The sequence below is a fragment of the Nocardiopsis codii genome, from assembly GCF_036327455.1.
Classification (GTDB): Bacteria; Actinomycetota; Actinomycetes; order Streptosporangiales; family Streptosporangiaceae; genus Nocardiopsis; species Nocardiopsis codii.
In genome coordinates this window covers 111,097-164,020 of sequence record NZ_JAUZMY010000005.1, presented here as the reverse complement: position 1 = coordinate 164,020, position 52,924 = coordinate 111,097, and the positions used below count along the sequence as shown (strand labels likewise).

The window sequence follows — 52,924 nt, the reverse complement described above, 5'->3', positions numbered from 1 at the left end:
AAGGGTTGTCCCGTAATTGATCCTTGGCAGCACAAGAGTGGTTGGCCGGGGTCGCATCCCAGCCCCCCTTTATGGCAGACACCGACCTCGGTTCACTCCTGCGACCGCACGAGACAGCAGCGAACAACAGGGCCCCTGCCCCTGACAACGAGCGGACCTGGCCACCTGCGGGGATCAGCAGGATCCCTGTTATTCTGCGCTGATGTCAAAGATCAAACAGTTCCAAGTGACCTTCGACTGCGCGGAACCTGCGCGCCTCGCCGCTTTCTGGTGCGAGGTGCTGGGGTACGTCGTACCGACGGCCCCGGAGGGCTCTGGCACGTGGGAGGAGTACCACCGCTCGCTGCCGCCTGAGGATGAGATCTACTTCGCGTGCACTGATCCCTCCGGTGTGGGTCCACGCCTGCTCTTCCAGCGAGTTCCCGAAGGCAAGGTCGTCAAGAACCGGGTGCATCTCTGTGTGCGGGCCGGCGTCGGACTCGTGGGTGACGAGCGCCTGGCCACACTCGAAGCCGAATGCGCACGGCTGATGGCTCTTGGTGGGAAGCACGTGCTGACGCAGCACGCCGATGACGCCAATGAATCCTGCATCACGATGCAGGACATCGAGGGCAACGAGTTCTGTCTCTCCTGAACCCCTCCAAGACGGAGGCCGAGGAACATCGGTACGAAAACCCGCACTATGGACACGGCCCTCTGAAGCAGAACATCGTACTTCTGGAAAGGAGCATTTCCGGAAGTAGACTGCCGGGGTGACTTCTGGAAACACAACCCCCGGCCGAGAACAGCCCGCCGAAACGACTTCTGGAAACACACGGACCGGGCGGCCCGCCACACCGTGGACCTTCCCGAGGACCTCGCGGCCGAACTCGCCGCGTTCGGCGACCGGTTGGCTTCGGCCACCGATCTGGGCGCGGCCACCCGCGACAAGTACCGGCGCAACACCGCCGCCTTCCTCACCTGGCTGACCGACGCCCGCGAGGCCGGCGCTCTGGACGGCGACCCCCTCACCGACCCGGCCGCCCGGGACTGGGCGGTGCGCGACTGTCGCCGCACCCTGAAGAACACCCGCACCGCGCGGGGCACCCACCTGGGCGCGGCCACCGTCAATAACCGCCTGGCCGCCGTCGACGCCTTCTTCGCCCTGCGCGGCTCGGGCCGGCCGACGACGGCGAGGCCTTCGGCCCGCATGTGCTGCGCCACACCTTCGGCACCGACCTCGTGCGCGGCCGCGGCGAACTCGCCTCCGAACCGGTCGACGTGGTCCTGGTGGCGGAGCTGATGGGCCACGCCGCTGTGAACACCACCCGCCGCTACACCCTGCCCACCGAGGTGGACAAGACCCGCGCCCTGGACGCCCTCACCACCGACCGGTGAGCCCGTGAGGGTCTACCGCTGAATCCTGTAGCAATCCTCCTCGACCCCCGGCTTCGACGGTGACGACGGGACCGGCCGGACTCGGCCCGCAGCGCACGGCCGAGGACTCGTCGAACGGCTCCTGACCGCGCCGCGGTCGCCCGTCGGGCCGGTTCTCCGAAACCACGACAAGGGAGGAATGACCTGTCGTAAAATTCCGACGACGGAGAGTACGCGCAGGGGAAGGCGCGTCCTCGCCCGTCGGGCGGCACGAAGGCGAAGAGGGTGCGCGGATCCGCCTGCCCGTCCGCACCGAACACGGCGAGACCAGGGGAGGACGCATGGATGCGTCTCCGCCGACGCACGGTCCGGGCGGCCATGCCACTTCGTTCGGCGCACTGGCCGACGTCTACGACCGCGTGCGCCCGCCCTACCCGGCTGCGGCCGTCCGCTGGGCCCTGGGAGACCGCCCCTTGGACGTGGTCGACGTGGGGGCCGGAACCGGACTGCTCACCCGTCGGCTCCACTCCCTGGGCCACCGCTGCACCGCCGTCGACCCGGACCCCCGCATGCGGGCCGCCCTGGCCCGCCGCACACCTGCGGCCCGTGTGCTGCACGGCAGCGCCGAGTCGGTTCCCCTGCCCGACGGCTACGCGGACGCGATCCTCGCCGCCGAGTGCCATCACTGGTTCGATCCGCCCGCCGCGCACGCCGAGACCGCCCGCCTCCTGCGCCCGGACGGCGTGTTCGTGGTCATGTGGCAGCTACGCGACCAGTCCACGCCCTGGGTGGCCGCCCTCACCGAGGTGCTGCGCCCCTACGACGACACCGGGGCGACCACCGTCGCGCCTCCGGAGCCCGGGAGGCACTTCGGTCCCTTCGCGGAACGCCGCTTCGCGTTCGGTGTCGAGCACACCCGTGAGAGCCTTCTGGACCTCTACCGCAGCCACTCCTTCCACATCGCCGCCGGTCACCGCCGACGCGCCCTCCTGGAACGCGACCTCGTCCGCCTCGTCGACACCCACCCCGACCTGCGCGACCGCACGCGCTTCACGCTCCCCTACGTGACCCGGGTGCACCGCTCCTCCGTGGCCTCCGTGGCCGATCCGGTGTCCGCCGAACGGCGGCCCGGAGCCGACCGGAGCCGCTGACCGGGGGTTCCGCATGCTCGGAGGCCTCTGCCGCTCCGGAAACCGTGCGAGGAGCGCGGTCGTCAGCGGGGTGCGGGCGTCGAGGACGGCGACGCCCCCTGCCCACTCCCAGCGGTGGCGGGTGTCCGGCACGTCCTGCCGACGTTCGACGGCGACCGCACCGTGCGGCGGTTCGCGTGCCCGTCGGAGCGGCTCCGCCCGGCGCTCGCGTCGCTGCCCGCCCCGGCCCCTCCAGGTACACCCGTCCTCGGCCACTCGCACGCGCATGGGTGCGCCCTCGCGGGCCCGTGCCACAGCTTTTCGGCCGGGCGGACCGGTGACCGGCCCCGACGGAGCGGAGGGCACGGGACACGGCCCGGGTGGGGCCGAGCCCGTTGGGTGCACCGCCGGTCGAATCGACTCTCGGGCCGACGTGTAACGTCGAAGCAACAGCACCAAAATGCGGCGGAAACACGACCAAGAGCCGGGCACCGGCGGCGCCCGGACCGAAAGGACCTCCTTCACCCATGGCCAACACGTCCGACCTTGAGAACCACCACCCGGGCGTGCGCTCGGCCTTCGCGCACGTGGTGCGGCGCAACCCCGACGAGCCCGAGTTCCAGCAGGCCGTCCTGGAGGTTCTCGACAGCCTCTCCCCGGCGCTGTCCCGGCACCCCGAGTACGCCGAGGAGCGCATCCTGGAGCGCCTGTGCGAGCCCGAGCGGCAGATCGTCTTCCGGGTGCCCTGGCGCGACGACCAGGGGCACGTGCACGTCAACCGGGGATTCCGCGTGGAGTTCAACAGCGCGCTGGGCCCCTACAAGGGCGGGCTGCGCTTCCACCCGAGCGTGAACCTCGGAGTGATCAAGTTCCTGGGCTTCGAGCAGATCTTCAAGAACGCCCTCACCGGAATGAGCATCGGCGGCGGCAAGGGCGGCAGCGACTTCGACCCCAAGGGGCGCTCCGTCGCCGAGGTCGAGCGGTTCTGCCAGTCGTTCATGACCGAGCTCCACCGCCACCTGGGCGAGCACACCGACGTCCCCGCCGGGGACATCGGGGTGGGCGGGCGCGAGATCGGCTACCTGTTCGGCCAGTACCGGCGGCTCGCCAACCGGTGGGAGGCCGGGGTCATCACCGGCAAGGGACTGTCCTGGGGCGGTTCACGGGTCCGTACCGAGGCCACGGGGTACGGGAACGTGCTGTTCGCCCAGCGGATGCTGGAGCGCACGGGCCAGGGGCTCGAAGGCAGGCGCGTGGTCGTGTCCGGTTCGGGGAACGTGGCGATCTACTCGGCGGAGAAGGCCCAGCAGCTGGGCGCCACCGTGATCGCCTGCTCCGACTCGGGTGGCTACGTCGTGGACGAGAAGGGCCTGGACCTCGACCTGCTCAAGCAGATCAAGGAGGTGGAGCGCGCCCGGATCGGTGAGTACGCCGAGCGCCGCGGGGACGCCCGCTACGTGGCGGGCGGCAACGTGTGGGACGTCCCCTGCGACGTGGCCCTGCCCTCGGCGACCCAGAACGAGCTCGACGCGGACTCCGCGCGCACACTCGTCCGCAACGGCGTCCTGGCGGTGTCGGAGGGGGCGAACATGCCCACCACCCCCGCTGCGGTCAAGGTGCTGCGCGAGGCCGGTGTGCTCTTCGCGCCGGGCAAGGCCGCCAACGCCGGCGGTGTGGCGACCAGCGTGCTGGAGATGCGGCAGAACGCACGGCGCACGTCGTGGTCGTTCGAGCACGCCGAGGCCGAGCTGGCCGAGGTGATGACGGGGATCCACGACCGGTGCGAGGAGGCCGCCGAGCGGTACGGCTCCCCGGGCGACTACGTGCTGGGCGCGAACGTGGCCGGGTTCGAGCGCGTGGCGGGCGCGATGCTCGCCCAAGGCCTGATCTAGGCGCGTCGACCGCCCGGGGCCGTCGGCAGCCCCGGGCGGGGGCGGCAGAGGAGGAGCACTCTGCCGCAGGTGGGGATGTCGGAGAAACCGCGCTCCCCCTCGGGGAGCTGCGCGCCTACGGCACCCGCGAGCAGACCCGCGGCGACCACCGGCGCGAGGTCGCCCGCCACCCGAGGTGGCCCCGTCGGGGCAACCAGTGTGTTCGTCCCCTCCGCGCGGGGCGCTCCGACGCCCCTTTCCGGCAACCCCTAGTAATAGCCCTTCGTGCCGTCGAGCAGCTCCCGGAGGATGTCCGCGTGCCCTGCGTGCCGCCCCGTCTCCTCGACGAGGTGGATCAGCATCCAGCGGAGGTTGGCGCTGCCGGAGCGGAAGTCGGGGTGGCGGCCGATGTCGTCCAGGGAGGCCGCGCGGACGATCTCGTCGCTGCGGGCGCACTGGGCCTCGTACTCCGCGAGGAGTTCGGCGAGGGGGCGGCCGTCCGTGTGCCAGTCGGCGTCCTCGCGCGACTCGTCGAACGCGGGGTTCTGCTTCTCGTCGCCGCCGAGGAACAGCACGTCCAGCCACATGTGCTCGGTCCAGCGCATGTGGGAGAGGAGACCGGCCATCGTCATGGCCGGTGAGGTCGGGAGGACCGAGCGGTGGGCGTCCTCGCCGCTCAGCCCTGCGCATTTCCAGCGCAGGATCTGCCGCTGCAGGTCAAGCCAGCCGGTGAGGGCGGTGCGTTCGTCCGCCTGGAGCGGGGGGCGTTCCAGTTCCGATGCCATGTCGGCACACGCTACCCAGGAAGCCGTTAGGGGGCACCTGGATATGCGGGACAGCCCTGGGGCAGCCGGTTCGGCCGAGACAACCATGATGGGCACGCGGTGTGAGTGGGACGACCGAGATCACCGGCCGGTTCGAGTGGGACTTCCTTCTGCCGCCATCCCGCTCGAACCGGTGACTTGCCAGGTCGACAGACCGGAGTGAACGGAAACTGGACAGCGATCGTTCTCTCCCCGGCTGCCGTGCGGCTGACCCCGGCCTCGGGGGCGCCGGATCCTGTTCCGTTCCCCAACCCCGGGTTGCTAGCTGAGCTGCTCGGCCAACCCGACGATGATCCCCTCGGGGCCGCGGACGTAGCAGAGCCGGTAGCTGTCCCCGTACCGGGCCAGCTCACCGACGAGCTCGGCGCCGTGAGCGCGCAGACGGGCGACGACGTCCTCGATGTCGTCGACGGCGAACATGACGCGATGCATGCCCAGCGTGTTGTGCGGCGGGTTGCGCGGTCCGGTGCCGATCGGCGCGGGGGAGTGGTACTTCGCCAGCTCGACCCGGCCGTGGCCGTCCGGGGTCCGCATCATCGCGATGTCGCAGCGGACGCCGCCGAGGCCGACGGTGCGGTCCGCCCAACGCCCCTCGACCTGTGCTCGGCCCTCCAACTCCATGCCGAGTTCGGTGAAGAAGGCGATGGCGGCATCCAGGTCTTCGACGACGATGCCGACGTTGTCCATCCGCTGAATCGTCATGGTGGTTCTCCCTCGTCGCGCGGCCTGTCGTAGCCACTGGTGTACCTGGGACGGAGCCGGCGCCGCATTCCCGACACCCGGAAACGTCCTGGTTTCCAGGGCCTGCCTCCGCGCCACCGCCCCCCGGGGCGCTCACACCGCCGAACGAGAACCCGTCCGCCCTCACGCAAGCCGTTCCACCACCGGACGGGGCCGGAGGGGGGAAGGGCAGGTGTCCTGCCCCTCGCACCCCTCCGACGAAAGGTCAGCCGTTGTACGGGGCCGCGACGTCCAGGACCCAGACGATGCCGAAGCGGTCCTTGAGCATCCCGTAGAGCGGCGCCCACTGCGCGGGCTCCAGCGGCTGCACGATGGTCGCACCGACGGCCAGCTTCTCCCAGTAGGCGGTGATCTCGTCGGGGCCGTCACCGCGCACGGAGACGAAGACGGCGTTCTCGCCCGCGTTCCACGGCATCTGTGAGGGCACGTCGTAGGCCATGACGCGGAATCCGTTGTCCGCGGCCACCTGGCCCCACATCACCTGGTCCGCCTCGTCCGGGTTCTGCGTGTTGCCCGCGTCCTTGTAGGTGACGGCGACGACGTCCCCGCCGAAGACGGAGTGGTAGAAGTCGAGCGCTGCGCGGGCGTCGCCGCGGAAGTTCAGGTGGGTCGTGGTGGTGATGGGCATGATGGCTTCCAGTCTTCGTGTACTCGGATGAGCGCCGAACGGGCTCGTGTCGGAAGGGGCGGCCGTGCGCCGCTGCTGCGTCGCCGGCCCGGCACAGGGTGCTGTGGTCGGTCACCACGGCTCCCTCGGAGCGGACAGCAGAGGTCCGCCACCGAGGGGGGTGAACTGCGATGACGGTGCGTCCCACCCCGTTGCCGTGACCTCACACTGGCAGGCCTACAGGACAGGGTGTGTCCTCTTATCGCGGCAGAATGGAGCCCATGGTGAAGACTTCCGCCCGTCTGCTCGCACTTCTGTCCATGCTCCAGACCCGGCGGGACTGGTCGGGCGAGGAGCTGGCCGCGCGCCTGGACATCAGCCCCCGCACGATCCGCCGTGATGTGGACCGCCTCCGAGAACTCGGCTACCCGATCACGGCCTCCAAGGGGCGCGACGGCGGCTACCGGCTCGACGCGGGTTCGCAGATGCCCCCGCTGCTGTTCGACGACGACCAGGCGGTGGCGCTGGCGGTGGCGCTCCAGGCGGCCACCGCGACCGGCGCCGGGATCGGGGAGGCCGCGACGCGCGCCCTCAACACCGTCCGACAGGTCATGCCCGCGCGTCTGCGCCAACGGATCACCCCGATCCGGGTCTCCGCGATCACGCCGCCCGACGCCCGCCCTGCCCGGGCCGACGGCGGCCTGCTCCGGACGATCAGCGCCGCCATCCACGCCTTTGAGGAACTGCGCTTCGACTACACCCCCGCCTTCCGGTCCGCCACGGCCCGGGGCGACACCGGGGGCGACCGGCGCCAGGTACAGCCCCGTCACCTGGTCACCTGGGGAGGGCGCTGGTACCTCCTGGCGTGGGAGGCCGAGCGCGACGACTGGCAGACCTTCCGCGTGGACCGCATCTCGCCCCGCAGCCCCAACGGCCCCCGCTTCACCCCGCGCGAGGTGCCCGGTGGAGATGTGGACTCCTTCGTCACCAGCAGGTTCCGGGGCTCCGACGGACCGGCCGAGTGGCCCTGCCGGGGCGAGGTCATCCTCGACCTGCCCGCCGCGTCCGTCGCTCCCTTCGCGCACGACGGCGTGGTCGAGGAGTGGGGCGCCGACCGCTGCCGGCTGACCCTCGGTTCCTGGTCATGGGTCGGCCTGGCCTCGGCCATCGGGCGCTTCGACGCGGACTTCGAGGTCGTCGGGCCGCCCGAACTCGAGGAGGCCTTCAGGCGCCTCGCGCGCCGTTTCGCGGGGGGCGACGGTCGGACCCGCGCACCCGGGTGCTGACCGGCCACCGCGCGGGCCGGCGTCCGGAGCTCCGACGTGCCGGGCCGTACCGGAGGAGGCCGCCCCGGGGGAGCCGGGTCGCGGGCTTCGCGCCCGCGGTCCCGGCTCACCGTCGGCGGCCTGCCGGGTGGTCAGCGCACGGGATGTCCGCCGGTCACCACAGGTGGTGGACGTGGGGGCGGACGAGTTCGTCGTAGACCTCGCCGACCCGCGCGTGGACGTCGGGGGTGAGCGGTGCCAGGTGCGCCGCGGCGGCGTTGCCGCGCGCCTGGTCGGCGTTGCGGGCCCCCGGGATGACGACGCTGACGCCGTCCTGGTCCAGGATCCAGCGCAGGGCGAACTGGGCCATGGTCACCCCCTCGGGGACGAGCGGACGGATGCGCTCCACCGCCTCCAGACCGAGGGCGTAGGGGACGCCGGAGAAGGTCTCGCCCTTGTCGAAGGCCTGCCCCTCCCTGTTGAAGGCTCGGTGGTCGTCGTCCGCGAAGGCGGTGTCGGCGGTGAACCGGCCCGACAGCAGTCCGCTGGCCAGCGGTACGCGGGCGATGACGCCGACCCCGGCCTCGCGCGCGGCGGGCAGGAACCGCTCCAGGGGCTTGTGGCGGAAGGCGTTGAGGATGATCTGGACGGTGGCCACGTGGGGGCGGGCGATGGCGGCCAGGGCCTCGTCCACTGTCTCGACCGAGACGCCGTAGGCGCGCATCCTCCCCTCCTCGACCATGGCGTCGAGGTCGTCGAAGACGGCGTCGGTGGCGATGACGGCGGCGGGCGGGCAGTGCAGCTGCACGAGGTCGATGGTGTCCACACCCAGGTTGCGGCGGGAGTCGTCGTTCCAGGCGCGGAAGTTGGCGGGGTTGTAGTTCTCGGGCAGCTGGTCCTGGCGGCGGCCCATCTTCGTGGCCACGGTGATGTGGGGGAGCTCCTTCAGCAGGCGGCCCACGAGCCGTTCGCTGCGGCCGTCGCCGTAGACGTCGGCGGTGTCGAAGAAGGTGACGCCCTCCTCCGCCGCCGTGTGCAGGGCGGCCGTGGCGTCGGCCTCGCTGACCTCGCCCCAGGAGGCTCCGATCTGCCAGGCGCCGAAACCGACGACGCCGACGTCCTTGCGGGTGCGACCCAGTACGCGTTGTTCCATGCACGCGATCCTAGGCACGCGGGAGCCCTTCCCCCGAGCCGGGTGCGGTGGGAGGACCGACGCGGTCCCCGACCGGCGCGCGCGGTCCGAAGCGCTCCCGGTACAGGGCGGGGGCGATCCCGGTGTGCGCACGCAGGGTCGCCCGCAGGTGGGCGGTGCTGCCCAGTCCGCTGGCCCGCGCGATCGCCCGGAAGTCCATGCCGGTCGTCTCGATGAGGCGGCAGGCCAGCAGGACCCGCTCGGACCGCAGCCAGGCCAGCGGTGTCGTTCCCAGCTCCGCTCGGAACCGGCGGTGCAGGGTCGCCGCGCTGACCGCCGTGCGGGCGGCCAGGTCCGCCACGGTGAGCTGTTCGTCCAGGCGCTCCCGGGCCCAGGCCAGGACCGGTTGCAGGGAGGTGTCGGATGCCTCCGGGACCGGCCGTCGGACGAACTGGCGCTGTCCGCCCTCGCGGTGGGCGGTGAACACCAGCCGTCGGCTGACCGTGTTGGCGGTCTCCGCGCCGTGGTCGCGTCGGATCAGGTGCAGTCCGAGGTCGAGGGCGGCGGCGCTGCCCGCCGCGGTGAGGACGTCGCCGTCGTCCACGAACAGCACGTCCCGTTCGAGGAGGACCTCGGGGTGCATCTGCGAGAACAACTCCTCGAACCTCCAGTGCGTCACGGCCCGGCGTCCGTCCAGGACCCCGGCCGCGGCCAGGGTGAACGCGCCGGTGCAGAAGCTGACCAGGCGTGCTCCGCGGCGGGACGCGCGGCGCACGGCCTCGACCACACCGGGCCGGGGCGGCACCCACGGGTCGGGGCGGTTGGGCACGATGACGGTGTCGGCGTTCTCCGCCGCCTCCAGTCCGGCCATGCCGGTGAGGGTGAACATCCCCAGGTGGACGCGCACATCGGGAACGGCCGAGCACACGGTGAGGTCGTACCAGGGGCGGTCGAGTTCAGGGCGGCGCAGTCCGAAGAGTTCGGTGGCCACGCTCATCTCGAACGGGTTGGACCCCTCGTCGACGAGCAGCGCGACACGATGCGAGGATTCTTGCGGCATACGCGATTCCTAGCACTTCCCGGCGGCGGATGGCGACGCCAGGATGGCCTTGTGAACGAACGAGCGATCAACCTCGACGAAGCCCTGGCCTCCTTCCATGAGCTGTGGAGCCCCCGTGTCGTCACCCGGGTCAACGACTACGACGTCCGCGTGGCCAAGGTCCGCGGCGAGTACGTGTGGCACGCCCACGACGGCACGGACGAGTTCTTCCTCCTGCTGGACGGGGACCTGCGCATCCGGCTGCGCGAGCACGACGGCGCCCCCGAGCGCACGGTCGCGCTGGAGAGGGGGTCGGTGTTCGTGGTCCCGCGCGGCACCGAGCACCGGCCCGAGTCCGACGGGGGAGCGTCGATCCTGATGTTCGAGCCCACCGGAACCCTGACGGTGGGCGACCGCCATGAGGAGGTCCCCGACCACGTGGACGCCACCACCGGGCATCCGCTGGGCCTCTGAGTCCGGTGCCGCGCCCGGGGCGGTGGCGGGGGCCGCCCGGGAAATCCCGGTGCGGGAACCTGACCGGCTTGCCACACTGGGCGCATGGTCGACCACGTCTTCTCCGACTCAGCGACAGCCGAACTCTACGACGTCTTCCACCCCTGGGGGCTCGCCCCCGACGACGCGTTCTACATCGACCTGGTCATGGCCGCGCGGTCGGTGCTGGACGTGGGATGCGGGACCGGGCTGCTCCAGCGGGCGGCCCGGGAGCGGGGCCACACGGGCAGGCTCGTGGGGCTCGACCCGGCCGCCGCGATGCTGGAGGTCGGCCGACGCGACCGGGACGACGTCGAGTGGACCCTCGGGGACCTGGTGACGACGCCCTTCGAGGACGAGTTCGACCTCGTCGTGATGACCGGGCACGCGTTCCAGGTGTTCACGACGGACGAGGAGCTGAGGGCCGCGCTGGCGGCGGTGCGGCGGGCCCTGACCGGTGACGGCCGGTTCGTGTTCGAGACGCGCAACCCGGCGGCGCGGGGCTGGGAGGCGTGGCGGCCCTCCCGCACGCGCACGGTGACCGGGCCGGACGGGGTCGGGGCGACCTCCGTGCACCGGTTGGAGAGCGTGGAGGGCGACCTGGTCACCTTCACCGCCGCCTACTCCAGTACCGCGTGGGGCGGCGCGGTCCGGCACAGCCGCAGTACGCTGCGCTTCCTGGACGCCGACACCCTCAACGCCTTCCTGGCCGGAGCCGGGCTGGAGGTCCGCGCCCAGTACGGCGACTGGGAACGCGGACCGCTCACGGACACCGCCGAGGAGATCATCACGTTCGCGCGTCCGGGACGCCGAGCCTGCCCCGGACCCCGTCGAGCAGGGCGTTGAGTCCGAAACGGAAGGTCTCCCACGCCTCCTGCTCCAGGTAGGGCTCGCTCTCGTTCTCGTTGGAGAACGCGCCCGCCTCGGACATGAGGGTCAGGGTGGGGAAGCGCTCGGCGAAGTCGGGGACGAGCTCCTCCAACTGGGCGGACCGCGTGAACCACCACTCGTCCTCGGGCACTCCCATCACGGCTTCGGCGCGGCGGGCCTCGGCTGCGGTCTGGACGGAACCGCGCACCAGGGAGAAGAGGTTGCCGTAGGTGCTGCGGATCTGGGCGGCGTCCAGCCCCGCGCCGTGCAGCACGCGGGCGAGTGACTCGAACAGCCGGTACTCGTTGGGGCCCAGGACCGGCCTGGCCTGGGAGACCTCCAGTGTCCAGGGGTGGCGGAGGTAGAACTCCCACAGGCGGGTCGCCCAGAACGTCGTAGCCTTCCGCCAGTCTGGATCGTCGTGGGTCTCGGCGGTTTCGGCCACCTCCTTGAACGCGTGGTCGTACATCAGCTCGATGAGCTCGTTCTTGCTGGCCACGTAGGTGTACAGCGACATGGCGGTGCGCCCGAGCCGCTGTGCCACCGCGCGCATCGACAGGGCGTCCATGCCCTCCTCGTCGGCGACCTCGATCGCGGTCTCCACGACCAGGTCCACGCTCAGCTCGGGCTTGGGGCCGGGGGCGGTGCGTGTGGACGGATCCGCGGGGGCGCGCCACAGCAGACCCATGGAGCGACGAGCGTCACCCTGTCCGGCGTAAACGACCACTTGCATCTCCTTATGGCATAAACTAACGTTCGCAGGCCGCCAGTTTACCGTATAAGGCTTTCTGAGGAGCAGCGTGTCTTCCGAACCCACCTCCATGGCCGACAGCCACGACACCATCCAGGTCAGGGGCGCCAGGGAGAACAACCTCGCCGACGTCTCCGTGGACATTCCCAAGCGGAGGCTGAGCGTCTTCACCGGCCTGTCCGGCTCCGGAAAGTCCTCCCTCGTGTTCGGCACGATCGCCGCCGAGTCGCAGAGACTCATCAACGAGACCTACACCACGTTCGTCCAGTCGTTCATGCCAAGTCAGGGCAGACCGGACGTCGACTCCCTGCGTAACCTGAGCGCCGCCATCATCGTGGACCAGGAGCGGATGGGCGCCAACTCCCGCTCCACCGTCGGCACCGCCACCGACGCCGCCGCCATGCTGCGGATCGTCTTCAGCCGGATCGGCACCCCGCGCCTGGAACCGTCGAGCCTGTTCAGCTTCAACAACTCCGAGGGCATGTGCCCCGAGTGCGAGGGGCTGGGCCGCACCAACCAGGTCGACCTGGAGGAGCTCTACGACCGGGACCTGTCCCTGAACGAGGGCGCCATCACCGTCCCCGGATTCGCGGTGGACTCCTGGTACTGGCAGGTCATGGCCAACTCCGGGCTTCTGGACGCGGACCGCAGACTGCGCGACTACACGCCCGAGGAGTGGGAGACCTTCCTGTACGGGCCCGCGACCCGCGTCAAGGTGGGCGCCAACTCCTTCTCCTACGAGGGGTTGGTGGTCAAGCTCAAGCGCACCTACCTCTCCAAGGACCGGGATTCCATGCAGCCCGGGATCCGTGCCTTCGTGGACCGGGCCGTCACCTACTCCACCTGCCCCGAGTGCGACGGCACCCGTCTCAACGCCGAGGCCCGTTCCGTGAAGGTCTGCGGGCGCACCATCACCGAGTGCTCGTCGATGCAGATCAACGAGCTCGCCGAGTTCGTCAGATCCCTGGACGAGCCCTCGGTGAAGCCGTTGCTGGACAACCTCGGCCACACCCTCGACTCCCTGGTGGAGGTCGGACTGGGCTACCTGAGCCTGGACCGCGAGTCCGGCACGCTCTCCGGCGGCGAGGCCCAGCGCGTCAAGATGGTCCGCCACCTGGGGTCCAGCCTCAGCGACGTCACGTACGTCTTCGACGAGCCCACCGTGGGCCTGCACCCGCACGACATCGAGCGGATGAACAACCTGCTCGTGAGCCTGCGCGACAAGGGCAACACCGTGCTGGTGGTCGAGCACAAGCCCGAGACCATCGCGATCGCCGACCACGTGGTGGACCTGGGTCCGGGCGCCGGGCCGTCGGGCGGGCGGATCACCTACTCCGGTGACGTGGCCGGGCTGCGCGCCTCGGGCACGCTCACCGGCGACCACCTGGACCACCGCGCCACCCTGCGCGACCAGGTCCGCCGCCCCACCGGGACCATCTCCATCACCGGCGCCGACAGCCACAACCTCAAGGACGTCAGCGTGGACGTCCCCCTGGGGGTGCTCACCGTGGTCACCGGGGTAGCGGGGTCGGGCAAGAGCTCGCTCATCCACGGCGCCCTTCCCGGGCGGGAGGGCGTGGTGGTGGTCGACCAGTCCCCGATCCGGGGGTCGCGCCGTTCCAACCCGGCCACCTACACCGGGCTGCTCGACCCGATCCGCACCGCCTTCGCACGAGCCAACAAGGTCAAGTCGTCCCTGTTCAGCGCGAACTCCGAGGGCGCCTGTCCCGAGTGCAAGGGTGCGGGGGTCATCTACACCGACCTGGCCATGATGGCCGGGGTCGCGTCCACCTGCGAGCAGTGCGAGGGCAAGCGGTTCCGGCCCGAGGTGCTCACGCACGAGCTGCGCGGCAGGAACATCAGCGAGGTGCTCTCCATGTCCGTGGTGGAGGCTCGGGACTTCTTCACCACCGGCAACGCCCGCACCATCCTGGACCGGCTCTACGACGTCGGCCTGGGGTACCTGGGCCTGGGGCAGCCGCTGACCACCCTGTCGGGCGGCGAGCGCCAGCGCCTGAAGCTGGCGATCAGCATGGCCAAGGAGGGTGCGGTGTACGTCATGGACGAGCCCACCACCGGCCTGCACCTGGCCGACGTGGACCGGCTTCTCGCCCTGCTGGACCGTCTGGTCGAGGACGGCAACACGGTGGTGGTCATCGAGCACCACCAGGCGGTGATGGCGCACGCCGACCACATCATCGACCTGGGGCCGGGCGCCGGGCACGACGGCGGCCGCGTGGTCTTCGAGGGCAGCCCCGCCGAACTGGTGGGCGGGGGAGACACCCTCACCGCCCGGCACCTGCGCGCCTACCTGGAGCGCTGAGGAGTGGGCCGCCCCCCCCCCCCGGGCGGGGGGGCCCCCCCGGCCCCCCCCCGCCGGCGGGGGAGCGGAGGTCGGTTCCGTCGGGGACGGCCCCCGGGCAGGGCTCTCGGACCCGCCCTCCCGCCGGCGTCAGCCGAGAAGGACCCGGGTGAGGGCGATCCCCACCCAGGCCGCGCCCAGCCCCGCGGTGAGGCTGACCGCCACGTACAGGCCCGCGTACAGGCGCTCGCCGGTGGCGGCGAGCCGGTAGGCCTCGTAGGCGAAGGTGGAGTAGGTGGTCAGCGCTCCGCACAGCCCCGCGCCCAACAGCGCCATCGCCTCCCGGGGCAGGGGGAGCGCGCTGAGCGCGCCGAGGATCAGGCAGCCGGTCAGGTTGACGCACAGGGTGCCCCACGGGAAGGGCGTGTCGTGGCGGCTCTGCACGGCCAGGTCGACGAGGAACCGGGCGGGGGCTCCGACAGCCGCGCCCAGGACCACGAGAAGCGCGGTCACGCCCTCCTCCTCCCGGACAGGATCCGGTGTGAGACGGCCGAGGCCGCCCACACCCCCGCCAGCGCTCCGGCCAGGGTGAGCGCCAGGTAGGCCAGGGCGGTCTGCGGTGCGCCGCGTTCGAGCGCGGTGACGGTGTCCAGGGCGTACGCGGAGAAGGTGGTGTACCCGCCGAGGACTCCCACGCCCCAGAACGCGCGGACGAACCGGCTGGCCGGCCACCGGTGGTTGAGGAGTTCCATGAGCACGCCGATGAGCGCGCTGCCGCTGACGTTGACGGCGAGGACGGTCCAGGAGACCCCCGACGCGGCCGGCGGCCAGGCGGTGTCCAGGCCGTACCTGGCCAGGGCGCCGAGTGCCCCTCCCAGGGAGATCACAGCCAGGACGGGGCACAGTTCTCGGAACGGGGGGACGGGTCTGCTCATGGCTCCATCCTGTACCCGTGATCCGAGCCCGGTCATCCGGAACCGCCGCCCACGACCGGCCGTTCAGGCCCCCTGGGACCGCCCGGCGGGCGTCGACCGCCACTGGGGTTCCCGCGCGTGGCCAGGAGGGCCGCAGGTGCGGTCGTCGGCGGCGCGGCGCAGGCGCCGGGAGCCGCCTGGGTTATTCCGCGGCCGACTGGTGCCCGGTGGTGCGCTCCTGGCTGTCGCTCCGCACCCCGTACCTGGCCTCCATGGTGGCCACCGCCTCGGCCACCACGCGTTCCATCGAGCCTCGGGAGGGGGACCAGTCCACGAGCAGCATGCGCGGCCACAGCACATAGTCGGCGATCATGCCGAGAAACTGTGTGGCCGCGGTGTCGGCGTCGTCGAACCGGGCGGTCCCGGCATCGCGTGCGGACTCGAGATAGCGGCGCACCGAGGTGAAATAGGGCATCTTGCCGAGATCGAACTGGGCGCGGCCGAGTTCGGGGAAGCGTGGCACCTCGGCGATGACAATGCGGTACAGGGCCACCATGCCGGGGCGGGTGAGCAGGTCCACGTAACGGTGGCCGATGGCGGTGAGCCCGGCACGCAGGTCTCCGGGGGCGGGTTCGGGGCCGTCCCCGGCCTCGGGGCGCCAGTACTCGGTGACGATGGCGTCGAACAGCGCGGCCTTGGTGGAGAACTGCTTGAACAGGGTGGCCCTGGACACCCCGGCGGACTCGGCGATCCGCGCGAGTGACGTGCCGTCGTACCCCTTCTCCAGGAACAGTTCGGTAGCGGCCTCGATGATGGCCGTCCGCTTCTGCTCGGCCACTCGCTGATGGTAACTCGAAGGCTCCGTGTTCATGGGGGAAGTCTAGCGAACAGCGAGGTGAGTCACTTGACTCACCATCAAGTCGGGGCTAGCCTTCCGGGTGAGTCAAGTGACTCACCTCGCCTTACTTATCGCAAGGGGGACAGCGTCATGGGACGCTTCGACAACCGCACCGTCCTGGTCACCGGAGGAACCGGAGGCATGGGAGCCAGTCACGTGCGGGCCTACCACCGTGAGGGGGCCCACGTCGTCATCGCCGACATCGCCCCCGACGCCGGACACGCACTCGCCGACGAACTCGGTGAACGCGCGCTGTTCGTCCGCTTGGACGTCACCCACGGGGACGACTGGGACACCGCCGTCCGGCGGATCGAGGACCGCTTCGGACCGATCTCGGTCCTGGTCAACAACGCGGGCATCCAGCACGCGCCGGCCCTGATCGAGGACACCGCGCTCGCTGTCTGGGAGCGCACCCTGAGCATCAACCTCACCGGCCAGTTCTTGGGCATCAAGGCGGTCACCCCCTCCCTGCGGCGTGCCGGCGGCGGGGTGATCGTCAACATCGCCTCGACCATGGCCAACGGTGGAACAGCGATGTACGCGCCCTACGTCGCCAGCAAGTGGGCGGTGCGCGGACTCACCCGCAGCGCGGCCCTGGAGCTGGGTCGTGACGGCATCCGGGTCAACTCGATCCACCCCGGGGTCGTGTCCACGCCGCTGATCCACGAGCCCAGCGCGCCGGGGGCCGCACCCATCTCCGACTTCTACTCGCCGGAGCCCTTCGCGGTCCCCAGGCTCGCCGAACCGGAGGACATCACCCGGCTGCTGCTGTTCGTCACCTCCGAGGACGCCTCCTTCGCCACGGGGTCCGAGTTCGTCCTGGACGGTGGCCTGCTGCTGGGGCCGGCGCTGCAGTCCGAAGCGGCGGCCACCTGAGAGACAGGGGAGGAATCATGGAGGAGCGAGTGCGCCGCGCCATCGAGATCGACCGGTCGGCGTCGACCCGGCAGAGGATCATCGACATCACCACGACCGGCAGGCGCACCGGGTTGCCGCGCCGCATCGAGATCTTCTTCTACCGGGCACTGGGGCGGACCTACCTGTGCAGCGGTACGGTGTCCCGGCCCTCGTGGTACGCCAATCTGGTGGCTGAACCCGGTTTCACCTTCCATCTCAAGCATGAGGTGCGAGCGGACCTTCGCACCCGGGCGCGGCCGGTGACCGAGGAAAGTGAACGCCGCAGGATTCTGGCGGAGATCGTCGAAGACCTCAACCAGCCCGCCAACCCCGGGCACCTGCCCCAGCCGGTCCTGCTGGAGGACTGGCTGGGTTGCCGACTGGTGGAGGTGACATTCCCGGAATGACCTCGGGCCCCTGAAGGCCGCCGCGCGGACGCGTGCTGCGCTCGGCTGTGTCCCAGCAGCCCAGCCCTGACCCACGAAGGCCCCTTCCCGGGGGCCTTCGTGGGCATTCGAGCTGTCTGCCCCGACTTGTGCGCGGCACCCGGTCGGCATCGTCGAGCAGGACGTAGCGGTCCAGGTCGCCCAGGAGGACCGGTGCGACGGCCGAAGGAGGCCGCCCGCTCATCGGCGAGGAACTCGACCGGCGTGCCCCCGAAGTCGGAACCGCGCACCGGGGTTCCCACCCCCTGGCAGGAGGGGGCGGGCCAGGGTCGGCTCAGGGTCATCCCCCATGGATTTCTGACCGCCCGTGATAGATTCTGGCCATGCGGTCAGAAAATAAGCCTACCGGTCAGAAGCGGTCCTTCATCGAGGAGGCCCGCAGGGCGCAGATCATCGCGGCGGCGATCGAGACCATCGCCGGCGTGGGCTACCCCAACGCCTCCCTGGCACGGATCGCACGGGAGGCGGGGGTGAGCAAGGGCGTGATCTCCTACCACTTCGCAGGGAAGGACGAGCTGATGGACCAGCTGGTGACGGGCGTCTACACGGAGATCGCCGAGTCCGTCATCCCGGAGATCCTCGCCCAGGACAACGCCGCCGACATGCTCCGGGCACACGTGCGGGGCGTGGCCGCCTACGCCCTGGAGCACCGGAGCCGCATGGCGGCCCTGGCGCAGATCTTCATCCACGCCCGCAGGCCGGACGGCTCCCCCCGATACGGGGTCGGAGAGTCCGAACCCCTCTTCGAGTCCCTGGAGGGGCTCTACCGGGAGGGGCAGAAGAGCGGCGAGTTCCGCGACTTCGACGTGCGGGCGATGGCCGTGACCCAGCAGTCCGCCACCGACGGCATGTTCGAGTACTGGCGCGTCCACCCGGACCACGACCTCATGGCGCACGCCGCCGAACTCGGCGAACAGCTCGTCCGCGCCACCCGCGCCGACTGACCGGCGCCCCACCCCCAAGACGAGGACACCATGACACAGCAACCCGCACCCGTTCTGAGCCCGGAAGCGGAGCCCCCACGCCCCAGACGCCTGCACCATGTGGACAACCTCCGCGTGGCGCTGACCGTCCTGGTCGTACTGCACCACGTCGCCCTCACCTACGGCAACATCCCGGTGTGGTACTACACCGAGCCCGCCCAGGACCCCACGGGCGGACTGCTCGACCTGGTCGTCATCATCAACCAGACCTACTTCATGGGGCTGTTCTTCCTGCTCGCGGGCTACTTCGTGCCCGGCGCGAGGGACCGGAGGGGACGGCGGGGCTTCGTCCGCGAGCGGCTGGTGCGCCTGGGCGTCCCTCTGCTGCTGTTCGTCCTGCTCGTACGGCCCCTGATCACCACCGGCGCCTACCGGCTGTACGCGGAGGGGGCTGCCGCCCAGGGCGCGGAGATGCCCTACTGGCTCTTCTACCTGGTGTCCTTCGACCCCGGTCCCATGTGGTTCGTCGAGGTCCTGCTCGTCCTCAGCCTCACCTACGTGATGGTGCGCGGTCTCCGGGAGCGCCGGGCCGAGCGCCGCGGCGCGGCGGTCGGACCCGTCGCCCGCCCCGAGGACACGGCACCCCTGCGCTGGTTCGGCCCGGTCGTCGCCTTCACCGTCGGCCTGGCCGTGGTGTCCTTCCTGTGGCGCTGGGTGAACCCGGCCCCCTACTGGCCGTTCGTGGGCCTGCCCAGCCCCGACTACCTGCCCCAGTACGCCGCCCTCTTCACCGTCGGCGTGTTCGCCTACCGCGGCAACTGGTTCACCCGGCTGCCCGGCCGGGCGGGCTGGTACGGGATCGCGACGGCCGTCCTCGGGCTGGTGGCGTTCCTGGTCCTGCCGGTGGTCTCCGGAGTGGCGGCGGTCGAGCCCGGTACGGCCGCGGCGCTGTCCCAGATGGTCGCGGAGTCGTTCTTCACGATCGGCGTGACGCTCGCCCTGATGGTGTTCTTCCGCCGATTCCTCGACCGGCGGACCCGCTTCTCCGGGTTCCTGGTCGACAACGCCTTCGCCGTGTACTTCCTGCACCCGTTGGTGCTGGTCGGACTGGGGATGGCGCTGAGCGGCTGGGAGGCCGCCGCCGCCGTGAAGTTCCTGGTCATGGCCGCTCTCGCGATCCCGGCCTGCTGGGCGCTGGCCGGCGCGGTCCGCGCGGTCCCCGGGGCGCGACGCGTCCTCTGACCCCCTCCAACCGCAGGGCCGCCTCCGTGAAGAGCCGGAGGCGGCCCTGCCACACCCGCCGGTGAGGCCGCTCGGCTCATCCCCGCTCGGCCAGGGCCGCCCTCATCGCCGGTGACACGTAGCCGGTGCCGACACGGACCCCGCCGAGCCACTCGGTCAGCCGCGCGGCCTCGTCGTCCAGCGCCCGCCGCGTCGGGGCGGGGACCGATTCCAGCAGGTGCACCCGGACCGTTCCGGCGGCGTCCTGCACCCACGTTCCGACCGCGCGGCCGTTGACCCAGGCAGTGGTGCCCGCGTTGCCGCGGCGCTCGAAGAGCGGCTCGCGGTGCGGCCCCAGGTAGAAGTCCCGGTCGCGCCAGCCCATGACGGTCGGATCGAGCACCGGCAGGAGCGCGACCCACTCGCCGGGATCCTCGGTCCCTCCCACGTCGTCGGGGAGGAGCCAGCCGGTGGTGCCGTTGTCCAGGGAGACCGCGACGGCGTCCAGCTCGGCCAGCGCGCCGCGCACGATCGTCTTCGTCGCGCCCAGCCACCAGACGAGGTCGTCCTCGGTCCCCGGGCCGAAACGCAGGAGCCAGCGGCGGACGAGTTCTCGGTACCCCTCGTCCGCACGCCACGGGTCGGGAACCTCGCCGAGCCAGTGCCCGGCCAGGGTCCACCGCGGTCGGGAGACCGGGAAGCGTCCGGCGTCGGTGCCGCGGACGATGTCACCGGCGGCGCCGAGGAGGGTGAGCACCCGGGGCGCCGACCACACCTCGCCCGCCGTCCCCTCGACCTTCACGTCGATCCACGGGACCGCCCGGCGCACGTCGACGGCCGCGAGGCCCTCCGGTGCTCCGGCGAGCAGGGAGAGGACCTCTGTCCTGGCCCTGTCGAGCCAGGCGCCGCCGTCGTCGGTGAGCCCCGCCCTGACGAGGTCCTTGCCCATGCGGGCGCGCTCCGCGGCGGCGACACGGGCGGAGGCGCTCGGCCAGACGCCCGGCAGCAGCTCGCGCGGGAACACGAAGAGGGTGCGCCGCATCGCCAGCTGTTTCACCAGCCGGCGGTCCTCGTGGAGGGCCCTGTCGACGTCGGCGACGGTCAGTGAGGTGACCCGCGCCCAGCACGACAGGTACACCGTGGCGGGCTCGGTGGCGTGCAGCGCGGTCACCGCCCGGGCGGCGGCCTCGGGGGAGTCGGCGCGGGCCCCCGGCGCCAGTGCGTGCCGCACGGCCAGGCGGGCGCGGCGTTCGTCGTCGGTCACGTGGTGCATCGGCTCATCGTGCCACACCGCGCGGTCAATTCGATACGTGCCAGTTCCGGAACGCACTGGTTCCGGAACTGAGGCGTATCGTGGTGGCGGACCGAGCGACGAGGAGACTGCTGCCATGACGCGAGACGGCGACACCCGCGATCCCGCGGCCCGGGGCGAGGTGCCCGTACGCCCCGGCCGCAAGCGGGACCACTCCCGTGACGGCGACATCCTCGACGCGACGCTGGAGGTCCTGGCCGACGTCGGCTTCTCCCGGCTGACCATGGACCTGGTCGCCGCCCGGGCCGGAGCCGGAAAGGCCACGCTGTACCGCCGCTGGCCCTCGAAGGCGGAACTGGTCATCGACGCCGTGGCGCGCATGAAGCGGAACCAGGTCGACCTGGAGCACCTGCCCGACACCGGGACCCTCCGGGGCGACCTGCTCGGCCTGTTCAGGCCGCAGTCGGTCGGGGAGAGCGAGCGCAGGCTGAGGATCATGGCGGGGCTGGCCTCGATGCTCGTCGAGGACCGGGCACTGGCCGACGCGGGCACCGCCGCGATCGTCCGCCCCTGGGCCGAGGCGCACCACGCCCTCATGCGGCGGGCGGTCGACCGGGGAGAGGTCCCGGCCACGGCCGACATCGACACGCTCTCGCAGGTCGTCCCGTCGATGGCCGCCTTCCGCGCGCTCGTCCAGCGCGCACCGTTCGACCGGGACTTCCTCGTGTCGATGGTCGACGGCGTCCTGCTCCCGGCGCTCCGCCACGCACCCGACCAGTCCACCGGGAGCACCCGCCCCCAGTCCGGGGCCCCGTGGTCGGGAGGCGGGGAGGATGACGACAGGATTCAGCGGTAGAGCCGGGACCCCATCCTCCTCGACCCCCTACTCCGCCTCCTCGGGGAGCCGGACGATGTGCGGGATACCCACCGGGTTGCTGATCCAGTGGGCATCCAGTCCGGAGGGGAGCGGTTCCAGTTCGTCCTGGACCGCGACACCGTGCGCGGCCAGGTGCCGGGTCGCGAGGCCGACGTCGTCGGTGAACAGCTCCAGCCACAGGTCGGACCGCGCGTAGTTGTCGACGCGGTCGAACCACAGCTTGACCGGACCGAACCGCACCGATGCGCTCTGGGCAACGCCGTCCGCGACGGCCTCGCTGCCCTCGTCGGTGACCTCCATTCCCAGGATGTCGCGGTAGAAGGCGATGGTGCGGTCGAACTGGGCCTTGGGCAGCTTCATGGCGATGTTGTGGCCGCCGCGGAACGTCGGGGTCATGTCCCCGTCCTCCTGTGGTCGTCGAGGTGGTCGCGGAGTGCGGTCAGACGGCCGTCCCAGTCGCGCGCCATCGCGGCGAGGAACGACTGGGCGACGGCCATCGGCCCGGTCTGCAACCGGAAGCGGATCCGGCGCCGCTCCCCGGTCTCCGCCCGGACCAGTCCGGCATCGGACAGCAGGCCGAGGTGTTTGGCGATCGCTTGGCGTGAGATGGGGAGCCGGTCGGCCAGATCGGTCGCCGTCGCCGGACCGTGCGCGGCGAGTTCGGCGAGGATGCCACGCCGCGTCGGGTCGGCCAGTGCGGTGAAGACCGCCTGGGCGGTCGACTCGGCATCGGTCTCGGGGTGGTCAGGACGCGGCATCGAGGTACCCGTCCAACTCGGTCAGCTCCGTCCGCCAGCCCGCGGTGTTCTCCTCGTAGGCGCTGCCGGCAAGGTCGTCCGGCAACCGGGCGAAGCCGGTCTCGCGCACCGTCAACCGCGTGCCCGCGCCGGCGGGCTCCAAGGTGAACTCGACCCGGGTCCGGTGCGGGTCGCCCGCTGACAGTCCGTCGATCGCCCACGTGTAGGCGAACCGGTGGGGCGGCTCGACGACCTGGATCGCGAGGGTGTGCCCGTCCTGCCGGTCCCACCACACGCGCGCCTCGCCACCAGGACGCAGGTCGTCGATCTCCGCGCGGGAGCCGAACCAGCCGCCAAGTCCTTCGGCGGTGGTCAACGCGGCCCACACCTTCTCGGGTGGATGGGCGAGTTCGAGCACGCGCTCGATGCTGTCCGGGACGGGCACCGCGACCTCCATTGCAACACTTCGGTTGCCATGCAAACTATCACAACCAATAGGTTGCGATACATGAGTGCGCAAGGATCGCCGCGGCGGCGGGGCTCGGGCGGCAGCCGAGCGGTCAATGGCGTCGGCGAACCGTCGCGGGCGGAGTTGCCGCCGCCTACCGTTCCGATATCGCGATCGAGCAGGGGCTGCCGTGATCTGAACGCGACGGGGGTCTGCCGCCAGATCCCGCAGTGATCCCCTCGATCCCGGGTGCGTCGCCTCCCGTGACCCCGCCTGCCCGCCCGGGGCCCCGTGATCCGGGCGGCGCACGCGCGGCTAGGGTCGTGATCGGATTCGCGACCGAAGGGACCCCGTGTGACCACTCAGAAGGCCCGCATGCTCGCCGGTGAGCTCTACATCGCCGACGACCCCGAGCTCCTGGACGACCTCTTCCTCGCGGAGAAGCGAACGGAGGCGTTCAACTCCTCCACGATCGAGGACCTGGCGGCACGCCACGCGGCGCTGGCCGAGCTCGTCGGGGAGCTGGGCGAGGACAGCGTGATCCGACCCCCGCTGCGGGTGGACTACGGGTACCAGATCACCGTCGGACCGCGCACGTTCGTCAACTGCGGCGCGGTCATGCTGGACGTGGCCCCGATCCGGATCGGCGCGGACGTGCAGATCGGCCCGAACGTCCAGCTGCTCACCCCCACCCACCCCGTCGACCCCGAGTTGCGGCGGGCCAAGTGGGAGGCCGGTGAGCCGATCACCATCGGCGACAACGTGTGGCTGGGCGGCGGGGTCATCGTCTGCCCCGGTGTGACGATCGGGGAGAACACGGTGGTCGGCGCCGGCTCGGTGGTCGTCAAGGACCTTCCGGCGAACGTGGTGGCCGTCGGCAACCCGGCCCGCGTCGTCCGCGAGATCGGCAACTCCTAGACGCGGCGCAGCCGTCCCCCGGTGTGGCGCCACCGGGGGACGGGGTCGGTGGGGCCGCTACCCGGCCGCGGCGGGCTCGGCGACGGCCGTCCCGGGGCCGCCGGTGGCGAACTGCGTCCGGTACAGCTCCGCGTAGCGGCCGTCCCGTGCCAGCAGTTCGGCGTGCGTACCGCGCTCCACGACCCGCCCCTCCTCGATGACGAGGATCGCGTCGGCCGCGCGGATCGTGGACAGCCGGTGCGCGATGACGAGGGCGGTCCGCCCCTTCAGCGCCTCGGTGAGGGCGGCCTGGACCGCGGCCTCGGACGTGGAGTCCAGCGCGGAGGTCGCCTCGTCGAGGATGACCACCTCGGGTCCGGCGAGGAGCAGCCGGGCGATCGTCAGGCGCTGGCGCTCACCGCCGGAGAACCGGTAGCCGCGCTCGCCCACCACGGTGTCCAGCCCGTCGGGCAGTGCGGCCACGAGGGTGTCCAGCCGGGCCCGGCGCAGCACGTCCCACAGCTGTTCGTCGGTGGCCCCGGGGGAGGCCAGGGCCAGGTTGGATCGGATCGACTCGTGGAAGAGGTGTCCGTCCTGGGTGACCATGCCCAGGGTGGCGCGGATGGAGTCGAAGGTCAGGTCGCGCACGTCCGTCCCGCCCAGGCGCACGGCGCCGGTGTCCACGTCGTACAGGCGAGGGACGAGTTGGGCGATGGTGGACTTGCCCGCACCGGAGGAGCCGACCAGGGCGACCATCTGTCCGGGTTCGACCCGGAAGGACACCCCGTGCAGGACGTCCCCGGTGTCACCGGTGTCCAGGGTGGCGACCTCCTCCAGGGAGGCCAGGGACACCTTGTCGGCGCTGGGGTAGCCGAAGGTGACGTCGTCGAACTCCAGCGACACCGCGCCGTCGGGGACGGTCTGCGCGTCGGTCTTCTCGTCGACGAGCGGCTTGAGGTCGAGAATCTCGAACACCCGGCTGAAGCTGACCAGAGCGCTCATGACCTCGACCCGGGCGCCCGCCAGGGAGGTGAGCGGCGCGTACAGGCGGGTGAGCAGCATGCCCATGGACACGACGGTGCCCGCGTCGAGCTGGCCCCGCAGGGCGTAGAAGCCGCCGAGTCCGTAGACCAGCGCCAGGGCGAGCGCCGAGACCAGGGTGAGGGCGGTGAAGAAGACCTCTTGGACCATGGCGGTGCGTACGCCGATGTCGCGGACCCTGTCGGCACGTCTGGCGAACTCGGCCGACTCCTCCCTCGGACGGCCGAAGAGCTTGATCAGGGTGGCGCCGGGGGCGGAGAACCGCTCGGTCATCTGGGTGCCCATCGCCGCGTTGTGGACGGCGCGCTCCCGCTCGATCCTGGCCAGGCGGGCGCCCATGCGGCGGGCGGGCACGACGAACAGGGGCAGCAGGACGAGGGAGAGGAGGGTGATCTGCCAGGAGAGGGTGAGCATCACGGCCAGGGCGAGGGCGAGGGTGACCAGGTTGCTCACCACCCCGGAGAGGACGTCGCTGAAGGCGCGCTGGGCGCCGATGACGTCGTTGTTGAGCCGGCTGACCAGGGCTCCGGTGCGGGTGCGGGTGAAGAAGGCGACCGGCATGCGTTGGACGTGGTCGTAGACGGTGGTGCGCAGGTCGAGGATGAGGCCTTCTCCGACCTGGGCCGACAGCTGGCGCACGACCAGCCCCAGGAGCGCCTCGGTGACGGCGACGGCCGCGATGAGTCCGGCCAGGAGCAGCACCGGGCGCAGGGCGCCGCCGTCGATGATCGCGTTGACGACCCGCCCGGCCAGCAGGGGGGAGGCCACGGCGAGGGCGGCGGTGGCCACGCTCAGGACCAGGAACCAGGAGAGGCGTCGGGTGTGGGGGCGGGCGAAGGAGGCGATCCTGCGCAGGACCGGCAGGGAGAAGGGGCGCCGGTCCTCGCTCGCGTGCATCGCGTGGTACACGGAGTTCCACGCGGCCATTTCCATGCTCATGATCGACCACCGGGGGTGTTGGGGCTGTTGACATGAACCGTAGAACCTCAACAAATATTTAGGTCAAATCCGGGGCGGAATCCCGCAGTGCCCTCCCCGGGCGGCCGTCACCCCCGAACCCGCGCGGCCGGTGCGTCGTCGCCCGGCCGCACATGCGGTTCATGCCCGGACGCGGGCCGCCCCCGGTCGGCGCTGCGCACGCCCCGGCGCCAGGGCGCTGGTGGCGTTGGCCGCCACAATGGCCGCGACCGCCGCCCAGTCGACCCACTCCAACGCCTGCCCCAGCACCACCAGTCCCACCAGCGCCGCCATCACCGGGTGCACGCTCATGAACAACCCGAAGTACCGCGCGGGGACCCGGCGCAGAGCGAACAGGTCGCCCAGGAACGGGACGGTCGAGGACAGCACGCCCGCCGCGGCGGCACAGGCCAGCGCGACGGGGGTCGGCGGGTGGGCGACGAGCACCAGCACACCGATGGGCGCGAACACCAGCGCCGAGACCCCGGCCGCGGCGGCCGAGCCCTCGATGCCCGGAACCCGGCGCCCCACCGTCCGGTTGAGCAGGATGTAGGAGGCCCAGCACGCGGCGGCCATCAGGGCCAGCGCCATGCCGCCGTGGTCGGTGCTGGCCTGGGGGCGCATCAGCACCGCGACCGCGCCACCCGCGACCAGCGCGCACACCAGGTCCATCCACCGGCGTGAGGCCGCCAGGGCCACGGCCAGGGGGCCGAGGAACTCCAGGGTCACGGCGAGCCCCAGACCGATGCGGTCGATGGCGGAGTACAGGGTCAGGTTCATGGTGCCGAAGACCAGGGCCATGGACAGCACCGGCCACCACTGGGACCAGGTGAACGCACGCAGGCGGGGCCGCCCGACAGACATCAGGACCAGACCGGCGACCCACTGGCGCACGGCCACCACGCCGGCCGGTCCGATCACCGGAAAGGCCAGTGCTCCCAGGGAGGCCCCGAACTGGTTGGACATACCGCTGCCGAGCATCACGGCCATCCCCGTCAGCCGGGACCGCGTGTCCGGTGCGTCCGAGGAGAGCGGGGTGGCGGCGGTTCCCGTCTGCGGAGTGTTCGTCGGCGTGTCCATGGGGCGAGCATGCTGCTCACGGCCACATACGCAAAATGCATGCGTGCGACCATCTATACGCTGTGCGCATGGACATGGAACTGCGGCACCTGCGCTGCCTGGTCGCGATCATCGACACCGGGAGCTTCACCGACGCGGCCCTCGACCTGGGGGTCTCGCAGGCGGCCGTGTCCCGCAACCTCGGCGCCCTGGAGAGGGCGCTGGGGGTGCGGCTCCTGCACCGCACCAGTCGCAACGTCACACCGACCACCGCGGGGGTCCAGGTCCTGGCCCGGGCCAGGGTGGTGCTGTCCGAGGCCGACAACCTGGTGCGCGAGGCCGTCGACGGGCACACGCGGCTGCGCCTGGGGCACGCCTGGTCGGCGGTGGGACGCCACACCGCAGAGTTCCAGCGGCGCTGGGCCGACCTCCACCCGGGCACCGAACTGCACCTGGTCCGCACCAACTCGCCCACCGGCGGCCTGGCCGAGGGCCTGTGCGACCTGTCGGTGGTGCGCGCCGCCTTCGACGGGCGCCGTTTCGAGAGCGCCGTCGTGGGCCGTGAGCGCCGGTACTGCGCGATGGCCTCCGACGACCCCTGGGCCCGACGGAGGTCGCTGCGGTTGGCCGAGATCGCCGGACGGCACCTCATCTTCGACCGGCGCACCGGGACCACCACCGCCGAACTGTGGCCCGAGGAGAACGGCCCGGTGATGGAGCACGTCAACGACATCGACGACTGGTTCGCGGAGATCTCCACCGGACGCAGCGTCGGCATCACCGCGGAGAGCACCGTGGCCCAGTACCGCCGCCACGGGATCGTCTACCGCCCGGTGCGCGACGCTCCCAGCATCCCCGTCCGCGTGGTGTGGCGACGGCACGACCCCCACCCGGCCACGCACGCCGCCGTCGCCCTGCTGACGGATCTGTACCGGGGGCTCTGACGCCCCCGGCCCGCGGCGGTCCCGCGTGCCTCACACGGCCGACGACACGTACTGCCCGACGGGCGGGACGGGCTGGTGGCCCCCCTCGCCCGCGGGTCCGTGGGGCGGGGCCGCGGTGTACACCCGCACGCCCGCGTCCTCGGGGGCCAGGAGCAGGGCACGGCCGAGGGTGGACTGCGCGTGGGCGCAGCCGCGTACGACCAGCGGCAGGCTGAGGGCGAGCAGGGCTCCGGCGAGCATGTGGATCACCGTGGTGGCCAGTACCGGGTACTCCGGGGCGACGTAGGTCCCCAGGTCGGTGTAGCCGGGAACGGTGTACAGCGACCACCCCCACAGGGGGTGGAGCAGTCCGGCCGCGGCGCCGACCCACCACGCGGTGGTGACGCCGAACCCGACCGCGGCGACCGGGAGGCGCACGACCGCGTGCAGCGCGTCCAGCCAGCTCTGTCGGCAGGCGAGCGGCCCCAGGGCCCGGCGCAGGGGGCCGGAGCCGGCCGCGGGGGAGCGGTAGGGGCGGCGCACCACCGGTCTGTCGTGGAGGTCCGCGAGGCGGATCCGCTCGACGTGGGCGAGCCCCCGCGCCGCGTGCAGGGTGCCCACCATCAGGAACATTCCGGCCATGACCACGGCTGTGCCCGCTCCCACCGCCAGCCCGACCACGACGAGCGTGAAGGAGACGAGGGCCAGGGGGAGGCCCCACAGGTTGTACCGGGAATCGGCGACGACCTGCGCGAAGGGGGTCTTGGTCATGTTCATGGCAACGAAACTACGCCCGGCCCGCCCGGGAGGCAGGGCCGTCCACACGCGTATCGGTGGTGGTGCGGCCCCCACCACCCGTTGGCGCCGCCGCGACTCCCCGCCGGCTACAGCCCGTTGAGGAAGGTGACGAACCCGGAACCCTCGACGGCGGCGAGGGCGCCCGTGCGGGCGAGGCCGTTGGCGAGGAGGAAGAACCCGACCAGGCCGATGATCCACGCCAGCGCCTCCCTGGATCCGGCCTCCACCTTGGAGCGCCAGCGCTCCAACCTGGGGCGCAGACGCTCGCCCAGGGCCCGGTGGCCCAGGTAGAGCAGGATCGGGGGGAGCACCATCACCACGTTGTAGGCGGCCAGCACGGCCAGCCAGGTGGTGGCGGGCAGTTCGGCGGTGGTCATGATGCCGATCGCGCCGAAGTACGGGAAGGCGGTGCCGCCCTCCAGGAGGCCGGTGGCGAGACCCAGTCCGATCATCGCGACCGTACGGAAGGAGGCGGGCCTGCGCTGCGCGCGCGGCTTGGTCGGTGCGAGGAAGCTGTAGACCAGCAGGCCACCGCCCAGGACGACCATCGCCCAGCTGACCGGGGCGCTGTCGGCCGCACCCCCCAGGGTGTCCAGCAGGAACCCGAAGCCGAGCATGAGAGCACAGCCCAGCACGAAGTAGAAGAGGGCGACGGTGCCCAGGAAGGCGAAGAGGGGGCGGGCCACCGAACGCGCACCGCTCAACAGCACGTACAGGGAGATTCCGATGGTGGCGGGGCTGAGTGTGTCCAGCAGCGCCAGTCCGGCGACGGGCAGCAGTACTTCCCAGGGGGGCATGGCGGTCTCCTCGCGTTTTTCTCGCACGCCTGTGTCAAATAAAATAACACACGTGTGCTAGAAAGGTGGGGTGCCAAAGATCGTCGACCACGAACAGCGCCGCCGGGAGCTGGCCGAGGCCCTGTGGCGGGTCATCTCCGAGTCCGGCCCCACCGCCGTGTCCATCCGCACCGTGGCCGCCGAGGCGGGCTGGTCGCCGGGGGCACTGCGCCACTACTTCCAGACGCGCGAGGAACTCCTGGTCTTCGCCATGAACCTGTCCGAGGACCGCGTCACCGAGCGGATCACCCGTCTGTCGGCAGAGCAGTCCCCCGACATGCCGCTGACCGACCGCGTCGCCGAGTACGCCGAACAGCTCCTGCCCCTGGACGGGACGCGGCGCGCCGAGTACCGGGCGTGGGAGTCCGCCGGCGTCCTGGGCGAGTACGACAAGGACCGGGCGCAGCGTTGGAACCTCCAGCGCAGGCTCTACCGCCAACTGGTCGCCTCGCTCGTCGGGGCCCCGGTCGGCAACCCCTTCGAGCCCCACGCCGACCCCTGGGTGGAGGAATGGGCCGGCTACCTGCACACCCAGGTGGACGGGCTCGCACTCGAACTGATGGTCACCCCCGGGATGCTCGACGCGGACGACGCGCGGCAGCGGCTGCGGAACTTCCTGGGGCGGATCGGGGAGGCCTGGGGGTACCGGGCGGACCCCTGACCTGGGGGGCGCTCACGATGTCGGTTTTCGCGCCGGGGGTCCGTATTCTCCGGGCTTCCCGGTGGTTGATACTGGGTGGTGCCAGTGACCGAAAGCGACGGGGGAGACGCGCGTGACCACCAGCCAGACCAGTGAGACGGCATCCGGCGAGCCGCTCAGCCTCACCTACCGGCGCGCGGTCCCCGCCGACGTCCCCGCCCTCGTCGCACTGGTCAACGCCTGCTACCGGGGCGACTCCTCCCGGCAGGGATGGACCACGGAGGCCGAACTGCTCGACGGCCAGCGCGTGGACGCCGAGGGAATGTCCGAACTGCTCGGGCGCACCAACACGATCATCCTCGTCGCCGAAGCCGACGGCCTGCTCGTGGCCTGCTGCGAACTCCAGCGCGGCGTCAACGGCGCCTACTTCGGGATGTTCTCGGTCCGGCCCACCATTCAGGGAGGCGGACTGGGACGTCGCGTTCTGGCCGAGGCCGAGCGCACCGCCGTGGCCGAGTGGGGCTGCCGCCTGATGCGGATGAAGGTGCTCAAGCAGCGCCCCGAACTGATCGCCTGGTACGAGCGGCGCGGATACACCGGAACCGGCAAGACCGAGCCGTTCCCCTACGGGGACGAGACCCTCGGCGTCCCCAGGCGCGCCGACCTGGCGTTCGTCGAGCTCACCCGGGAACTGCTCGCGCCGTGACCCGCGCCGGGTGACCCCGGCGAGCGCCCCAGCACGGGGCCGGCCCCTCAGTCCTGTTCGAGGTTGGCCGACATCCGCTCCAGCACGTCGACGACGGCGCGGTACTCCTCGTCGCCGATTCCCCGGGTGAGCCGGGCGCGGGCCTCACTGACCCTCGCGAAGAGCTTCTCGTGCTCGGCCTCGCCCCGGGGCGTGAGCGCGAGCGTGTCCGCACCCTCGATCCACCCCAGCTCCCGCAGCCGATCGAGCGCGGGGGCGACCGTGGCCTCGTCCTCCTCCAGGAACGGTGCCAGCCTGCGGTCCAGTCCATCGATCGTCCCGGGCTCGATGTGCAGGGAGTTGAGCACCTGCCAGTGGCGGCGCCCCAACGACTCCGAGGCGAGGGCCCGGTCGAAGTCGTTCTCGATGAGCCGGTCCAGGTGCTTGAGCCAGTAGCCGATGGGCAGGTCGGACATGCTTCCTCCAGCTGGCTGCGTACACTGCCGCGCATGCGTGACACATCGACGCTATATCGCCCGCACGGAGCTTGTCAGGGGGTGTCGGCGGTGTCGCGCACCCAGGCTCCGCGGGGGGCGACCGCCTGTGTCCGCGCGGGCGCGCCGAGCGGGCGCATATCCTCGTGCGCCCTGTCGTCTCCGCCCGCTAACGTTCGGCCATGCCATCCGACGCCGTCCCACCCGGGCTGCGGATCATCCGCGGCGACGCCACCAGCCCCCAGGCCCCGGGGCCCAAGATCATCGCCCATGTGTGCAACGACAGGGGCGGCTGGGGCAAGGGGTTCGTGCTCGCCGTCTCCAGGCGCTGGCCCGGACCCGAACGCGATTACCGCGCCTGGCACCGAGAACGCGCCCGCAACGACTTCGCTTTGGGGGCCGTACGCCTGACGGCGGTCGCGCCCGACACCTGGGTGGCCAACATGGTGGCCCAGCACGGCACGAGACGGGGCAGCGGCGGGCCACCCGTCCGCTACGACGCGATCGCCTCCTGTCTGCGCGTCCTGGCCTCGCACGCCCTCGACCTGGGCGCCACCGTGCACATGCCCCGCATCGGCTGCGGGCTCGCGGGCGGCCGGTGGTCCCGCGTGCAGCCCCTCATCGAGAGCGAACTCCTCGACCGGGGTGTCGGGGTCACCGTCTACGACACCGACTGACCTCCGTCCGGCGCGGGCCAGGTTGTGCGCGGGCCAGCCGGCCGCGGCGACGCGGTGCCCGCCTCGTGCGATCGCGCCCTCGGGGCCGACGCTCGTGCGACGGCCCCGGGGGCGGCATCTCCTGTCAGGCGCGGAGGGTCCGCCAGGCGGACAGGGCGACGCCCGCCGCGGCGGTGAGAACGCCGACGGTCGCCCAGGTGAAGGCGGCCCGGTACCCCTCGACGGAGGCGGTGGCGTCACCGGGCGTACCGGCAGCGACGGCCGCGCCGACGAGGACGGCCATACCAGTGGCACCGCCGAGCTGGTCGACCGAGCGCTGGACGCCGGAGGCGACGCCCGCGTCCGCCTCGGTCACCCCGTGCAGGGCGGCGTTCTGGAGGGCGATCAGGCCGATGCCCATGCCCGCCCCGACCAGCAGCATGCCGGGCATGGCGTCGGTCCACAGGTCGCCGTCGACCGGCAGCCGCGACAGCCAGGCAGTACCCGCCGCGGCCGACAGCAGGCCGGCGATGGCGGCGCCGGAGAGCCCGATCGCGCCGATGACCCGGCTCACCAGGGCCGCCGAGAGCAGGATCGCCGCGCAGAACGGCACGTACGCCAGCCCCGCCCGGAGCGGGCCCATCCCCAGCACCTCCTGGAGGTAGAGGGTCACCAGGAGGAACGAGGTCGACAGTGCCGCGCTGAGCAGCACCGTCGCCGCGTTGGCGACCAGCCTGGTCCGGTCGGCGAAGAAGGACAGGGGCACCAGCGGGTTGCTCGACCTGGCCTCCACCAGGACGAACAGCCCCAGAGCCACGACTCCTCCGAGGACCGGGGCGAAGACCTGCGGTTCCGCCCAGGGGCGCTCCGCCGCCTGCAGCACCCCGTAGACCAGGGCGAGGGGGCCGGTGGTCAGCAGCACCGCACCGAGGAGGTCGGGGCGGCGCCGGACGGACGCGGACACGGCACTGTGAGCGGAGTCCCCGCGAGATCCGCCGCCGACCCGGTCGGGCTCCACCAGGAGCGGGACCACGACCAGGACCACGGCCACCACGGGAAGGTTGACCAGGAAGATCCACCGCCAGTCCAGCAGTTCGGTGATCACGCCCGACAGGAGAACCCCGCCGACCAGGCCCGTACTGGAGATCGCACCCCAGATGCCGAGCGCCTTGGCGCGCTCCCGGGGGCCGGGGAACAGCATGGCGATCAGTGACATCGCCGCCGGGGAGGCGAGCGCTTCGCCCGCTCCCTGCCCGAAGCGCGCGGCCAGGAGCCACGGCAGGTCCGGCGCCGCTCCGGCCACGAGCGAGGCGGCGCCGAACAGGGCGGCGCCCAGCAGCAGCATGCGCCGTCGGCCGAGCAGGTCGCAGATCCTGCCGCCGAGCAGGAGGAGGCCGCCGCCGACCAGCGTGTACCCGGCGACGACCCAGGTCAGCCCCTGTGGACCGGCGCCAAGGTCCGCACCGATGGAGGGGAGGGCGATGTTGACGACCGTGACGTCGACGGCGATGAGGAACTGCAGCATCGACACGGCTGCCAGTGCCCACCAGCGGCGGGCACGGGTGGAACGCTCCTGGCGGCCGGGGCGCGCTTCAGGAGTACGGAACGAGTTCATGCGTGATGGCCGATCGGGTCGGGCCCGCATCGAGGCGGGCCGAGAACGGGAAGGAGACCGTTCCGCCCGCGCGGTACGCCGAACAGGCCCCGGCGGTCCTCCCAGGACACGGCGGGGCGTACGGCGGGCGCGGACGCCCGCCTACTCGGTTACTGCGACTGCCATCATGGGCCGCAGTCTAGGGCCGGGCGCCTGCTCGGCGCATGGGGTTTTCGCGGCCCGTCCCGGAGGGGGCGCGGGCGGTCAGGCCCGGCACAGGATCGCCCCGCGCGGGACCACGAACACCCCGTCGGGGTCCTGGCTCCACGCGGTCCACCCCTTCGAGATGCTCTCCAGTTCCTCCCGGGTGGCGTGTCCCTCGGCGACGGCCTGGCGGCCCATGTCGGACTCCAGGATGCGCCGGGCCCACATACCGCCCCACCAGGCGCGGCGGTCGGGGTCGGAGTGGCTCCACACCTCGGCCACGTAGGTGACGTCGGTGAATCCGGCCTCGTGGGCCCAGGCCACCATGTGGCGGCCGGCGTCGGGTTCGCCGCCGTTCCCACGGGCGATGCGCTGGTACAGGTTCATCCAGGCGTCCAGCTCGGGCAGGCGCGGGTGCCAGTACATCCCCGAATAGTCGGAGTCGCAGGCGGCCACGGTCCCGCCGGGCCCGGCCACCCTGCGCATCTCCGACAGTGCCCGGACCGGATCGGCGACGTGCTGGAGGACCTGGTGGGCGTGGACGACGTCGAAGGAGTCGTCGGGCAGGTCCAGGCGGTGGACGTCGGCCACCCGGAACACGATGTTGTCGGCTCCCGCTTCCTCGGCCGCCGCACGGGCGAGGTCGACCGCCTCGGGAGAGGCGTCCACCGCGGTGACCGGGCCCGGGGCGACGCGTCGGGCGAGGTCGACGGTGATGCTGCCCGGTCCGCAGCCCACGTCCAGCAGGGAACGGCCGGGCGTCATCCGGTCGAGCGCGTAGGCGCAGGAGTTCTCCGCGTTGCGCCAGAGGTAGGAGTCGGTGACCGACGGGTGCTGGCCGTGGGTGTAACGCGTCATGGATCGCCCTCTCACCGGGTCGCCGATATCTGCCGAGGAGTGCGACCCTACACCGATCGTCTCTTACAGTGATACGCCATTCTCAGGATTTGAGACGCGACGGATGTTGTGTGAGGCCAGGCGGGTCTTAAGCTCCTCCATATCGGAGGCGAACCACAGGCTCCGGCCGCGGTTGCTCTCCCTGACCAGGTCCCGCAGGGCGGTACTCGCCGCCACGTGCGCGGAGACGTCGCCGACGACGGCGAGGCCCATCCGGTAGTTGGCGAACTTCTGGGCCACCGCCCCCGCGAGCCCGGTCCGCAGGGTGAAGAAGTCCCCGTCGAGGCGTCCCACGGGCACGGCCACCCACGAGGCGCCGCGGTAGGACGCGTTCCCGATGAGGTCGATCGCCTCGGCCTCGCCGCTCAGGGGCGGCCCGTCGGCCGCGCACACCATGACCTGGGCGCCGCCCATCTCCTGCACGACATCCGTCATCGAACCGCTCACTCTCTCTCCTCGTCCACCAGAAGGCCGATGAGTTCCAGGACCGCCGCCGTTCCGGCGAGGTCGCCCAGGACGACGACCTTCAGGCTCGCGCGCGCCGGGTCGTGGACGGTCTGGACGTGGACCCGCGCCGCGCCACCCGGCGCCCCGGCCAGGGAGGCCGAGATCAGGTTGGTCAGACGCGAGGCGTCGTCGGGACCGATCCCGTCGACCCGCACGACCGTGGACGCCTCGGCGGTGCGACCGCCGCCCGCAGCCTCGGGCGCCTCCGGCCCCGGGAGCGGTCCGCCGGTGAACTCCTCCAGGTCCTGGCGCCGGACGCGGTACTGCTTGCCGATCCGGGTCGCCCTGAGGCGGCCGTCGCGGATGTAGGCGCGTACCGTCTTGACGTGCAGGTCCAGGAGTTCGGCCACCTGGTCCACCGAGTAGTACTGCTGATCCAACGCCCACTCCTCATCGGGACTCTGGAAACTCCTCTATGCATCCCTGACATTACCTTGCAAAAGAGTACTTTAAAGCAATACAGAGGAACTTGGGTGCGGATCGAAAAATGTGCGGGCCGCCCGATGAGTTGCTCCGCCCGGCCGGGTCGGTACGTGTAGGAAGGACGCCAGGAACCGCGTCACGTGCCGAGAGGACGACCGATGAGCACGCTGAACAAGATCACCCCCTGCCTGTGGTTCGACACCCAGGCGGAGGAGGCCGCGAACTTCTACGTCGGGCTGTTCGAGAACTCCCGGGTCCTGAGGACGCGCCACTTCGGGCCCGGGGGTCCCCGGCCCGCGGACATGGTGCTCACCGTGGACTTCGAGATCGACGGCCAGCAGATCACCGCTCTGAACGGCGGCCCCGAGTTCACGTTCTCCGAGGCCGTCTCGCTCCAGGTCAGCTGCGACAGCCAGGAGGAGTCCGACCACTTCTGGAACAAGCTCGGCGAGGGGGGCGAGGAGGTCCAGTGCGGCTGGCTCCGGGACCGGTACGGCTTCTCGTGGCAGGTCTTCCCCGCCGAGCTCGACGACCTCATCGACGACCCCGACCCCGTCCGCGCCGAGCGCGCCATGCGGTCGATGCTCTCGATGGTGCGGATCGACCTGTCCGAGATCCGGCGGGCCATGGACCAGCCCTGAGAGGGGCCGGGAAGGGGCTGGGCCGACGCCCGGCCCCGGACCCACGCGGTGCCGTCCACGCCGAGGACGGAGTACGGGGCGCCGCGGCCGCCCGCCCCTAGCGGTCCGAGGCCGAAAAGCGGGAGGCGTTCACCGGATGGCTGGACCACTACAATCACCACCGGTTCCACACCGCCATAGGCGACCCTCCCGCCTCCCGCGTCACCAACCTCTCAGGTCAGTACACCTAGGCCGGGAGGGGGGAGCCCTCGGGAGGCGCGCCCTCGAAGAACGACAGCTGCACTCGGATCGCGTCCGCGCGAATCTCCCTGGCCCTGCGGTACTCGGCCGAGTCGTACCACTCCCGGATCCGCGCCATGGTGGGGAACTCGATGACCACGAGCCGTGCGAAGTCCCAGCCGCCTTCGACCGGCTCGGCCGTCGGCCCCGCGACCAGATAACGACCGCCGTAGCTGAGGACGGACGGCTGGGCCACGGCGGCGTAGGCCCACGCGGCTTCCTCGTCGAGCACGTCGACTCCGACAATGACATAGGCGGCCATGAGCACCCCTGATTCCTTTGGACACGGCGTATACTTATGATCTGGTGAATACTAACGCACTCCTGTAACCTGGCCCGCATGGGCAACAGCGAGGGCGCACCCGCCGCGATGAGCCGCAGGGAACGACTGCGGGCGGAGACGAGCCAGGAGATCAGGACCATCGCCCTGCGGCAGATGGCCGAGGAGGGTCCGGGATCGATATCGCTCCGCGGCATCGCCCGCGAGATGCGGATGACCCCGCGCGCGATCTACAGCTATTTCCCGACCCGGGACGACCTGGTCACGGCGCTGATCGACGAAATCTCCGACTCCCTCGCGGAAGCGGTGGAAACCGCCGACGCCGGTGTGCCCGAGTCCGATACCGGCGGCAGGCTGATGGCTTGGGGGCAGGCCCTGAGGGAATGGGCACTGGCCAACCCGGAGGGCTTCCGGCTCTTCTACGGCAGCCCCGTCCCCGGTTACCGTCCCCCCGAAGGCGGGCCGGTGGACCAGACGGCGCGCAGGGTGTGCCGCAACCTCACCGGGCTGGTGGCCGCCGCCTGGCCGCGGGCCCGACACCACCAGCCCGAGGACACCGCGTGGTCCGACCTGCACCCGGACTACGTCGCGAAGATCCGGAAGGACCTCCCTGACGCGCCCCCGGCCGCGGCTGCCCTCGCCCTGCGCGTCTGGGGCCGGATGCACGGGCTGGTGGCCCTGGAGATCGACGGCCATATCCGACCGGTCTCGAACAACCCGGCCGCCCTGTACCACGCGGAGATGCTCGACCTGGTCAGGTCGCTGAGCCTGGACTAGGCACCCCCTCCTGGCACCTGCTGCGGTGCCGGGTGGTCCTCGACGCCGGGTCCTGGCCGCTTGCTCCACGGCCCCGGACGGTGCGGGGTCAGCGCCCGGTCGCTCCGTCGACCAGTTCACGGAGGATGTCGGCGTGGCCGGCGTGGCGGCCGGTCTCCTCGATCAGGTGGACGAGTGCCCAGCGCGCGCTGGGGCCGGGGCGGTCCTCCCGCGGCCGGGGGACCGGTGCGCCGAGGTCGGCGCACCCGTCGAGGACCTCGTTCGCACGCTCGACCGTCTCCCGGTAGCGGGCGACGACATCGGCCGAGCTGTCAGCGGGCGCGGCCCGGAACGTCGCCTGCCAGTCGGGCACCCCTTCCCCGAGGAACGTCGCGCGCTCGACGAAGGTCAGGTGGCTGAGCAGGCCGAGCAGGTTCGTGCCGGAGGGCACTCCGGCTGTTCGGACCTGCGGTTCGGGGGCGCCGTCGACCTTCGCGGCGATCGAGGCCCGGAGGTAGTCGAGGAACGCGCGCAGGACCTCGGCCTCGCTGCCTCCGGTCCGGGGCGGCGGGGTGTCCCCGCGGTGGGAGGGGGTGGGCACGGTGGTCTCCTTCGTCGGCATGCTGCTCTCGGCTCCGGATCAGGCGGTGCGGCGGATGAGCAGGACGTGGTCGGTGACCTCGGCGGTGCTCCCGTCGGGGCCGGTCGCGATCCGGCGGGGTGCGTCGGCCCGCTCGACCGTCCACGTCGCCGGATCCAGACCGATGTCCGCGGCGAGCTCCTGCGGGGTCGGGTACCGGACGTCCGGATCCTGGTTCCACGACCACGGCGCGGTCGAGCCGTGGTCGACGACCAGCAGCAGTCCGCCCGGGCGCAGTGCGTGCGCGGCCCCGCGCAGGACGGCTGCCCGGTCCAGGTCGAAGGAGGTGTGGAGGTAGTGGGCGCAGATCAGGTCGAACCGGCCACGCGGGAAGGACGTGTGCAGGTCGTGCTGCTCGGTGGCGACCAGGTCTCCCAGGCCGTGTGAGCTGGCGAGGCCGGCGACCCGCTCGACCGCCACGGCCGAGATGTCGACGGTGGTGACGTGCCACCCCTGGCGGGCGAGCCACAGCGCGTCGCCGCCGTCGCCGCATCCGAGGTCCAGCACGTGACCGGGCGGCAGGCCCGTGACCGTCTCGGTGAGACGGGCGTTCGGCCGGGGGTCGGTCGCCGCAGGCCGGTCCGCGTGGACGCCGTCCCAGAATGTGACCGCATCGGTGGTGCTCATCGGGGCTCCTTCTGTCGGAAGGGGCTCAGTCTCTCCGGGGCCACCACGATCCGGCACGAAAACTTGCGGTTCTGGCAAGATGGGCTCGTGGATCGCGAAACTGAGGACGTACTCGACGAGGTGGGCCGGCGGCTGCGGGCACTGCGCCGCGCCCGGGGCATCACCCTCGCCGACCTCGCTGTGACGACCGGGGTGTCGGAGAGCACCCTTTCCCGGTTGGAGAGCGGTCAGCGCAGGGCGACCCTGGAGTTGCTCCTGCCGCTGGCCCGTACCTACGACGTCCCGTTGGACGACCTCGTCGGCGCACCGCGCACGGGCGACCCCCGGATCCACCTGAAGCCGATCCGGCGGTTCGGGATGGTCTTCGTTCCGCTGTCCAGGCGTCCGGGCGGCATGCAGGCGTTCAAGATGATCATCCCCGCTCGGCGGAGCCCGCTCGAACCGACCCCGCAGACCCACGACGGCTTCGAGTGGCTGTACGTGCTCAACGGCCGCCTGCGGCTCGTGCTCGGCGAACGCGACCTGACGCTGGCGCCCGGTGAGGCAGCCGAGTTCGACACGTCCCTGCCGCACTGGCTCGGCAGCGCCGACGGCGGCGTGGTCGAGCTCCTCATCCTGTTCGGCCTGCAGGGGGAGCGTGCGCACGTGCGCGCCGGCCCCGCGTCCACGTCCCGCTGACCGGACACGGGCGGGCCCGCTCCGGACCGCGATACGGGCCGGGGCACGACGTGGTCGGCGGTCTTCCCCCGGGGGACGCCCGCCCCCGGAACGAACGGCCCGTGCCGAGGTCTCCGGGGCGGGAGACCACGGCACGGGCCGGTGCTCGTACTCGGGAGGGAGCGGATCAGCGCGTGACCGCTCCGTCCTCCTCGGAGTCGTGGTCCAGACCCAGCACGGCCAGCAGCTGGGCCAGGTCCTCGGGGTCCGCCGCGTGGGTGTAGACCGCGCGGCGGGCGTGGTCGGCCTCGCCCTCACCGGTGGCGAAGCGCCGGGCGTTCATGCCCTCAGCCGTCACGAACCGGCCTTCGGGGCTGTCCGGGGTCACCCACTGGCGCTGCTCGGCGACACTCCAGGTCTGCCAGAGGTGTTCTCCGGTGATGACCCTGCCGGTGGCGTCGGCCGAGTTCAGGAGCCTGAGGAGCGCGGGGTTCATGAGTTCTCCAGTGGTGTGAGAGCGGGTTCGATGATGTGGCCGCGGACTGCCTCGAGAGGGCGCGCCGTCACCGTTCGACCGGTGGGCTGGTGCGGTTGTGGTCGCTGCGTGGGGTGCTCCGGGATCGGTGGTGCCACGTGGGGCGCCCGGGAACGGGCCGCCGATGGTGGTGTGCACGGGGTCTTCTCCCACCAGTATCGCACTCCGCCCCCGCCGCCACCGCCCCTGGACGACCCGGATGTCGCGCGGTCCCATTCCGTTCACGGGGCGGCCCCCGTCGACACTCCGGAGGGCGGACGGTCGACGGGGTCCGCCCCCGGGCGGGCGCCGGGTCGCGGGGCCTCGAAGGCCGGTGCCCGGGGCGCCGTGGGCTCCCGATCCCGGGCCGCGCGCGGTTGTCCCGCGTCCCCGGGGCGAGGCCGAGCGGTGGCCGACGGGAAGCGCGCCTACACGCGGATGAGGGTCAGGTAGGCGAACCCGATCGTCTCCCGGGTGCCGCGGATCCGGAACTCCCGGTGCCGATCGGCCCTGGAGCGGATCTCGCCGGCGTCGGGGGAGTCCGGGTTCTCCAGCAGCCAGTCCTCCCACCCCTGGGCGTGTCGGGACTCGAAATCGTCCCATTCCTCCAGGCTCGCCTGGGACAGCGCCCGGAGCCGGAACCCGTGGGAGAGGGCGAGGTCCACCAGGTCGCGGATCGACCGGTACCGGGCGAGCGGGATGTCCCGCATGACCTCCAGCTCCTCGACGGTCGGTTCGCGCAGCCAGAAGCCCTCGCCGAACAGGAGTCGGCCGCCGGGCTCCAGCAGGTCGCCGGCCGCCTCCAGGGCGTTCGCGGTGTGCACGACCGGATCGCCGCCCCACACGTGGGACGCCCCGTTGTTCACCACGACGTCCGCGTGGGTTCCGGACCACTCGCCGACGTCGCCCACCACCAGTTCGACGCGGTCGCCCAGGCCTCGGGCCTCGGCGAGTTCCAGGCCGTGCCGGACGGAGTCCTCACCCAGGTCGATCCCGAACCCGGTCGCGGTCGGCTCCGACTCCAGGGTGCGCAGCAGGAACTCCGCCCAGCCGCAGCCGATGTCGACGACCCGGCGCCCGCCCAGGGGGCCGAGCGTCCGGATCAGCCGCGCCGCGTGGGCGTCGGAGAGCGGCCCGTTGAAGTCGCAGTCGCGGTACAAGGGGGAAAGTGCGGGAGTGACCATCAGGGCAGGATGCCCGAACGGCCCCGGGGAGGCCACTGTATTTCTCCCGGACGCGCACTCGGCGGCCCGCCCAGCCCGGTGTCCGGCTGGCCCGGGAGGCAGTCGTGTGCCTCGCGCAGGGGCGCGCCGGTGAGGGGGCGACCACCGCGTCGAGGAACCGGACCGGGGCTCGGACCCGCACGTCGCAGACTTGCGTCGACCGGACGAGTCCGTCGTCCGGGCCGTGGATCCCCCGGTACGCACCTTCGGGTTCGCGTGCGCGCACGCCCGCCCCCTCCGTGTCGAGGGGATGCGCCCGGAACGTGTTCCGGTCCCGTCCCGGCGCGCTGGACGCGCTCCCGGGGGACGGGCCGGTTAGCGTGGACCATGGCCGTTTCACAGCAGAGCATCGAGGCCCACCTTCGCGCCTACGGCGCCGCCCAGGCCACTCTGGACGCCGAGCGCACGGCGTCGCTGTGGGGGCTTCCCGGCATGATCCTCGGGGACGACTTCGTCGGGGCGCTGGACTCCCGGGAGGAGATGGCCCGGGGGCTGCGTGGAGGACACCCGCTGTTGCGGCGGTTGGGGCTGGCCCGGGTCGCCCACGAGCTGGTGGAGCGCGTGGACCTGACCGACAGGCTGGTGCGCGTGCGCGTGAGGTGGCTGTTCTTCGACACGGTGGGGGACCTCCTCACGGACGGGCTGTACGAGTACCTGCTGCGCGAGGACGCCGAGGGACTGCGCGTCTACGTCGCCATCCCCCTGGACGAGCGGGAGAAGATGGCCGACCTGCTCCGCCGCAAGGGCATCGACCCCGCCGAGGCGGGCTGAGAGGGACGTCCGGGTCGGCCCGCGGGCGGCCCCCGCCGCGCGGAGGTCAGGAGCGCAGAGCGCAGTCGCCGCAGAAGCCGCCGCCCGGCAGCCGGTAGTACAGACAGCAGGTGGTGCGACGGAACACCCCCGCCCCCGTGGCGTCCACCCCCGTGTACCCGCCGGTCCCGGCCAGGGACGGGCGCGCCAACAGGTCCCCTGCCAGGGCCTCGGCCTGCGGGCGCCGCTCGGGGCGGTCGGCGCCCAGGGAGCGCACGGCTCCGGCCAGAGCCGAGGCGGTGTTGCCCCGCAGCAGCCCCGGCGCCACCCGGCCGGGCCCGGCCAGGGCCCTCTCGATCCCCGCCAGCGCACCGAGGACCACCGTCTCCTCGACCAGGTCGGCGACCCGGGCGATCCCGCCGGTCACCGTGGCGGCGGTCTCCTGCGGGGTGCGCAGTACCAGCGGCCCGTCCCGGCGGGGGTCCCACCGGAACTCCGCCGCGTCGAGCAGCACGCCGTGGCAGAGCGCCGCCGCCAGCACCGGGGACAGGAGCCGCGTCGCCATCCCCTGCTGGAAGAGCGATGCCGCCACCCTCCACTCCACCGTCCCGCCGGGGCCGCCCGACAGCGCGGCCAGTTGTGCGCGCACACGCTCCACCTCGGCCGACAGCACCGTCCGGGCGGTCTCGTCCGTCCCGCCGCCGGCCGCGGGCACGAAGACCCAGCCCGGCCCCGGGGGCTCACCCTCCAGCGCGAACAGCGGGTTGACCCGGCCGACGTCCTCCAGGACCGGCCGGACCGGGACACGGGCGCCTTCCACGCGTCCTCCTCTCCTCCGGGCGGTAGTGCCAGCACCACCCGCACTCCACGTGCTGCTGGCCTCGTACCCCCACGGCCGGGATCCCTAGATTTGGTGGGGTGACCGGTCAGAGCACTCACGGAGGCGGACGGGGCAGGCGGGGCCTGCTGCCCGTCCTCGCCGGGCTGCCCCGTGTCACAGAAGCCTACGGGCCCACCTGGCGGGCGCGCCTGGTGGAGGTCCTGCACCTGATGACCTCCCTCGCGCTGGCCCTGTTCTACCTGGTGCCCGCGTGCATGCTCGTCGTGTCCGCCACCTGGGTCGGCTTCGCGGTCACCCTGCCCTGGCGGCCCGAGGCGGTCGACCGCAGCGTCGGGGCGCTCGTCATGGACGTACTCGTGTTCCTGGTCGTCTTCCCGGCCGTCGCCGCCCTGCTGGCCCGCCTGGCCTGCCGGATCCAGCGCGAGCGCCTGGACGCGGTGTTCGGGATCGTGGAGACCAGCCCGCCCGACCCCCTCTCCGGTGACGGGCCGGCGGTCCGCGCCTGGAGGTTCCTGTTCGGGCGCGACTCCTGGTCGATGGTCGTCTACAGCACCGCCGCGGGGCTCCACGGCCTCCTCGCCGGGGGAGTCGTGATGGTCCTCGTGGTGTGCGGTGGCGCGGCGGCCGTCGGCGCCCTGTTCGGGATCGTGTTCGTCCTGGTCCAGGGCAGCCTCGACGACCTCGTCGGACCGCTCACACTGGTCGTCGTCGGTCCGCTCGCGGCCCTCGTCGGGTTGCGGCTGACCACCTCCCTGGTCGCCACCGAGGTCCTGTTGCACCGGATGCTCCTCTTCGAGGCCCCCGAGGTGCGTATCCGACGCCGTCTCGTCCACGTCCAGGACAGCCGGTTGCGCATGGTCGACGCGGCCGAGGCCGAGCGGCGCCGCATCGAACGCGACCTGCACGACGGCGCCCAGCAGCGCCTGCTCGCCCTCACCATGACCCTCACCCGCGCCCGTTCCCGCGTCACCGCTGACCCGCAGAAGGCCCTCGAGCTGATCACGGAGGCCCAGAGGGAGTCCCGCGAGGTGATGGACGAGCTGCGCCAGGTCGCGCGGGGCCTTCACCCCAGGGTCCTCACCGACCACGGGCTGGGAGCGGCGCTACCGGTGGCCGCGGGACGTGCGCCCGTTCCCGTCCGGGTGGACGTGGAGCTGGAGGACCGTCCCTCGCCGCGTGCCGAGGGGGTCGCCTACTACGTGGCGTGCGAGGCGCTGAACAACGTCGCCAAGCACGCCCGGGCCTCGCGGGTCACCGTGGCCGCCGAGCGGGTGGCGGTCTCCGCCCGCCCGACCGCGGACCTGCTGCGGCTCAGCGTCACCGACGACGGGGTCGGCGGGGCGGACCCCGAGGCGGGCACGGGCCTGTACGGCCTGTGGGACCGTGTGGACGCGGTCGACGGCGTCCTGACCGTCCACAGCCCCGCCGGTGAGGGCACCGTCCTGACCGCCGACATCCCCTGGGAGGCATGACCGTGTACAGCGGTGCGAACGCGGAGCGGGCCCCGGCGCCGGAGAGGGGGCCGCGGGTGATCATCGCCGAGGACTCGGTCCTCCTGCGCCGCGGCATGGCCCGGCTGCTGGAGGACGAGGGCGTGGAGGTCGTCGCCCAGGTCGGCGACGCCGACGCGCTCCTGCGCGCGGTGGAGGACCACCCCGACGTGGACCTGTGCCTGGTCGACATCCGGATGCCGCCCACCTTCTCCGAGGAGGGCATCCAGGCGGGCGTCACGATCCGGCGGACCCACCCGGAGGTGGCGGTGCTGCTCCTCTCCCAGCACGTGGTGAGCCGCTACGCCGCCGACCTGCTGGGTAGCGGGTCGAGCAAGGTCGGTTACCTGCTCAAGGACCGGGTCGCCGACATCGACGAGTTCCTGGCGGTGCTGCGCAGGGTCGCCGACGGCGGCGCCGCCATCGACCCCGAGGTGGTGTCACAACTGCTCAGCCGACACAGGGACAGCGCGATGGACCGGCTCACCCCCCGTGAGTCCGAGGTGCTGGAGGTGATGGCCCAGGGGTTGAACAACGCGGGGATCGCCTCACGGCTGACCGTCACCGAACGCGCCGTGGAGAAGCACATCCGCTCCATCTTCACCAAGCTCGACCTCGGACAGGACGACCACGACCACCGCAGGGTCCAGGCCGTACTGCACTACCTGCGCGGCACCGACCGCACCTGACCGCACCGACAACCCAGGGGGCGCGAGCCCACCCGGAAGGGAAGACAGTGACTTTCAAGGCACGGGGACTGTACGCCTCGTCGAGCAAGGAGCCCCGCCGCAGGTTCCGCGTGGGCCCGTGGCTCGTCATCGGCGGCGTGCTCGTGGTGATCATCGTGGCGGCGACCTCGTTCTCCGTCCTCGGCAACGTGGGCATGGACCGGGGCGACCGCAGCGACTCCTACGCCGGGATCAGGAGCCTGGACGTCGAGAACCGCACGGGCGGCGGCGTCACCCTCACCAGCGGCGGCGACGAGGTCCTGGTGGAGCGCACCCTGCGCGGCACCCCCCTCACCGAACCCCGGGACCGGGCCGAGGCGGACGGCGACAGCCTCGACGTGGAGGCCGCCTGCCAGGGGGTCCTGTTCTTCGGGGGGTGCGTCGTCGACTACGAGATCACCGTGCCCGAGGGGACCGAGGTGAACGTGGAGACCATCAGCGGCAGGATCAGCGCCGAGAACCTCGACGGCGAGCTGGAACTGTCCACCACCAGCGGCGAGGTGGAGGTGTCCGGCAACGTCGGCGGCGTGGTCGTGGAGACCACCAGCGGGCGGATCACCCTGGACGGGGTGGAGGGCTCGGTGGAGGCCGAGACCACCAGCGGCGAGATCAGCGCGTCGGGTTCCGGCGAGCGGTTGGAGGCGTCCTCCACGTCCGGGCGGGTGGACGTGTCCGGTTTCGAGGCCGAGACCGTCACGGCCGAGTCCACGAGCGGTGACGTGTCGGTGGGCGGCGGATTCACGACGGCGGAGGCCTCCACGGTCTCCGGGCGGATCGAGGTCACCACCCGGGACGCGTTCGGGACGCTGACCCTGGAGAGCACCAGCGGCAGCATCGACGTGCGGGTCCCCCGGGGGGCCTACGACGTCACCGGGGATTCCACGTCGGGGTCGCGGGACGTGGACGTGGACGTGGAGAGCGGGGCAGGGGCCCGCATCGACGCCAACACCGTCAGCGGCTCCCTCAGCGTCGAGCCGAACTGATCGGGCGGCGCTCCCTCAGCGTCGCTCGAAGCGCAGCGCCGCCCAGTCCGAGTCGATCGGCTCCTGGGCGGTGCGGTGCCACCCCGCGTCCACGAGGACGTCCCAGCCCTTGTCCGCGGTCAGGTCGGTGATGATGGTGCCGCCGCGCTGGGGGAAGCACACCCACAGGCGGGTTCGCGGACCCACCTCGGCGAGCAGGCGGGGGGTCTCCCGGTCCACGGTCCCCTTGTCCAGGGCGAACAGGTGGACGTCGTCGTAGGCGGCTCCCTCGATGGGGCCCAGGTCGATGTGGATGTCGAGGGGCGGCTCCAGGAGCCGTAGGTAGCGTTCGGGGGCGTTGAGGACGAGCAGCCGGTCGCCGGGCTGCACCCCCAGTCTCCGTGCGAGCGTCTCCGACATGTCCTCCTCCGTTCGTGGCCTGGCGGGCGCGCTCGCCCGTCTTCCAGGCCCCCACCGTACGGTTCCGGGACGCGGAATCCGAGGACCTTCCCCGCCTCGCCTCCGAGATGACCCTGTTTTTAGGATGAGCCCATGACAGATGAGAACGGTGGGCTGCGCTGGGGCGTGGTCGGCACCGGCGGTATCGCACACTCCTTCCTCGAAGGGCTCCGGGCCACCCCCTCGGCCACCGTCACCGCGGTCGGTTCCCGCACACGGGAACGGGCGGACGAGTTCGCGGACGTGTGGGACGTCCCGGAGCGCCACGGCAGCTACGAGGCGCTGGCCCAGAGCCCGAACGTGGACGCGGTGTACGTGGCCACCCCCCACCCCTGGCACCACCCCAACACCCTGACGTGCCTGAACGCGGGCAAGCACGTGCTGGTCGAGAAGCCCATGGCGATGAACGCCCTCCAGGTGTCGGAGATGGTCGCTGCGGCGCGCGCGAACGACCGCTTCCTCATGGAGGCGATGTGGACGCGCTACCTTCCCGTCTCCCGCCTGGTCCGCGAACTGGTGGACGACGGGGCGATCGGCGAGGTGTGCTGGCTGTCCGCGGAGTTCGGCAGCAACGTCCCCTACGACCCCGACCACCGGATCTTCAACGCGGCTCTGGGCGGCGGCGCGCTGCTCGACCTGGGCGTCTATCCGCTCGCCTTCGCCTCCTCGTACCTGGGCGAGCTGACGGTCGTGGGAGCCACCCGGCAACTGTCCCCCGACCGCATGGTGGACACCCACACGACCGTGCTCGTGCGCGGCGGGTCCGGAGCCACCGGCTCCCTGTCCTGTTCCTCGCGCACCACTCTCCCCAACCGGGCGGTGCTGGCCGGGTCGAAGGGCCGGCTGGAGATCCCGAACTTCTGGGCTGCGACCACCGCGGTGCTGCACCGCGACGGCCGCGAACCGGAGGAGTTCCACCGCCCCTTCCGCGCCAACGGCTACGAGTACGAGGCCGAGGAGGTCGCCAGGTGCGTGGCCGCGGGGGAGCGGGAGAGTCCGGACATGACGTGGGCGGAGAGCCTGAGCCTTGCACGGCTCACCGACCAGATCCGTGACGTCGGGGGACTGGTGTACAGCCCGGCCAACGTCAAGGCCGTCCCCCTGGGATGAGTCCGGCCGCGCCCGCTCCGGTGGGCGCGGCCCTGCCCGGCGGTTCGCAGGGGGCGGCCCCGCGCACGGGCCGGCCGCCGACCGCGGGCATGCTCCGGGCCCGCGCCCTGAGGACCTGGCCCGCCGTGATCCTGGCGAGGTCGGGGGCGCTCACGCGTCCGACGACGAGGACGGCGTCCTTGGGCCCCACCTCGTGGTCGAAGTAGTCGTCGAGCTGTGCGTGGCCGCTGCGCGGACGGACGCCGTAGATGTCGCCGTCGAACATGCGGTAGGCGTCGCGGACCAGCAGTGTGTCGGGGTCGAACCGGGGGCCGTCGCCCAGCCACTCCGCGGCCTCTCCTGCGATGCGCCGGACCAGTGCGGGGAGGGGCCGGTGCTCGTGGGGGTGGACGCGTGTGGTGCCCAGGCACTTGCGCCACCCCGCGTAGACGGCCGGGTGGCGGGTGCGCAGGACGACGTAGGTGCGGCGCAGCGGGTGGGAGAGGACCTCCCGCGCCAGGAAGTGGGTCATCAGGGTGGTGGAGAGGCCGAACCGGCGGTGGGCGGGGACCACGCCCGCGGCGTCCAGGTACAGGGCACGGCGCGAGGCGAACCTGCGACGGTGGTAGCCGCCCCAGCCGACGGGGACGCCGTCGGGCCCGAGGATGAGCGCGAGTGTGGAGATCTGGTCGAAGAACCCGGCGTCGACGCGGGCTCGCCAGTAGCCGGAGTGGTCGGCGCCGAAGGCGCGGGCCGCCAGTCCCCGCAGGGTCAGGTGGAGCCGTTCGCGGCAGTCGGGCGAGAGCGAGGCGGGGGAGTCCCAGCGGGCGACCCGGTAGTCGGTCCCCAGCGGGCGGATGGTGGGCGGTGCGCTGAGATCGCGCAGGTCGGGGCAGTGGAGTCGGGTTGGAGCGGGCACGTACACCCTACTTTCGTTACTCTTCGGAGGTAAATGACTCCTTAACGTAGTGGTTCTGGGGCGCGTGCGGGCGCACTTCGCGCATTCGGGGTGTCCGGCCGTGACGTCGGACGCCCCCACCGGGCCTCAGCGCCCGCTCCGAGTGTCAGTCCGAGGCCGCGCGGTTGAGCCGGACGGCCAGGGCGGCCATCTCCGCGCGCAGCTCGTCGGGTTCCTCCACCTCCATGTCGACGTCGAGCATGGCCAGGTAGCAGGCCATGAGCCGGAACGAGTCGCCGGCGCACACGAGCACGCACGAGTACGCGTCCGCGGGCTCGATCCGTCCGTAGTTCCCGATGCCCCTGCGGGTGGCCTCCTCGGCGGAGACGGCCAGCCTGATCCGGGCCTGGTGGGGCCACATGTGCACGTTCATCCGCTCCGCCAGGTAGGCGGCCACCCCCTGTTCGGGCGGCTCGCGCGGCGGCACACGGGGGCCGGTCGGCGTGAGCGGGCGCATCCGGTCGGCCCGGAAGGTCCGCCAGTCCTCGCGGGCGGTGTCCCAGGCCACCAGGTACCAGCGCCGCCCCTGGGAGACCAGCCTGTGGGGTTCGACGATCCTCCGCGAGACCGTCCCGTCATGGCGCTCGTAGTCGAAGCGCAACCGCTCGCTGTCCCTGCAGGCGGACGCCACCAGGGTCAGGACGTCGGAGTCGACCGTGGGCCCCGAGCCGGGCATGGGGACGGTGAAGGTTCCGAGTGCGTCCACCCTGCGGCGCAGCCGCGAGGGCAGCACCTGAAGCAGCTTGGCCAGGGCGCGCACGGACGTCTCCTCGATCCCCGACACCCCGCCCTGCGCGGCGGTGCGCAGCCCCACGGCGACGGCCACGGCCTCGTCGTCGTCCAACAGCAGAGGTGGCAGGGCGGCGCCCGCTCCCAGCTGGTATCCGCCGCCGGTGCCCATGGTCGCCAGGATCGGGTAACCCAGTTCGCGAAGCCGGTCCACGTCCCGGCGCACGGTGCGCGGGCTCACGTCCAGGCGGTCGGCCAGGTCGGCCCCCGGCCAGTCCTTGCGGGTCTGGAGAAGGGACAACAGGCGCAGCAGCCGCGCAGAGGTCGCTTTCATGCCCGCAGTCTGCCAGGAGTCCAGGACAGTCCCGGTCCTGGACTGCGGGGGTTCCACCTGCAGGGTTCGTCGACCGATCCGTCCGGCCGCCGGGGGTCGCGGTCGGTCACGGCGCCGCGGCGAGGACCGGGCCCGGCCGCCGCCCGACAAGCGCGGAAGCACGGCGGCCCGGACCCGAGGTGTGCGTTGCGGGACCGGGCCGCCGTCGTCCGGGGGCCGGTCGGGGTCGTGCGGCCGGCGGCGACCGCCGACCACGAGGGGGGCTCGGCGCCGGATCCTCGTCGCTGGTGCCCCGACCCGCACCCCCGGATCCGCGGCTCACTCGGCGGTGACCGCGATCGCCTCCACCTCGACGAGCTGGTCGTCGTAGCCGAGCGCCGCCACACCGAGCAGGGTGCTGGGCGCGTCGTGCTCGCCCATGTGGCCGCGCACCACCTCCCATGCCGCGACCAGGTCCTCCTGCCGTGCGGACGCCACGTACACCGTCGTGCGGACGACGTCGGTGAGGTCGGCCCCGGCGTCGTTCAGGGCGGTGCGCAGGTTGCGCATGACCTGGTGCGCCTGGCCCGCGTAGTCGCCCACGGCGACGGTCCCGCCGTCGTCGTCCAGGGGGCACGCGCCCGCCGTCCACACCACCCTGGCCGGTGTGCTCGCCGTGGCCGCGTACGCGTAGTCCACGTGCTCGGTCAGGGTCTGGCTGCGGATCAGCCTCACTGCGCTCATCGTGCTCCCGTGCAGTCGTTCGTCCGTGTGCACCGGACAACGGACGGCGCCGCACCGCGGTTTCCGGGTCCGCTCACGGCAGAACGGCCCGGGTCCGCCGGGCCGTCGTGTCCGCCGCAGCGCCGAGGCCGAGAACACCGTCGTCGGACGGACCGACGTGGAGGACCGGGGTGTGGAGGACAAGAGCGTGGAGGACGGCGCTCTCAGCCGCCCTCTCCCTGGTCCGGGATCAGGACGCTCAGGCAGGTCACGCACGCCTCCAGCTTCTCGAACTCCGAGATGTCCACCGGCAGCACCTTCCACCCCTCGGCTGCCAGCTCGTGGATGGTCTCGTGTGCGGCGGCGCTGACCAGCACCTCGCGTCCGCCCAGCGGCAGCACGTGCGCGCCCGGCTCCTCCGGGGGGCGGCGGATCGGCGGCAGGGCACCGGTGTCGACCAGGTCGGGGAGGCCGATCAGGGAGCCGTCCGGCAGGGCGGTCACCGCCGACTTCAGGTGCAGCGCGCGGCCCAGTTCGACCTTGGTGACCTCGCGCCCCAAGGGTTTGAGCAGCTGCTCGAGCTGGGCGGCGCCGTCGGCGTTGGTGCGCCCGCCCACCCCCACGTAGACGGTCGGCCCCACCTGGAGCACGTCGCCCCCGTCCAGTGTCCCGGGAGCCTCGATCCGGGCCACGTCCAGCCCCAGCAGGCGCACCGACGCCTCGACCCCGTCGACCTCGCCCCGGCGGACGTCGGCGCCGGAGCGGGTCAGGACCGCCAGGTTCTCGCACACCACCACCGGGTCCTCAACGAACACCGAGTCGGGCAGGTCCGGAGCCTTCTCGACCTCGTGCACCCGCCACCCGGCCGAGGCGACGGCCTCCTGGTAGATCGTGTACTGGCGTGCGGCCAGGACCGGGTCCACAGGGACGCGCGGGATATGGGTGACAATGCCCTGTGCCAGGTCAGGGCTGGGCCGGCGCATCAGGGCGACCCCGTAGTAGGTGTAGCCGTCCACGTACACGTCCTCCAGGGGATCAGGGGTCGGACTTTCGAGAGAGCACAACCTATCGCGCACCCTTACCCCTTTCCCGGTCACGGCACGCGGGTACATCGGCTTGTTCCGCGGGGGCCGGTCGGGGCAGGGTGGGGTCATGGACGTGATCGTTGTCGGTGGCGGGATCGTGGGAACGAGCGCGGCGTTCCACCTGACCAAGAAGGGTGTGTCCACCGCGCTCGTGGACGGCTCGCACCTGGGGCAGGCGACCGCGGCGGGGACGGGCATCATCTTCCCCTGGCCGTTCCCGTGGGACGCCGCACCGGTGCGGGACTTCAAGGCCCGCGCCTCGGAGCACTACCCCCTGCTGATGGCCGAGCTGTCCGAGGACGGCCACGCCCCCGGCTACGAGGTGGTCGGCGGGATGTCGGTGGACCTGGAGGGGGACGACTCCGGATTCGACCTGATGCGCACCCTGTCCGAGCTCCCGGAGTTCGCGACGATGGGGCGTGTGGAGCGGCTGGCGCCGGGGGAGCCGACCTCCCGCTTCCCCCTGGTGCCCGAGTCCTACGGCGGTGTGCACATCGAGGGCATGGCCAGGCTCAACGGCTGGGCTGCGCGTTCGGCCCTGTACAACGCGGCCGAGGAGCGGGGGCTGCACTACTTCAAGGGCGACTCGCGCCTGCTCTGGAACGGTCGGCGGGTCACCGGCGTGCGGGTGGGCGCCGACGACCTGGAGGCTCCCGTGGTGATCGTCGCGGCCGGCGCGTGGTCGGCGGGGCTGCTCGCGGCTACCGGGGTGGACCTTCCGGTGCACCCCGTGCGCGGCCAGGCGACCCACTTCGCGCTTCCCGGCCGGGACACCCGGTCGTGGCCGGTGGTGCGGTTCGGAGAACGCGACTACTTCGTGTCGGCTTTCGGCCCGGACCGGGTGGTCACCGGGGGCACGCGGGAGCCCGAGGCCGGGTTCGACCGGCGGGTGACGGCCTCGGGGCTGCTGCACAACCTCACGACGGCGCTGGAGGTGCTGCCCGGCCTGGCGGACGCGACGGTCGTGGAGACCCGGGTGGGGTTCCGGCCGGGCACGCACGACGGGCAGCAGTTGCTCGGCCCGGTGGAGCGGCTTCCGGGCGTCCTCGTGGCGACGGGCCTGGGCGGCGAGGGACTGACCTTCGGCCCCTACCAGGGCGTGGTCGCGGCCCGGTTGGCGATGGGGGAGGACCCGGGGCTCGACCTGGCCGCCTTCCGCCCCGACCGGTCGATGAACCCGGCCTGACCGGCGTATCCGGTCTGTCCAGGCCTCGGACCTGAGGCCGGCCTCCACCCGGGGGCGAACAAGGTGAGCCGGAAAGGGTCGACGGGGTCTTGCGTCGGGGGCCGGTCGGTTCCGGCGTCCCGGAACTCGGCGAACCCGGCCACCCGGAGCACGATGGTTGACCAGGCGGGTGGGCGTCCTGCGGCGCGGGTCCCACCGCCGCCGACATCTGGACGGGTGCTTCCATAAACGTCGGCGAGGTCTACGCCAGCCTGGCCCGCGACATCACGAACGGCACCCACCACACCCCGGGTTTCCAGCACGCCGCCCACAACAGCCGTCTCATCGCCCGAGTCGAACAAGCCGCCCGGACCGGCGTCCGGCAGTGACGCCACCGCACCTCGCGGCACC

At 72.0% G+C, this 52,924-nt stretch carries 61 protein-coding genes and 1 pseudogene; 29 read left to right on the top strand and 33 right to left on the bottom strand.

Annotated features, from left to right (window positions below):
* The first annotated feature begins 202 nt into the window (after positions 1-202).
* The 5 genes from Q8791_RS07410 (at position 203) to gdhA (ending at position 4,378) form a co-directional block, all read left to right on the top strand.
* Positions 203-634, top strand: coding sequence for a VOC family protein (locus Q8791_RS07410; RefSeq protein WP_330090840.1), 432 nt, complete (start codon positions 203-205; stop codon positions 632-634).
* 204 nt (positions 635-838) lie between these two features.
* Complete coding sequence (locus Q8791_RS07405) at positions 839-1,282, top strand: hypothetical protein (RefSeq protein ID WP_330090839.1); 444 nt, start codon at positions 839-841, stop codon at positions 1,280-1,282.
* Positions 1,222-1,377: a site-specific integrase gene (locus Q8791_RS07400; RefSeq protein ID WP_330090838.1), complete on the top strand. Its 156-nt coding sequence runs from the start codon at positions 1,222-1,224 to the stop codon at positions 1,375-1,377. Before Q8791_RS07405 ends, Q8791_RS07400 begins: the two co-directional genes overlap by 61 nt.
* Before the next feature lie 320 nt (positions 1,378-1,697).
* Positions 1,698-2,507, top strand: a complete 810-nt coding sequence (locus tag Q8791_RS07395; protein ID WP_330090837.1) for a class I SAM-dependent methyltransferase — start codon at positions 1,698-1,700, stop codon at positions 2,505-2,507.
* A gap of 506 nt (positions 2,508-3,013) precedes the next feature.
* Positions 3,014-4,378, top strand: coding sequence for an NADP-specific glutamate dehydrogenase (gene gdhA / locus Q8791_RS07390; protein WP_330090836.1), 1,365 nt, complete (start codon positions 3,014-3,016; stop codon positions 4,376-4,378).
* A 248-nt stretch (positions 4,379-4,626) separates the two neighbouring features.
* Here the strand turns inward: gdhA and Q8791_RS07385 are convergent, their stop codons facing one another.
* The 3 genes from Q8791_RS07385 to Q8791_RS07375 all read right to left on the bottom strand — a co-directional run bounded on the left by Q8791_RS07385 (position 4,627) and on the right by Q8791_RS07375 (position 6,550).
* Entirely contained in the window at positions 4,627-5,142 is a 516-nt protein-coding gene (locus tag Q8791_RS07385; protein WP_330090835.1) for a DinB family protein, read from the bottom strand.
* A 300-nt stretch (positions 5,143-5,442) separates the two neighbouring features.
* Entirely contained in the window at positions 5,443-5,868 is a 426-nt protein-coding gene (locus Q8791_RS07380; RefSeq protein WP_330090933.1) for a VOC family protein, read from the bottom strand.
* Between the two features lie 259 nt (positions 5,869-6,127).
* A complete protein-coding gene (locus tag Q8791_RS07375; RefSeq protein ID WP_330090834.1) occupies positions 6,128-6,550 on the bottom strand; it encodes a VOC family protein in 423 nt (140 codons plus the stop codon).
* A gap of 260 nt (positions 6,551-6,810) precedes the next feature.
* On the opposite strand from Q8791_RS07375, the gene Q8791_RS07370 reads away from it, so the two are divergent.
* A complete protein-coding gene (locus Q8791_RS07370; protein ID WP_330090833.1) occupies positions 6,811-7,815 on the top strand; it encodes a helix-turn-helix transcriptional regulator in 1,005 nt (334 codons plus the stop codon).
* A gap of 154 nt (positions 7,816-7,969) precedes the next feature.
* Here the strand turns inward: Q8791_RS07370 and Q8791_RS07365 are convergent, their stop codons facing one another.
* The gene (locus Q8791_RS07365) at positions 7,970-8,947 is read right to left on the bottom strand and encodes an aldo/keto reductase (protein ID WP_330090832.1); all 978 of its coding nucleotides are present in this window, start codon (positions 8,945-8,947) and stop codon (positions 7,970-7,972) included.
* Positions 8,948-8,957: 10 nt separating this feature from the next.
* Positions 8,958-9,986 (bottom strand): GlxA family transcriptional regulator, encoded by a 1,029-nt coding sequence (locus Q8791_RS07360; protein WP_330090831.1) that lies wholly within the window; start codon positions 9,984-9,986, stop codon positions 8,958-8,960.
* 51 nt (positions 9,987-10,037) lie between these two features.
* Between Q8791_RS07360 and Q8791_RS07355 the strand changes: the two genes are divergently transcribed.
* Both Q8791_RS07355 and Q8791_RS07350 read left to right on the top strand, forming a co-directional pair.
* Complete coding sequence (locus Q8791_RS07355; RefSeq protein WP_330090830.1) at positions 10,038-10,439, top strand: cupin domain-containing protein; 402 nt, start codon at positions 10,038-10,040, stop codon at positions 10,437-10,439.
* 84 nt (positions 10,440-10,523) lie between these two features.
* On the top strand, positions 10,524-11,303 hold the full coding sequence (locus Q8791_RS07350; RefSeq protein WP_330090829.1) for a class I SAM-dependent methyltransferase: 780 nt from the start codon (positions 10,524-10,526) through the stop codon (positions 11,301-11,303).
* On the opposite strand, the gene Q8791_RS07345 is transcribed toward Q8791_RS07350, so the two are convergent.
* On the bottom strand, positions 11,245-12,054 hold the full coding sequence (locus tag Q8791_RS07345; protein WP_330090932.1) for a TetR/AcrR family transcriptional regulator: 810 nt from the start codon (positions 12,052-12,054) through the stop codon (positions 11,245-11,247). The genes Q8791_RS07350 and Q8791_RS07345 overlap by 59 nt on opposite strands.
* Positions 12,055-12,127: 73 nt before the next feature.
* On the opposite strand from Q8791_RS07345, the gene Q8791_RS07340 reads away from it, so the two are divergent.
* Positions 12,128-14,401, top strand: a complete 2,274-nt coding sequence (locus Q8791_RS07340) for an excinuclease ABC subunit UvrA (RefSeq protein ID WP_330090828.1) — start codon at positions 12,128-12,130, stop codon at positions 14,399-14,401.
* Positions 14,402-14,530: 129 nt separating this feature from the next.
* On the opposite strand, the gene Q8791_RS07335 is transcribed toward Q8791_RS07340, so the two are convergent.
* The 3 genes from Q8791_RS07335 to Q8791_RS07325 all read right to left on the bottom strand — a co-directional run bounded on the left by Q8791_RS07335 (position 14,531) and on the right by Q8791_RS07325 (position 16,132).
* On the bottom strand, positions 14,531-14,893 hold the full coding sequence (locus tag Q8791_RS07335) for a fluoride efflux transporter FluC (protein WP_330090827.1): 363 nt from the start codon (positions 14,891-14,893) through the stop codon (positions 14,531-14,533).
* Positions 14,890-15,315 (bottom strand): fluoride efflux transporter FluC, encoded by a 426-nt coding sequence (locus tag Q8791_RS07330; protein WP_330090826.1) that lies wholly within the window; start codon positions 15,313-15,315, stop codon positions 14,890-14,892. Before Q8791_RS07330 ends, Q8791_RS07335 begins: the two co-directional genes overlap by 4 nt.
* Positions 15,316-15,496: 181 nt before the next feature.
* Positions 15,497-16,132 (bottom strand): TetR/AcrR family transcriptional regulator, encoded by a 636-nt coding sequence (locus Q8791_RS07325; RefSeq protein WP_330090825.1) that lies wholly within the window; start codon positions 16,130-16,132, stop codon positions 15,497-15,499.
* Between the two features lie 150 nt (positions 16,133-16,282).
* Here Q8791_RS07325 and Q8791_RS07320 point away from each other — a divergent pair, with 150 nt between their 5' ends.
* The 4 genes from Q8791_RS07320 to Q8791_RS07305 all read left to right on the top strand — a co-directional run bounded on the left by Q8791_RS07320 (position 16,283) and on the right by Q8791_RS07305 (position 19,700).
* Positions 16,283-17,068 (top strand): SDR family NAD(P)-dependent oxidoreductase, encoded by a 786-nt coding sequence (locus Q8791_RS07320; RefSeq protein ID WP_330090824.1) that lies wholly within the window; start codon positions 16,283-16,285, stop codon positions 17,066-17,068.
* 17 nt (positions 17,069-17,085) lie between these two features.
* Complete coding sequence (locus Q8791_RS07315; protein WP_330090823.1) at positions 17,086-17,496, top strand: nitroreductase/quinone reductase family protein; 411 nt, start codon at positions 17,086-17,088, stop codon at positions 17,494-17,496.
* A 362-nt stretch (positions 17,497-17,858) separates the two neighbouring features.
* Positions 17,859-18,479, top strand: a complete 621-nt coding sequence (locus tag Q8791_RS07310; protein WP_330090822.1) for a TetR/AcrR family transcriptional regulator — start codon at positions 17,859-17,861, stop codon at positions 18,477-18,479.
* A gap of 30 nt (positions 18,480-18,509) precedes the next feature.
* Positions 18,510-19,700, top strand: a complete 1,191-nt coding sequence (locus Q8791_RS07305) for an acyltransferase family protein (RefSeq protein WP_330090821.1) — start codon at positions 18,510-18,512, stop codon at positions 19,698-19,700.
* A gap of 76 nt (positions 19,701-19,776) precedes the next feature.
* Here Q8791_RS07305 and Q8791_RS07300 read toward each other — a convergent pair whose 3' ends face one another.
* A complete protein-coding gene (locus Q8791_RS07300) occupies positions 19,777-20,952 on the bottom strand; it encodes a winged helix DNA-binding domain-containing protein (protein WP_330090820.1) in 1,176 nt (391 codons plus the stop codon).
* A gap of 115 nt (positions 20,953-21,067) precedes the next feature.
* Here Q8791_RS07300 and Q8791_RS07295 point away from each other — a divergent pair, with 115 nt between their 5' ends.
* The gene (locus Q8791_RS07295; protein ID WP_330090819.1) at positions 21,068-21,787 is read left to right on the top strand and encodes a TetR/AcrR family transcriptional regulator; all 720 of its coding nucleotides are present in this window, start codon (positions 21,068-21,070) and stop codon (positions 21,785-21,787) included.
* A gap of 27 nt (positions 21,788-21,814) precedes the next feature.
* On the opposite strand, the gene Q8791_RS07290 is transcribed toward Q8791_RS07295, so the two are convergent.
* Genes Q8791_RS07290 through Q8791_RS07280 form a run of 3 tightly spaced genes read right to left on the bottom strand, consistent with a single transcriptional unit; the run spans position 21,815 to position 22,990 of the window.
* On the bottom strand, positions 21,815-22,204 hold the full coding sequence (locus Q8791_RS07290) for a VOC family protein (protein ID WP_330090818.1): 390 nt from the start codon (positions 22,202-22,204) through the stop codon (positions 21,815-21,817).
* Positions 22,201-22,566, bottom strand: coding sequence for an ArsR/SmtB family transcription factor (locus tag Q8791_RS07285; protein WP_330090817.1), 366 nt, complete (start codon positions 22,564-22,566; stop codon positions 22,201-22,203). The genes Q8791_RS07290 and Q8791_RS07285 overlap by 4 nt, the downstream gene beginning before the upstream one ends.
* Positions 22,553-22,990, bottom strand: a complete 438-nt coding sequence (locus Q8791_RS07280; RefSeq protein ID WP_330090816.1) for an SRPBCC domain-containing protein — start codon at positions 22,988-22,990, stop codon at positions 22,553-22,555. The genes Q8791_RS07285 and Q8791_RS07280 overlap by 14 nt, the downstream gene beginning before the upstream one ends.
* A 378-nt stretch (positions 22,991-23,368) precedes the next feature.
* On the opposite strand from Q8791_RS07280, the gene Q8791_RS07275 reads away from it, so the two are divergent.
* A complete protein-coding gene (locus Q8791_RS07275; RefSeq protein ID WP_330090931.1) occupies positions 23,369-23,911 on the top strand; it encodes a sugar O-acetyltransferase in 543 nt (180 codons plus the stop codon).
* 57 nt (positions 23,912-23,968) lie between these two features.
* On the opposite strand, the gene Q8791_RS07270 is transcribed toward Q8791_RS07275, so the two are convergent.
* Together Q8791_RS07270 and Q8791_RS07265 are read right to left on the bottom strand one after the other, a co-directional pair.
* Positions 23,969-25,870, bottom strand: a complete 1,902-nt coding sequence (locus Q8791_RS07270) for an ABC transporter ATP-binding protein (RefSeq protein ID WP_330090815.1) — start codon at positions 25,868-25,870, stop codon at positions 23,969-23,971.
* A 159-nt stretch (positions 25,871-26,029) separates the two neighbouring features.
* On the bottom strand, positions 26,030-26,968 hold the full coding sequence (locus tag Q8791_RS07265) for an EamA family transporter (RefSeq protein ID WP_330090814.1): 939 nt from the start codon (positions 26,966-26,968) through the stop codon (positions 26,030-26,032).
* 68 nt (positions 26,969-27,036) lie between these two features.
* Here Q8791_RS07265 and Q8791_RS07260 point away from each other — a divergent pair, with 68 nt between their 5' ends.
* On the top strand, positions 27,037-27,891 hold the full coding sequence (locus tag Q8791_RS07260) for a LysR family transcriptional regulator (protein WP_330090813.1): 855 nt from the start codon (positions 27,037-27,039) through the stop codon (positions 27,889-27,891).
* 30 nt (positions 27,892-27,921) lie between these two features.
* Here the strand turns inward: Q8791_RS07260 and Q8791_RS07255 are convergent, their stop codons facing one another.
* Together Q8791_RS07255 and Q8791_RS07250 are read right to left on the bottom strand one after the other, a co-directional pair.
* Positions 27,922-28,647, bottom strand: coding sequence for a sensor domain-containing protein (locus Q8791_RS07255; RefSeq protein WP_330090812.1), 726 nt, complete (start codon positions 28,645-28,647; stop codon positions 27,922-27,924).
* A gap of 107 nt (positions 28,648-28,754) precedes the next feature.
* Positions 28,755-29,465 carry a GAP family protein gene (locus Q8791_RS07250; RefSeq protein WP_330090811.1) on the bottom strand — a complete coding sequence of 237 codons (711 nt, stop codon included), beginning with the start codon at positions 29,463-29,465 and terminating at the stop codon, positions 28,755-28,757.
* A gap of 70 nt (positions 29,466-29,535) precedes the next feature.
* Between Q8791_RS07250 and Q8791_RS07245 the strand changes: the two genes are divergently transcribed.
* Together Q8791_RS07245 and Q8791_RS07240 are read left to right on the top strand one after the other, a co-directional pair.
* Positions 29,536-30,165, top strand: a complete 630-nt coding sequence (locus tag Q8791_RS07245) for a TetR/AcrR family transcriptional regulator (protein ID WP_330090810.1) — start codon at positions 29,536-29,538, stop codon at positions 30,163-30,165.
* A 112-nt stretch (positions 30,166-30,277) separates the two neighbouring features.
* On the top strand, positions 30,278-30,850 hold the full coding sequence (locus Q8791_RS07240; protein WP_330090809.1) for a GNAT family N-acetyltransferase: 573 nt from the start codon (positions 30,278-30,280) through the stop codon (positions 30,848-30,850).
* Positions 30,851-30,897: 47 nt separating this feature from the next.
* On the opposite strand, the gene Q8791_RS07235 is transcribed toward Q8791_RS07240, so the two are convergent.
* Positions 30,898-31,305 carry a MarR family winged helix-turn-helix transcriptional regulator gene (locus Q8791_RS07235; protein ID WP_330090808.1) on the bottom strand — a complete coding sequence of 136 codons (408 nt, stop codon included), beginning with the start codon at positions 31,303-31,305 and terminating at the stop codon, positions 30,898-30,900.
* Between the two features lie 200 nt (positions 31,306-31,505).
* Between Q8791_RS07235 and Q8791_RS07230 the strand changes: the two genes are divergently transcribed.
* Entirely contained in the window at positions 31,506-32,000 is a 495-nt protein-coding gene (locus tag Q8791_RS07230; RefSeq protein ID WP_330090807.1) for a macro domain-containing protein, read from the top strand.
* Positions 32,001-32,124: 124 nt separating this feature from the next.
* On the opposite strand, the gene Q8791_RS07225 is transcribed toward Q8791_RS07230, so the two are convergent.
* From Q8791_RS07225 to Q8791_RS07210, 4 genes are all read right to left on the bottom strand, one after another.
* Positions 32,125-33,594, bottom strand: coding sequence for an MFS transporter (locus Q8791_RS07225; protein ID WP_330090806.1), 1,470 nt, complete (start codon positions 33,592-33,594; stop codon positions 32,125-32,127).
* 243 nt (positions 33,595-33,837) lie between these two features.
* Entirely contained in the window at positions 33,838-34,635 is a 798-nt protein-coding gene (locus tag Q8791_RS07220; RefSeq protein WP_330090805.1) for a methyltransferase domain-containing protein, read from the bottom strand.
* A gap of 63 nt (positions 34,636-34,698) precedes the next feature.
* The gene (locus Q8791_RS07215; RefSeq protein ID WP_330090804.1) at positions 34,699-35,121 is read right to left on the bottom strand and encodes a DUF4180 domain-containing protein; all 423 of its coding nucleotides are present in this window, start codon (positions 35,119-35,121) and stop codon (positions 34,699-34,701) included.
* Complete coding sequence (locus Q8791_RS07210) at positions 35,118-35,561, bottom strand: helix-turn-helix domain-containing protein (protein ID WP_330090803.1); 444 nt, start codon at positions 35,559-35,561, stop codon at positions 35,118-35,120. Before Q8791_RS07210 ends, Q8791_RS07215 begins: the two co-directional genes overlap by 4 nt.
* Positions 35,562-35,762: 201 nt before the next feature.
* Here Q8791_RS07210 and Q8791_RS07205 point away from each other — a divergent pair, with 201 nt between their 5' ends.
* Entirely contained in the window at positions 35,763-36,245 is a 483-nt protein-coding gene (locus Q8791_RS07205; RefSeq protein WP_330090802.1) for a VOC family protein, read from the top strand.
* 128 nt (positions 36,246-36,373) lie between these two features.
* Positions 36,374-36,475, top strand: a pseudogene (locus tag Q8791_RS07200) (IS481 family transposase); the annotation flags it as partial.
* Here the strand turns inward: Q8791_RS07200 and Q8791_RS07195 are convergent.
* Positions 36,472-36,786, bottom strand: coding sequence for a DUF1330 domain-containing protein (locus tag Q8791_RS07195; RefSeq protein ID WP_330090801.1), 315 nt, complete (start codon positions 36,784-36,786; stop codon positions 36,472-36,474). The pseudogene Q8791_RS07200 and the gene Q8791_RS07195 overlap by 4 nt on opposite strands.
* 78 nt (positions 36,787-36,864) lie before the next feature.
* On the opposite strand from Q8791_RS07195, the gene Q8791_RS07190 reads away from it, so the two are divergent.
* Positions 36,865-37,581 (top strand): TetR/AcrR family transcriptional regulator, encoded by a 717-nt coding sequence (locus Q8791_RS07190; RefSeq protein ID WP_330090800.1) that lies wholly within the window; start codon positions 36,865-36,867, stop codon positions 37,579-37,581.
* Between the two features lie 88 nt (positions 37,582-37,669).
* On the opposite strand, the gene Q8791_RS07185 is transcribed toward Q8791_RS07190, so the two are convergent.
* Together Q8791_RS07185 and Q8791_RS07180 are read right to left on the bottom strand one after the other, a co-directional pair.
* The gene (locus tag Q8791_RS07185) at positions 37,670-38,182 is read right to left on the bottom strand and encodes a DinB family protein (protein WP_330090799.1); all 513 of its coding nucleotides are present in this window, start codon (positions 38,180-38,182) and stop codon (positions 37,670-37,672) included.
* An 18-nt stretch (positions 38,183-38,200) separates the two neighbouring features.
* A complete protein-coding gene (locus tag Q8791_RS07180; RefSeq protein WP_330090798.1) occupies positions 38,201-38,827 on the bottom strand; it encodes an SAM-dependent methyltransferase in 627 nt (208 codons plus the stop codon).
* 87 nt (positions 38,828-38,914) lie between these two features.
* On the opposite strand from Q8791_RS07180, the gene Q8791_RS07175 reads away from it, so the two are divergent.
* Positions 38,915-39,505 (top strand): XRE family transcriptional regulator, encoded by a 591-nt coding sequence (locus Q8791_RS07175; RefSeq protein WP_330090797.1) that lies wholly within the window; start codon positions 38,915-38,917, stop codon positions 39,503-39,505.
* Between the two features lie 166 nt (positions 39,506-39,671).
* Here the strand turns inward: Q8791_RS07175 and Q8791_RS07170 are convergent, their stop codons facing one another.
* A complete protein-coding gene (locus Q8791_RS07170; protein ID WP_330090796.1) occupies positions 39,672-39,980 on the bottom strand; it encodes a hypothetical protein in 309 nt (102 codons plus the stop codon).
* A gap of 446 nt (positions 39,981-40,426) precedes the next feature.
* On the bottom strand, positions 40,427-41,182 hold the full coding sequence (locus Q8791_RS07165; RefSeq protein ID WP_330090795.1) for an SAM-dependent methyltransferase: 756 nt from the start codon (positions 41,180-41,182) through the stop codon (positions 40,427-40,429).
* A gap of 366 nt (positions 41,183-41,548) precedes the next feature.
* Between Q8791_RS07165 and Q8791_RS07160 the strand changes: the two genes are divergently transcribed.
* The gene (locus tag Q8791_RS07160; protein WP_330090794.1) at positions 41,549-41,992 is read left to right on the top strand and encodes a hypothetical protein; all 444 of its coding nucleotides are present in this window, start codon (positions 41,549-41,551) and stop codon (positions 41,990-41,992) included.
* A gap of 46 nt (positions 41,993-42,038) precedes the next feature.
* On the opposite strand, the gene Q8791_RS07155 is transcribed toward Q8791_RS07160, so the two are convergent.
* The gene (locus Q8791_RS07155) at positions 42,039-42,791 is read right to left on the bottom strand and encodes a (2Fe-2S)-binding protein (RefSeq protein ID WP_330090793.1); all 753 of its coding nucleotides are present in this window, start codon (positions 42,789-42,791) and stop codon (positions 42,039-42,041) included.
* Between the two features lie 98 nt (positions 42,792-42,889).
* Between Q8791_RS07155 and Q8791_RS07150 the strand changes: the two genes are divergently transcribed.
* The 3 genes from Q8791_RS07150 to Q8791_RS07140 are packed head-to-tail and all read left to right on the top strand — an operon-like array spanning position 42,890 to position 46,013.
* Complete coding sequence (locus Q8791_RS07150; RefSeq protein WP_407941966.1) at positions 42,890-44,284, top strand: sensor histidine kinase; 1,395 nt, start codon at positions 42,890-42,892, stop codon at positions 44,282-44,284.
* The gene (locus Q8791_RS07145; RefSeq protein ID WP_330090792.1) at positions 44,281-44,991 is read left to right on the top strand and encodes a response regulator transcription factor; all 711 of its coding nucleotides are present in this window, start codon (positions 44,281-44,283) and stop codon (positions 44,989-44,991) included. The genes Q8791_RS07150 and Q8791_RS07145 overlap by 4 nt, the downstream gene beginning before the upstream one ends.
* A 47-nt stretch (positions 44,992-45,038) precedes the next feature.
* Complete coding sequence (locus tag Q8791_RS07140; RefSeq protein ID WP_330090791.1) at positions 45,039-46,013, top strand: DUF4097 family beta strand repeat-containing protein; 975 nt, start codon at positions 45,039-45,041, stop codon at positions 46,011-46,013.
* Between the two features lie 15 nt (positions 46,014-46,028).
* On the opposite strand, the gene Q8791_RS07135 is transcribed toward Q8791_RS07140, so the two are convergent.
* Positions 46,029-46,412 carry a hypothetical protein gene (locus tag Q8791_RS07135; RefSeq protein ID WP_330090790.1) on the bottom strand — a complete coding sequence of 128 codons (384 nt, stop codon included), beginning with the start codon at positions 46,410-46,412 and terminating at the stop codon, positions 46,029-46,031.
* Between the two features lie 132 nt (positions 46,413-46,544).
* On the opposite strand from Q8791_RS07135, the gene Q8791_RS07130 reads away from it, so the two are divergent.
* Positions 46,545-47,561: a Gfo/Idh/MocA family protein gene (locus Q8791_RS07130; RefSeq protein WP_330090789.1), complete on the top strand. Its 1,017-nt coding sequence runs from the start codon at positions 46,545-46,547 to the stop codon at positions 47,559-47,561.
* Here Q8791_RS07130 and Q8791_RS07125 read toward each other — a convergent pair.
* From Q8791_RS07125 to ddaH, 4 genes are all read right to left on the bottom strand, one after another.
* Complete coding sequence (locus Q8791_RS07125; RefSeq protein WP_330090788.1) at positions 47,539-48,459, bottom strand: GNAT family N-acetyltransferase; 921 nt, start codon at positions 48,457-48,459, stop codon at positions 47,539-47,541. The genes Q8791_RS07130 and Q8791_RS07125 overlap by 23 nt on opposite strands.
* Positions 48,460-48,604: 145 nt before the next feature.
* A complete protein-coding gene (locus Q8791_RS07120; protein ID WP_330090787.1) occupies positions 48,605-49,561 on the bottom strand; it encodes a helix-turn-helix transcriptional regulator in 957 nt (318 codons plus the stop codon).
* 318 nt (positions 49,562-49,879) lie between these two features.
* A complete protein-coding gene (locus Q8791_RS07115) occupies positions 49,880-50,284 on the bottom strand; it encodes a RidA family protein (protein ID WP_330090786.1) in 405 nt (134 codons plus the stop codon).
* A gap of 203 nt (positions 50,285-50,487) precedes the next feature.
* Positions 50,488-51,279 carry a dimethylargininase gene (gene ddaH / locus Q8791_RS07110; RefSeq protein WP_330090929.1) on the bottom strand — a complete coding sequence of 264 codons (792 nt, stop codon included), beginning with the start codon at positions 51,277-51,279 and terminating at the stop codon, positions 50,488-50,490.
* A gap of 136 nt (positions 51,280-51,415) precedes the next feature.
* Between ddaH and Q8791_RS07105 the strand changes: the two genes are divergently transcribed.
* Positions 51,416-52,534 (top strand): NAD(P)/FAD-dependent oxidoreductase, encoded by a 1,119-nt coding sequence (locus Q8791_RS07105; RefSeq protein ID WP_330090785.1) that lies wholly within the window; start codon positions 51,416-51,418, stop codon positions 52,532-52,534.
* The last annotated feature ends 390 nt before the right edge of the window (positions 52,535-52,924 follow it).

What these genes read in the sequence shown, in the direction of transcription:
- Q8791_RS07410 (WP_330090840.1), top strand. Translation starts at nt 203, where the DNA reads ATGTCAAAGATCAAACAGTTCCAAGTGACCTTCGACTGCGCGGAACCT.
- Q8791_RS07395 (WP_330090837.1), top strand. Translation starts at nt 1,698, where the DNA reads ATGGATGCGTCTCCGCCGACGCACGGTCCGGGCGGCCATGCCACTTCG.
- gdhA (WP_330090836.1), top strand. Translation starts at nt 3,014, where the DNA reads ATGGCCAACACGTCCGACCTTGAGAACCACCACCCGGGCGTGCGCTCG.
- Q8791_RS07385 (WP_330090835.1), bottom strand. Translation starts at nt 5,142, where the DNA reads ATGGCATCGGAACTGGAACGCCCCCCGCTCCAGGCGGACGAACGCACC.
- Q8791_RS07380 (WP_330090933.1), bottom strand. Translation starts at nt 5,868, where the DNA reads ATGGACAACGTCGGCATCGTCGTCGAAGACCTGGATGCCGCCATCGCC.
- Q8791_RS07375 (WP_330090834.1), bottom strand. Translation starts at nt 6,550, where the DNA reads ATGCCCATCACCACCACGACCCACCTGAACTTCCGCGGCGACGCCCGC.
- Q8791_RS07370 (WP_330090833.1), top strand. Translation starts at nt 6,811, where the DNA reads ATGGTGAAGACTTCCGCCCGTCTGCTCGCACTTCTGTCCATGCTCCAG.
- Q8791_RS07365 (WP_330090832.1), bottom strand. Translation starts at nt 8,947, where the DNA reads ATGGAACAACGCGTACTGGGTCGCACCCGCAAGGACGTCGGCGTCGTC.
- Q8791_RS07360 (WP_330090831.1), bottom strand. Translation starts at nt 9,986, where the DNA reads ATGCCGCAAGAATCCTCGCATCGTGTCGCGCTGCTCGTCGACGAGGGG.
- Q8791_RS07350 (WP_330090829.1), top strand. Translation starts at nt 10,524, where the DNA reads ATGGTCGACCACGTCTTCTCCGACTCAGCGACAGCCGAACTCTACGAC.
- Q8791_RS07330 (WP_330090826.1), bottom strand. Translation starts at nt 15,315, where the DNA reads ATGAGCAGACCCGTCCCCCCGTTCCGAGAACTGTGCCCCGTCCTGGCT.
- Q8791_RS07320 (WP_330090824.1), top strand. Translation starts at nt 16,283, where the DNA reads ATGGGACGCTTCGACAACCGCACCGTCCTGGTCACCGGAGGAACCGGA.
- Q8791_RS07315 (WP_330090823.1), top strand. Translation starts at nt 17,086, where the DNA reads ATGGAGGAGCGAGTGCGCCGCGCCATCGAGATCGACCGGTCGGCGTCG.
- Q8791_RS07310 (WP_330090822.1), top strand. Translation starts at nt 17,859, where the DNA reads ATGCGGTCAGAAAATAAGCCTACCGGTCAGAAGCGGTCCTTCATCGAG.
- Q8791_RS07305 (WP_330090821.1), top strand. Translation starts at nt 18,510, where the DNA reads ATGACACAGCAACCCGCACCCGTTCTGAGCCCGGAAGCGGAGCCCCCA.
- Q8791_RS07300 (WP_330090820.1), bottom strand. Translation starts at nt 20,952, where the DNA reads ATGCACCACGTGACCGACGACGAACGCCGCGCCCGCCTGGCCGTGCGG.
- Q8791_RS07295 (WP_330090819.1), top strand. Translation starts at nt 21,068, where the DNA reads ATGACGCGAGACGGCGACACCCGCGATCCCGCGGCCCGGGGCGAGGTG.
- Q8791_RS07290 (WP_330090818.1), bottom strand. Translation starts at nt 22,204, where the DNA reads ATGACCCCGACGTTCCGCGGCGGCCACAACATCGCCATGAAGCTGCCC.
- Q8791_RS07285 (WP_330090817.1), bottom strand. Translation starts at nt 22,566, where the DNA reads ATGCCGCGTCCTGACCACCCCGAGACCGATGCCGAGTCGACCGCCCAG.
- Q8791_RS07275 (WP_330090931.1), top strand. Translation starts at nt 23,369, where the DNA reads ATGCTCGCCGGTGAGCTCTACATCGCCGACGACCCCGAGCTCCTGGAC.
- Q8791_RS07270 (WP_330090815.1), bottom strand. Translation starts at nt 25,870, where the DNA reads ATGAGCATGGAAATGGCCGCGTGGAACTCCGTGTACCACGCGATGCAC.
- Q8791_RS07265 (WP_330090814.1), bottom strand. Translation starts at nt 26,968, where the DNA reads ATGGACACGCCGACGAACACTCCGCAGACGGGAACCGCCGCCACCCCG.
- Q8791_RS07260 (WP_330090813.1), top strand. Translation starts at nt 27,037, where the DNA reads ATGGACATGGAACTGCGGCACCTGCGCTGCCTGGTCGCGATCATCGAC.
- Q8791_RS07255 (WP_330090812.1), bottom strand. Translation starts at nt 28,647, where the DNA reads ATGAACATGACCAAGACCCCCTTCGCGCAGGTCGTCGCCGATTCCCGG.
- Q8791_RS07250 (WP_330090811.1), bottom strand. Translation starts at nt 29,465, where the DNA reads ATGCCCCCCTGGGAAGTACTGCTGCCCGTCGCCGGACTGGCGCTGCTG.
- Q8791_RS07235 (WP_330090808.1), bottom strand. Translation starts at nt 31,305, where the DNA reads ATGTCCGACCTGCCCATCGGCTACTGGCTCAAGCACCTGGACCGGCTC.
- Q8791_RS07230 (WP_330090807.1), top strand. Translation starts at nt 31,506, where the DNA reads ATGCCATCCGACGCCGTCCCACCCGGGCTGCGGATCATCCGCGGCGAC.
- Q8791_RS07225 (WP_330090806.1), bottom strand. Translation starts at nt 33,594, where the DNA reads ATGAACTCGTTCCGTACTCCTGAAGCGCGCCCCGGCCGCCAGGAGCGT.
- Q8791_RS07220 (WP_330090805.1), bottom strand. Translation starts at nt 34,635, where the DNA reads ATGACGCGTTACACCCACGGCCAGCACCCGTCGGTCACCGACTCCTAC.
- Q8791_RS07205 (WP_330090802.1), top strand. Translation starts at nt 35,763, where the DNA reads ATGAGCACGCTGAACAAGATCACCCCCTGCCTGTGGTTCGACACCCAG.
- Q8791_RS07195 (WP_330090801.1), bottom strand. Translation starts at nt 36,786, where the DNA reads ATGGCCGCCTATGTCATTGTCGGAGTCGACGTGCTCGACGAGGAAGCC.
- Q8791_RS07190 (WP_330090800.1), top strand. Translation starts at nt 36,865, where the DNA reads ATGGGCAACAGCGAGGGCGCACCCGCCGCGATGAGCCGCAGGGAACGA.
- Q8791_RS07185 (WP_330090799.1), bottom strand. Translation starts at nt 38,182, where the DNA reads ATGCCGACGAAGGAGACCACCGTGCCCACCCCCTCCCACCGCGGGGAC.
- Q8791_RS07180 (WP_330090798.1), bottom strand. Translation starts at nt 38,827, where the DNA reads ATGAGCACCACCGATGCGGTCACATTCTGGGACGGCGTCCACGCGGAC.
- Q8791_RS07170 (WP_330090796.1), bottom strand. Translation starts at nt 39,980, where the DNA reads ATGAACCCCGCGCTCCTCAGGCTCCTGAACTCGGCCGACGCCACCGGC.
- Q8791_RS07165 (WP_330090795.1), bottom strand. Translation starts at nt 41,182, where the DNA reads ATGGTCACTCCCGCACTTTCCCCCTTGTACCGCGACTGCGACTTCAAC.
- Q8791_RS07160 (WP_330090794.1), top strand. Translation starts at nt 41,549, where the DNA reads ATGGCCGTTTCACAGCAGAGCATCGAGGCCCACCTTCGCGCCTACGGC.
- Q8791_RS07145 (WP_330090792.1), top strand. Translation starts at nt 44,281, where the DNA reads ATGACCGTGTACAGCGGTGCGAACGCGGAGCGGGCCCCGGCGCCGGAG.
- Q8791_RS07135 (WP_330090790.1), bottom strand. Translation starts at nt 46,412, where the DNA reads ATGTCGGAGACGCTCGCACGGAGACTGGGGGTGCAGCCCGGCGACCGG.
- Q8791_RS07130 (WP_330090789.1), top strand. Translation starts at nt 46,545, where the DNA reads ATGACAGATGAGAACGGTGGGCTGCGCTGGGGCGTGGTCGGCACCGGC.
- Q8791_RS07120 (WP_330090787.1), bottom strand. Translation starts at nt 49,561, where the DNA reads ATGAAAGCGACCTCTGCGCGGCTGCTGCGCCTGTTGTCCCTTCTCCAG.
- Q8791_RS07115 (WP_330090786.1), bottom strand. Translation starts at nt 50,284, where the DNA reads ATGAGCGCAGTGAGGCTGATCCGCAGCCAGACCCTGACCGAGCACGTG.
- Q8791_RS07105 (WP_330090785.1), top strand. Translation starts at nt 51,416, where the DNA reads ATGGACGTGATCGTTGTCGGTGGCGGGATCGTGGGAACGAGCGCGGCG.